Consider the following 56978-nt stretch of genomic DNA (forward strand, 5'->3'; position numbering starts at 1 on the left):
ACGCAGTGGAGTTATGATGGGAATGGGAACAGGGTGATGGAGGTGAGGCCGAACGGCACGGTGGTCACTGGGACGTACGATGATCAAGACCGGCTCTTGACCTACGGGGACTTGAGCTTCACCTACACGGCCAACGGGGAGCTGATCAGCAAGTGCCAGGGAAGCGTGTGTCAGTACTTCGATTACGATGTGTTTGGCAACCTAAGGTATGTCATTTTGGACAACGGCATGGAAATCGAGTACGTCATTGACGGGAGAAACCGCAGAATCGGCAAGAAGATCAACGGCACGTTGGTGCAGGGCTTCATTTACGACGATCAGCTGCGCATTGTGGCTGAACTCGATGGAAGCAATCAGGTGGTTTCCCGCTTCATTTACGCCGACCACATCAACGTGCCGGAGGTTTTGGAGAAAGGAGGGAGAACGTATCGGATTTTGCACGATCATTTAGGCTCACCGAGGTTTGTGGTTGACACGGCTTCCGGGGAAATCGCCCAAGAGCTCCACTACGACGCCTGGGGCAACGTGGTTTTTGATTCCAACCCCGGCTTCCAGCCCTTCGGCTTTGCCGGCGGAATTTTCGACGCCCACACCAAACTCCTCCGCTTCGGCGCCCGCGATTACGACCCACAGGTCGGGAGGCAAACGAGTTAGGAGCCGATTGGGTGTACGGGTGGAGTGTCCAATCTTTTTTACGCACTCGACAATCCTGAAACAGCCAAGATCTCTCGGGCCTGGATTTTCTTTTGCCGTTACCCCCACCTTATTTGAACTGTGAGAAGAAGGCCAAAGTCTGGCCAGGCACCGCAACAAAGACAGGTCAGGAGCAATACAAGGCATGGCTGCTGGCTTGAGGCTGTCTAAGGACGTTTCCGGGCCGAAAGGCATCGAATGCAGACTTTTATGTCGGCCTGGCTTACAAACGCGCTCAGCGGTAGCGCAGCCCCGCCATCAGATAAATACGTGTCCCTGTGCGGGCCTTGGCTTGCTCTTGCAGTTGTCCCGTTCGCATCGCCGTGCCCTCCACATTTCCTCACCCAGCCCAAGTAGTCCAAAAGCGCGTAGAAACCCGGCCCTAGTCCATCCGTAGGGTGATCCCAAGGACCCGAACTTTTGTCACCCAGAATGTGCCAGGTGACGTTTCGCGAACCACTGCTCCATAGACCGTTCCAAAGGTGTCCGTTTCGACGACAAGTTCAAAAGCTAGCTCCCGCGCACCTGCAACGAGATCTTCCGGCCAAGGGAAGGAGTTGTTTTCCATGCTGGAGGCCCCTGTTCCTCCAGTTTTTTGGCGCACAGTGATCCGCGGCATGCCCAACGGCCCTGCCCTGGTCCCAAACTCAAGAAGCTCCTTCTCGGTCAAAACGATTACGGCGCTTCCCGGAACCTCGAACTCAAGGTGGCGCGGCCAAACCACGATCGCCGGTACATTGAGCGGCAAGAAAACGAAGAACTCCTTGAGCAGAGCTTTGACAGCGACGTCCTCGACGGTAGCCGCCCGGGAATTGCAGTTGGCGCACCAATCGTCCCCGTCGTAAATCCCGTCGCCGTCCGAATCGCGGGCGTCAGGCTTCAGGCCAAGGCGGCGCTCGAGTAGGTCAGTCAGCCCATCACCGTCAGTATCTTTGCCCAGCTCGAGCCAGCTCACAGCCGTGCAAGGCGCACCGTTGGCCGCCTCCTGCCAGCTCTCCGAGTTCTCCGACGTGCGTTCGGTTTCGCCTCCAGAATTGTCAGCACCCTCGAGCGGGCAAATGGCTAGCGATTCCGAGGTAATTTCCACCCGAAAACGCGCTCGACCTTCGTGAGCGTCAAAAACTGGTACCGAAAGCCCTGTAAAGCGCGGAGCCTGAAGGGCTTCGCCTTGCAACCGCGTAAGCCAGAGATCATGCGCTCCCCCGGCAAAGCTGGAGAAAAAAAGGAGATATTCTTGCCCTTCGTGTGCAACGCGGCGAGCTCCTCGCTGATCAAGAATCTTCGAATCGAAACCCGGGGCCGGACATGTGCCCTCTCTGCACACCCGGAAAATTTCGTCCACCAAATGCGAATCCACCTCCCGATCCGGCGCCAGGAGTTGAGCCAGGACACGCGGCGGCTCTGGCCTGAAGCACTTTCCCCGGGGGAATTTCCGCAATCGCTTCGCCACCAAAGTTTCCAAATGTTCCAAAAGCTCCGAGTTACCTATTGACGCGACGCAACCGGAGGCGGTGAGCGCCACCCAGGGGTCGGCAGCTGGGTGCTCGGCCACCCTAAGGAGAACATCGCCCATGGAATCGGTAAGACCAAGCTGTTGCAAAGCAACCAACAGTTGGCTGAAAAACTCGCTGTCCCGGACTAGACTTTGCGGCCGTGCAACCTCCTTTTTGATCCATTCCAGGAGGTACGCTGTCGCTTTTTCCTTACGCCAGCTCGCCAGGACTTTTGCGGAAGCCAACAAGGCTACAGGGCCGAGTCCCGGCAGACGCTCGGCAAGGAGAGGACCGATGTCCGATCCAAGACGATACAAGGAGGCCTCTAGTTGGGCGGATCGTTGCTTGCTGACCTCATCGCAGCATGGCCAAGCGTTGGCTTCACGTAACAGCTCCAACGCCGTCCGCCAGCGCTCAGGCAACGCAGCTTGGGGGACCGGCTGCAAGCCCTTGAGCAAAACCCGCCTCGCCGTTTGGAAAAGCCAGCCCCCCGGGACCTGCCAAAACGCAGATGTCCCGAGGACTCCGTGAAACCCCTCCACCACGCGGCCCTCGCCGTCTAGTACCAAAAGGAAATCCGTTTGAGTTGTGGAAAACGCAACGGCAATACCCCTGTCATGGGGCGCCGCGATGGGAAACGAGTATTGGGGAAGCTCGTAGCACCAGGCATACTTTCCCTGCTCCCCCGACCGTTTGCAGAGCCTCTGCCTTGAATAGTAACCCTCCCAAAGCTCAAACCCCTTGCTCGCCCACTTCGGCAAAAATTCATCCCCGCCCAGCTCCACCTCGGGGCCCAGCGTCCCGTCAACATGGAGCGGAAACCAGTGGCCACAATCCGCAAGGCCGTTAAGACAGCGCTTTACCCATGCACCTGAAGGGAGCACCTCGAGACGCACCAGCCCCGGTACCCTGACCCGCCAGCGGGATCGCCAGTTGCCTCCGCCTATAAATCCAAGCTCAGCACCTTCCACCGTCCATGTATGCACAAGTATCCCGTCCAACCACGAAAAGCACAGATCGACCTCGCCAGGGACAAACACCTGGCCTCTAATCCCACCGGTGGAAGCTTCGAGGAAGCTGACGAGCTCTGGCCTTCCAGGGGCGGAGTCGTCAACAAGGCCGCTAACCAGCACAAGGGGATTCAACGAGGCCACCCGCTCCCCGTGGGAGAGAACCTTACTCCAGCGAATGCTCCCATTTCGGGGGTCGAAAGCCATGAGTAAAGCGTCGGTTTTCAGCAAGCCCACGTTGCCTACCATCTCGAGTTTCGAAATGGGAGGCCCCTCCCTTTCTGGAAGCGGGATTTCCCATACGGGCTCGCCGTCGGCGACCCTCAAGGCACGAAGAGAATGGGTAGCACCGAACAACTCGCAAATAACTACCTCTTCTTCCAGCATACACGTCGAAATCGTGCTGCCCTCGGGAGCCGCCCATTCCCACACCGTCGGGAGAAAAAGCAGCTTGCCGACCGGGGGGATCGGCAAGGGGGGAACAGATTGGGCGAGGGCGGGAAAACAGAAAGCGGCCAACGCAAAGGCTTTCGCAAACCAACGAGCCTCAATCCAGTGAGCGAATATCCTGAGAATCTTGCTCCCTCCAATCCGACCCCTGCGCTCCACGTAAGGGGAACTCGCTTCGAGAGAGTCTAGAGCGCCCGGAAGAGGTCCCCACACACGCCACCTCAGCCGCTTCACAGTTTAAACAATAACACACGCTTCCCCCAGGAAATAGCTCTGGTCAAAACGATGGTTTAGCCGGGAGCGCAGTTTCTTGGAAGATTTCCCAAGTGGTGTGCGGAACCGGTTTTTGGGAAGCAATCTTCGAGTTCCTCTCAAAAACGCAAAGAACTGCGCTCAGTTTTTCGAAAAGAAAAGCTCGTCCCAAGCTGACGTCCGAGCGGAACCGTGGAGCCGCACTGGTTTTAGCTGCGCGAGGGGGATACCCCTTGAGAAGCCGATGACACGCCGAAGGCAAGGCTGGAAAAACCCAGTTCTGGGTCCGCTTGCGATTCACCGCTTTCGTTACTGGGAAGGGGTAGGTGAGTGAGTCGAAGCTAGCAAATCCCGTACAATGCCCCCATGCAGGCGATTTGGGAGGCGTTCGCGCAAACGGGGCCGGTGGCCAAGCTGGTGCTGGCGATCCTTGCCGGCTTTTCCCTGGTTTCCTGGACGCTGATGCTCTTGAAGGTCCGCCAGCTCCGCCGTGCGGAAAGGCAAAACCAGGTTTTCCTTAGCGAGTTCCGCAAGGCCCAGAGGCTGGGGGAGGTGCAGCAAGCTGCTGCCAAAACCCCCCATGCGCCGCTGGCGGGGATGTTCCGGGCTGGCTACCTGGAGCTGGAGGCGCAGGTGCGGGTACTGCAGCGGGCCGGGGCTCCTCCAGGGCAAATCAAGAGTCTGGCCGCGGTGGAGCGGGCGTTGCAGCGGGCCATTGGCGTGGAGTCCGCCAAGCTGCACCGCTTTTTGCCGTTTTTAGCCACCACCGCTTCGGCCACGCCGTTCATCGGGCTTTTTGGTACCGTATGGGGGATCATGACCGCCTTCCGGGACATCGCCGCCAAGGGCTCCACCTCCATTGTGACGGTCGCCCCCGGCATTGCCGAAGCGCTGGTGAACACAGCGGCCGGCCTGGCCGCTGCCATCCCCGCGGTCATTGCTTATAACGCTTTTCTGGGAAGCCTCCGCCGCCACCGGGGGGTGATGGAGGACTTCCTTCTGGAGTTTCTAAACCTCACCGAACGAACGTTTACCTAGGGAAAAGACCATGGCCTTCCGAACCCACGCGGAGTTTGACAGCATCGCCGAAATCAACATCACGCCGCTGGTGGACGTGATGCTGGTGCTTTTGATCATCTTCATGGTCACCACCCCCATGCTCGTGCAGGGGCTTTCCGTGGAGCTGCCTAGGGAACAAGCGGCACCGCTCCCCCAAAAGGGTCCTGAGCCTCTGGTGCTGACGCTCACTAAAGATCGGCTGGTGATCGTGGACGATCGGCCGGTGCACCCGTCGCTTTTGCCGCAGACGCTGGCCCCGCTTATGAAAGGCCAGCCGCGGCCGGTGTACCTCAAGGCCGATCAAAACCTCCCCTACGGCTTTGTGGTGCAGGTGCTGGCTGCCTTAAACCGCATGGGCGTGGAGGAGGTGGGGATGGTGACCGTGCCGCCGGAGAAGCCATGACCGATCCCGTGAGCGAGGAGCTTGCCCGGCGGGCCGCGGAGCCGATCCCCTGGCGGGGGGCCCTTGTGGTGGCGGTGGGCCTGCATTTCTTGGCCTTTGCCGCGCTGCTGGTAGCTTCGCGGCCGTCCCGCAAGGCGCTGAGCCTGCCGGCGGTGAAGGTGCACTTGGCCCCCATGGTGAGCGTTCCCGGGCCTGCCGCCGCCCCCGCAGGTGGGGAACCAAAAGCCGAACCTCTGATGCCTGCGGCTAAAACGGCACCACCGGCCAAGCCAGCAAAAACCACGCCACCGGCCAAGGTCGCGGCGGCCACCAAGGCCACGGTTGGCAAAAAAGCTGACCAAAGGCCTGCGGCGGTGGAAAGCGCGGCCGGAGGCAGCGGAACTGCTGCCTCAGCGGCCACTGCGGGTGCTGCTTCCGGCCTGGGGCTTGCCGAAAGCGAAGGGGAGGGGCCTCCGTTCCCGTACCAGTACTACCTGGAGCGGGTTCTGGGGGCCATCGAGCAAAACTGGTTTAAGCCGCCGGCCCCACCCGGCACCCGCTGCCGGGTGCGCTGCCGCATTGGCCGATCGGGAGAGCTCAAGGAAGCCGGGCTGGAGGAGCCCTCCGGGGTAGGCGCCTTCGACCGCGCCGCCCTGCGGGCGGTATACGCCGCTGCCCCGTTCCCGCCGCTGCCGCAGGGGTTCGGTGGCAGCGAGCTCATCTTGCATTTGGAGTTTGTGGAATGACCCAAAAACCCGCAGTGATTGTTCTGGCGTTGGCGTTGGGGACGCTCCCCGTCATTGCCCTAGCCCAGGAAGAGGTGTACCTGCAGGTCACCCGTGCCGGCGTAAGCCAGGTGGTCATTGCTGCCACGCCTTTTGCTTTAAGTGGCGACGGCGCCGGCGAAGCCTACGCCTCCTTCTGGCAAACCCTCGCCAAGGACCTTTCCTCCACCCCGGTAATGACGCTCCTCCCCGAGGAACGGGCGGCGTTGGTGGAGGTGGACCCGGCTCGCCCGGAGGTCACCCGCCAGCGCTGGCGCTCGGTGGGGGCGCAGTTTTTGCTTTCCGGCAGCTTCGCCACCTCCGGCAGCCAGGTGGCATGCGACGTGCGGCTTACCGATTTGGCCTCGGGAGAGGTGGCGTTTTCCCGCCGCTTTGCGGCCACCCGCAAAGCCCTCCCCACCCTGGCCCACACGGTGGCCAACGAGCTCTTTCACCTCTTCACCGGCAAGAGTGGGCCGTTTTTGTCGCGCATTGCATTTGTTTCCGATCGCACCGGTGCCAAGGAGCTGTGGATCATGCGCTGGGACGGCAGCGAGCAGGAGCAGCTCACCCAGCACCGCTCCATTGCCTCCGCCCCGGCGTGGTCCCCCGACGGGCAGTGGCTGGTGTTTACCAGCTTCCTGCGCGGCCAGCCGCAGCTCTTCCTGCTGCGCCCCACCGAAGGCTACCTCAAGCCGCTGCCGGGCCTTCCCGGGGTGAACTCCTCCCCCAACTTTTCCCCGGACGGCAGCAAGGTGGTTTTTGCCGCCGGTGACGGCGGTTTCACCAACCTCTACGTTTTGGACCTGGCCAGCGGCGAAACCGTGCGTCTGACCACCACCCGCGCCATTGACACCCAGCCGGCGTTCTCCCCCAACGGCCGGCAAATCGTTTTTACCTCCACGCGGGCGGGAAGCCCCCAGCTTTACCTCATGGACGCCGAAGGCACCAACGTGCGGCGCCTCACCTTCGAGGACAGCTTTGCCGACGAGCCCAGCTGGGCGCCGGACGGGGTGCGCATTGCTTACACCACCAAGGTGGACAACCGCTTCCAAATTGCGGTGTTTGACCTGCGCACCGGCCAACGCACGGTGATTCCGGGGCCGGGGAACAACGAATCGCCCTGCTTTTCCCCCGATGGCACGCTTCTGGCGTTTACCTCCGACCGCAGCGGGCGCAAGCAGATTTACATCACCGATGCCCAGGGCCACGCCCAGCCGCTCACCCGGGACGGCAACAACCTGCAGCCCGCCTGGGTGGGCGAAATTCGCTGAGGTTTTTTCCCGGCGGCTACTTCACCCGCTGGAAGCGCTCCAGCTCCTCCCGCCCCCCCAGCACCACCAGCACGTCAGAGTCCCGGATTTTGGCGTCAGGAGGGGGGGCCGGCGTGACGTTTTCGGTGAGCACGTCGCGGACGGCAATGACGTGCACCCCGAACCTCCGGCGGATGTCCAGCTCGGCTAAAGACCTGCCGATGAAGCTGGCGGGCGCCGCCACCTCCACAATGGAAAACTCCGGGCCCAGGGAAACGAAGTCCAGAAGGTTCTTGGAGGATAGCCTTTCCGCCAAGCGCAGGGCCATGTCCCGTTCGGGGTAAATGACCTCGTCCACCCCCAGGGCCTCCAGGATCTTGCCGTGGTCCTCGTTCACCGCCCGGGCAATCACCCTCACCCCCAGCTCCTTGCAGTACAGCGCCGCCAGGGTGGAAGCCTCCAGGTGCTCACCCACGGAAATGATGACGGTGTCGAAGTCCTTGAGCCCCAGGGCGCGCAGTTGCGCCTTGTCCCGGGCGTCCACCACCGCCACCTCGCTCATGCGGTCCCGAAACGCCTGCACCAGCTCCTCGCTGGAGTCCACCCCCAGGACTTCGTGCCCGAGCTCGTAAAGACGGCTGGCCAGCGTGGCACCAAAACGGCCAAGGCCAATGACCGCAAAGCGAGACATGGCTAGCCTCGCTCAAGCCCCAGGGCCGCGCGGGCTGCCGCCAGGCGCGCCACCGGGATGCGGAACGGCGAGCAGGACACGTAATCCAGCCCCACCCGGTGGCAGAAGGCCACCGAGGCCGGGTCACCGCCGTGCTCACCGCAAATGCCCACCTTGAGGTTGGCGCGGGTGGCCCGCCCCCGTTGGGTCCCCATTTCCACCAGCCGCCCCACGCCCTCCACGTCCAGGGTGGCAAAGGGGTCGGCCGGCCAAATTTCCCGTTCCAGGTACACCGGCAGGAACTTGCCGGCGTCATCCCGGGAAACCCCCAGGGTGGTCTGGGTAAGGTCGTTGGTGCCAAACGAGAAGAACTCCGCCTCGCGGGCAATTTCCCCGGCGGTGAGGGCAGCCCGGGGCACCTCGATCATGGTGCCCACCAGATAGTCCACCCGCACACCTTGCTCGGCAAACACCTGCTCCGCCACCTCCCGCACGTGGCGGGCCTGGTCGGTGAGCTCACGGACGTTGCCCACCAGGGGGATCATGATTTCCGGGTGCACGTCAATCCCTTCCTTCTTCACCTGGCATGCCGCTTCCAGGATAGCGCGGGCCTGCATGCGGGTGATCTCGGGGTACACGATGCCCAACCGGCAGCCCCGGTGGCCCAGCATGGGGTTGGCCTCGTGCAGCTCCGCCACCTTGGCGCGGATGGCTTCCACCGGCACCCCCATGGCTTCCGCCACTTCTCTCTGTTCGGCTTCGGTGTGGGGTAAGAACTCGTGCAGCGGCGGATCCAGGGTGCGGATCGTCACCGGGCGCTCACCCATGACCCGGAAGATGCCCACAAAGTCCTCCCGCTGCATGGGCAGGAGCTTGTCCAAGGCCTTCTGCCGCTCCTCCGGGGTGGAAGCCAGGATCATTTCCCGCATGGCGGTGATGCGGTCGCCGCCAAAGAACATGTGCTCGGTGCGGCAAAGACCGATGCCCTCGGCACCAAAGGCCACGGCGTTGGCGGCTTGATCGGGCTGATCGGCGTTGGCCCTCACCCGCAGCCGGCGAACCTTGTCCGCCCACTCCATGAGCCGGGAGAAGTAGTGGTAGGAGCTGGATTTTTCCGGCGCCAGGCTCTTTTCGATGAGAACCTGCACCACTTCCGAGGGCCTGGTTTCCAGCTTGCCCAGGATCACTTCGCCGGTAAAGCCGTCAATGGAAACCCAATCGCCTTCGCGGATGACGGTGGAGTCCACGGTAACGGTGCGGGCCTTGTAGTCCACCTTCAGGGCTTCGCACCCCACCACGCAGGTTTTGCCCATCTGGCGGGCCACCAGGGCCGCATGGGAGGTCATGCCGCCCCGGGCCGTGAGGATGCCCACCGCGGCGTTCATGCCCTTGATGTCCTCGGGGCTGGTTTCAATGCGCACCAAAAGCACCTTCTCGCCGCGGGCAGCCCACTCCTCAGCGTCAGGAGCGTTAAACACCACCCGCCCGGAAGCCGCGCCGGGACCGGCGGGGAGGCCCTTGGCCACCACCCGCTTTTCCTCCCGGGCCTGGCGCAGGGCCTGGGGGTCAAAGATGGGCCGCAGGAGCTGGTTGAGCTGCTCCGGCTCCACGCGCTTTAAGGCCTCCTCCGGGGTAATGAGCCCTTCCTCCACCATGTCCACGGCAATGCGGATGGCAGCAAGCCCGGTGCGCTTGCCGTTGCGGGTTTGCAGCATGTAGAGCTTGCCGCGCTCCACGGTGAACTCGAAGTCCTGCATGTCCTTGAGGTGGGTTTCCAGGGTGCGCCGCACTTCCAGAAGCTGCTGGTACACCTCGGGGAACACCTGGGCCAGCTCCTTCACCGGCCGCGGCGTCCGCACCCCGGCCACCACGTCCTCCCCCTGGGCGTTCACCAAAAACTCGCCGTAAAAGACGTTTTCGCCGGTGGCCGGATCGCGGGTAAAGGCCACCCCCGTGCCGGAATCCTCCCCCATGTTGCCGTACACCATGGCCTGCACGTTCACCGCCGTGCCCCAGTCATCGGGGATGTTGTTGAGCTTGCGGTAGGCAATGGCCCGCTCGTTGTTCCAGGAGTTGAAAACCGCAGCAATGGCGCCCCAGAGCTGCTCTTCCGGCGACTCGGGGAAGGTCTTGCCGGTGCGCTTGAGCACCACCTCTTTGAAGCGCACCACCAGCTCCTTGAGGTCCTCGGCGGTGAGCTCGGTGTCGTAGCGCACGCCCTTTTTGTGCTTGACCTCCTCCAGGACAGCCTCAAAGGGGTCAATTTCGTCCTTGCCCTGGGGCTTGCACCCCAACACCACGTCCCCGTACATGGCCACAAACCGGCGGTAGCAGTCGTAGGCAAAACGGGGGTTGCCGGTTTGGGCAATGAGGCCCTGCACCGTTTGGTCGTTGAGCCCCAGGTTGAGGATGGTGTCCATCATGCCGGGCATGGACGCCCGGGCCCCCGAGCGCACCGAAACCAAAAGCGGGTTTTGCGCATCGCCGAACTTTTTGCCGGTCAAGCGCTCAATGTGGGCCAGCCCCTGGGCCACCTGCTCCTTGAGGCCTTCGGGGTAGGAGCCAAACTTCATCACGTGGGTGCAAACCTCGGTGGTAATGGTGAAGCCCGGCGGCACCGGCAAACCAATGCCGGCCATTTCCGCCAGGTTGGCACCCTTGCCGCCCAAAAGCTCCTTCATCTTGGCGTTGCCTTCGGCGCTGCCACCCCCAAACAGGTACACCATCTTTTGCATGGCCAAACCCTCCTTAGCTTGCTACCTGCAGTTTGGAAACATCGGCAAGCTGCAGGAACAGCCGTTGTATCTTTGCCAAAAGCCCCAACCTCGCTTGCCGCAGCTCCACATCCGGGCACATCACCAAAACGTCGGTGAAAAACCGATCCAGCGGCTCTGCCAGGCCCGCCAAAAGGGCCAGCGCCTGGCCCCACGCCTTGGCAGTGGCAAGCCGGCCCAGCTCCTCCTCCATACCGGCCACCTGGTTGGCTAAAGCCTTTTCCGCGTCTTCTAATAGCCTTTCCGGCGCCCAGGTGCCTTCCCCTTCCTTGCCCACCATGTTGCGCACCCGCTTAAACGCCGTGGCCAGCTGCACAAACTGCGGGGTTTGCCAGAGGGAAGCCAAAGCCTGGCCCAAGGCCAGCTCGTCCGCCGGCATCCCCCAGCGGGCGGAAAGCACGGCATCTGCCACCGGGCCGGGGAGCCCTTTTGATTCCAGGAAAAACCGCTCCCTTTCCCGCAAAAAGCCCGCAAGCTCCGTAACACCGGCCCCGCCGAAGGGTGCCGCCGCCCAGGAAGCTGCCTCGGGCAGCGAAAGGCTTAAAGGAAACTCCCCGCAAATCCGCACCACGCTCAGGGCGTGCCGGCGTAAGGCAAAGGGGTCCTTGCTGCCGGTGGGGATCTCCCCTACGGAAAAAAGCGCCGCCAAGGTGTCCAGGCGGTCCGCCACGCCCAAAAGAGCGCCGGTGAGGCTTTTGGGGATGGCCCCCTCTTGCCCTGCCGGCAGGTACTGCTCGGCAATGGCCTGCCAAACTTCCGGAGCGTGACCCTGCTTTTGGGCGTAAATGCCGCCCATGACTCCCTGCAGCTCGGGGAATTCCCCCACCATGTGGCTTGCCAGGTCGGCCTTGGCCAGGCGGGCCGCGGTTTGCAGGGGGCCACGCAGCTCGGCAAAGCCCAAAGCTTCGGCCAGCTGCACCACCAGCGCTTCCACCCGTTTGGCTTTGTCGGCGTAGCTTCCCAACTTGGCGTGGAAAGCCACACGGGTGAGCTTTTCCGCCATGGCCTCCAAAGGGTTTTGCAAATCCTGGTGGAAGAAGAAGTGGGCATCGGAAAGCCGTGCCCCCGCCACCCACTCGTTGCCCTGCCGCACGTGCCCCTGGGGATCATCGGGGCGATCGCACACCGCCAAAAAGTACGGCGCCACCCTGCCGTCCTTCTCCAGCACCAAGCACTTCTGGTGATGGCGCAGGGTAGTGACGATCACCTCTTCCGGCAGGGAAAGCCAAGCGGAATCCAGCTCCCCGCGCACCAGACCCGGGAACTCCACCAGCTCCACGTGCTCCTCTTCCAGAGCCGGGTCCGGCCGCACCTGGCAACCCACTTCCGAAGCCAGCTCCCCCGCCTTTTGCCGGAAAAGCGCCCGCCGCCGGGAGGGGTCCAGCTCCACACCGGCCTGGCGCAAGCGCTGGAGGTAGCCCTCCAGGTCTCGCACCCCGGAAAGCAGCACCTCCCCCGGGTGCGTGACCCTGTGCCCCAGGGTGGCCGCGCCGCTGGGCACACCAAAGATGGAAAAGCCCACCACCTGGTCCAAGGAATCAAGGCCCCAAAGCGCCACCACGCGGTGCACCGGCCGCACAAAGACGTACTGCCCTTCCCCCCAGCGCATGGTCTTGGGGAAGTGCAGGCTGGAAACCACCGCCGGCACGATCTCGGCGAGAAGCTCGGGAAGGGCCCGCCCCGGAACGTGTTTTTTGGCAGCCACCACCTTGCCCTTGGGCCCCTCCACCACCTGCAGCTCGGAAGGAGCAACGCCCTGGGCCCGGGCAAAACCCTCCCCCGCCCGGGTGAGCGATCCATCGGGGGCAAAGGCCACGGAGGCCGGCGGCCCGAAAACCTCCTCCACCCGCGCCGGTGTTTCCGCGGGCAACCCCTCCACCCAGAGGGCCAGCCGCCGGGAGGTGGAAAAGCCCAAAGGCCGGGACGCAGTAACGCCGGCTTCATCGAGCTTGGCGGCCAACCCGGCAACCAGCTGCTCCCGCGCTTCCGGCAAGGCGTTGGCGGGGATTTCCTCGCACAAAAGCTCAAACAGGAACTTCCCGCTCACGCTGCACCCCCGGAAAGCAAGGGAAAGCCTGCCCTTTTTCGCTGCTCTACGTACGCTTTTGCGGTGGCTACCGCCAGCTTGCGCACCCGGGCAATCATCGCCACGCGCTCGGTGGTGGAAACCGCACCCCGGGCGTCCAGGAGGTTGAAGAGGTGCGACATCTTGAGGGCTGCTTCCAAAGCCGGGATAACCAAGGGGTCGTCGCCCTCCAGGCAGCGAAAGCCCTCCCGCTCCCAGTCCTCGAAGTGGCGCCGGAGCATGCTCACGTCCGCCTGCTGGAAGGCGTAGCGGGAAAGCTCCACCTCGTCCCGGTGGCGAACCGCGCCGTAAGGCACCCCGGAAACCCACTCCACCTCGTAAATGGAGGTTTTCCGCTGCAAGAACATGGCAATGCGTTCCAAACCGTAGGTGATTTCCGCAGAAATGGGCTTGAGGTCCAAACCTCCGGCCTGCTGGAAATAGGTGAACTGCGTTATTTCCATGCCGTCCAGAAGCACCTGCCAGCCCACGCCCCAGGCCCCCAGGGTGGGAGACTCCCAGTTGTCCTCTTCAAACCGCACGTCGTGCACCGCCGGGTCAATCCCCAGCACCTGGAGGGAGCGCAGGTAAAGCTCCTGAACGTCGGCGGGGGAAGGCTTCAGGATCACCTGCAGCTGCAGGTGCTTGCCCAAGCGGAAGGGGTTTTCGCCAAAGCGCGCGTCGGCCGGCCGCCGTGAGGGCTGCACGTAGGCCACCCGGTAGGGCTCAGGACCCAAAACCCGCAGGAAGGTTTCCGGATGCATGGTGCCGGCACCCACCTCCATGTCGTAGGGCTGCTGCACCAGGCACCCCTGCTCCCCCCAAAAGCGCAGCAGGTTCAAAATGACCGCTTGCAGTTCCAAAGCCACCTCGCCCGTCCCGCGTGCGCGGGCACCGAAGGCGGAGTTTAGCACGCTGGACTCGTCATTGGCTCGCTACTGGCGGGGCGCCTTCAGCCTCAAGGTGGGACCCTTCACCGGCAGAAAAAAAAGCCGAGTGGTTAGCAGCCCATCACGAGAGGAAAAGCCCAAGACCTGCGGGAAAGATGGTCGGGACGCCGGGATTTGAACCCGGGACCCCTTGAACCCCATTCAAGTGCGCTACCAGGCTGCGCCACGTCCCGACCTACGATGACAGCTCCTCGACGATTTCCGCCAGCTCTCGCTTTACGTTCGCAAGCGCCTGGCGGAGCTTTTGTACTTGGTCGGAGGTGGTTTTGTCAAGTTTCGCCGGGGGTGCCGTCGCCGCCTGTCGTTCCTCAGCCAGCCTCTTTTTTGCGCCCGCAACGGTAAATTGCTCCTCGTAGAGGAGTTGCTTGATCCGCAGCACGAGCTCCACGTCTTCCCGGCGGTAAACCCTCTGCCCGCCCGGCTGCTTGGCCGGCGCCAGCTCCGGAAACTCCTGCTCCCAGTAGCGCAGCACGAACGGCTTCACCCCCGTGATCTCGCACACCTCGTTGATCTTGAACTCCTCCTTGTCGGGGATGGTGACCGGATCAGGGCTCATGGTTTTCCTCCTCCGGCACTAACGTGAGGCGGAGCTGCAGCGTCACCCGCCGGCCCCCCACCCAGGTGGCCGGCACCGGCACCTCCACCTCCAGCTCCCGCAGCTCGCCGTGCCTGGCCACCGCCCGGGGGATCACCCGCTCGATGGCGGCGGTTTCCGGCATGACCTCCACCGGTGGCCGCGGGACAAGGGCAAACACGTCGTCGCTGGCGCTGGCCGCCGGAAGCTCCTCCACCACGAACGGGTCGCCGGCAAGATCGGCAATGGGAGCAAGCGGTTCCTGCGGTTCGGCTGCAAAAACGCTGCTTTCTGGCGCAAAACCCGCTTCGCCCCTTTCCGCTGCCTCCAGCACCGGCGCTTCCTCGAAAGCCGGCGGTGCTAGCGGCTCGCTCTCTGGCAACTCCGGGGCAAAAGGCTCTTCGTTCGGGCTTGTGGAAGCCTCCGCACTGGGGAGCTGGACTGCGGGCTCACCCGGAAGGGCCACCTCTTCCTGGGGCTCCGCCCCAAAGGGCGGTGCATCCAGCGCCAGACCGGCCTCCGCGGGGGGCAGCTCTGCGGGCTCTTCCCAGGGTGCTGCTGGAGGGGATTCAGCCAGGGGAGGAAGCTCGATTTCCATTGGCGGTTCTTCCCCCACGCCCGGCAGCGGGCCCAGCGACAGCGGTTCGCCGGCTTCCGGAAGAACAAACTCCGGTTCCGGTGGCAAGGTTTTCGGGGTTGGAGGTTCGGCGGCAAACACCTCGACAGCGGAATCGGGGTTGGCCACCGTGGGCCCTTGGGCAGCCACAGGGGAGGGTGGCGGCATTTCCAGCACCACCGCTTCCGGTTCGGCGGTGGGCACGAAGGGCAAAGTGGGAGGGGTGATTTCCGGTGGCGGCAAGGGCTCCGGTAGTACGGGCTCCTGGCGCGGCAGGGGCTGGGGGGCCACGGCCACCGGCCGGGTCACCAGCTCTTCGGTCTTCGGAGGCGGCACCGCCTGCAGACCCGGCTGACCCTCCACCCCCAGGTTGAAGCGATCCCGCAGCGACCGCACCACCAGCTTGACAATGGCCTGGAGGGTTTCCTCCACCCCGATGCCCTGGATGGCAATGGCTTCAAAAAAAGGAGCGTTGAACTCGTTAAGGGCCTGGTCAAGCTCTTCCACAGAAACGATGTCTTCCAGGTCCCGCTTGTTGTACTGCAAAACGTGCGGCAGGCGATCCAGGAAGAGCCCCTGCAGCGCCAGGTTTTTCTTCAAGTTGGCCCAGGAATCGCGGTTGGCCTGCATGGCTTCCCGCTGGGAGTCAGCCACGAACACCACGCCGTCCACGCCTCTCAGCACCTGCTGGCGGGTGTAGTCAAACCGCACCTGGCCGGGCACGGTGTAAAGCTGGATGCGGAGGTCCATGCCGCGCAGCTTGCGAAAGGTCAGCGGCAGGTAATCGAAGAAAATCGTGCGGTCGTTCCCCGCCGGCAACTCGATGAGGTTGCCCCGCACCTCTTCGGGATACCCCGAATGGAGCATCCTGAGGTTGGTGGTTTTTCCGCCCAGGGGGGGGCCGTAGTACACGATCTTGGCCACGATTTCCCGGGCGGTGGGTCGAAATTGCACCATGGGCCGCTCCTACGGCTTCCCCACAATCATAAACCGAACCGGCACCCCGGCCAAGGGGAACGCCTGGCGCAGGGCGTTTTCCAAAAAACGCAGGTAGGAAAAGTGCAGCTCCCCTTTGAGGTTGGTAAAAAGCTTAAAGCGCGGTGGGGCGGTTCCCACCTGGGTGGCGTAGTACAGCTTGGCCGGGCCCTTTCCCCCCGGGGGCGGGTGGCTTTCCCAGGCGGCCCGTAGCACCCGGTTGAGCTCACCGGTGCCGATGCGGCGCTGGAAGTTTTCCCCCACCTTTAAAGCTTGCGGCAGGAGCTTGCCCACACCCGCACCGGTGAGGGCGGAGACAAAGAGGCAAGGGGTGTCCTTGAGGAACTTGAGCTTGAACTCCACGTCCTCCAAAAGGTGCTTTTTGCCTTCTCGGGTGAGGGTGTCGGCTTTGTTCACCACCACCACCACGCCCTTGCCCGCCTCCTGGATCAAGCCCGCCACGTGCGCGTCCTGGGCGGTGACCCCTTCGCTGCCGTCCACCACCAAGAGGCAAACCTGCGCCCGCTCGATGGCCTTGCGGGCCATCACCACCGAAAGCACCTCCACCCCTCGCTCGGTGCGCCCTTTGCGGCGAATGCCGGCGGTATCCACCAGCAACAAACGCTTGCCCTGAAAGGTCACGGGGGTATCCACCGCATCGCGGGTGGTGCCGGGGATTTCCGAAACCAACACCCGCTCTTCGCCCAAAATTCGGTTTAAGAGCGAGGACTTGCCCACGTTGGGGCGCCCCACGATGGCCACCGCCAATTCAGGCGGTGACACCTCCACCGGCTCCGGAGGGGGGAGCAGGGCTTCCAGTTGCTCCCAAAGCTCTTCCACGCCGCTTCCATGCTCCGCGGAAACGGCCACCGCAGGAAAACCCAGCGAGAGAAAGTCGCTCACCGCAAAGCGGGCGTCGCGGCGATCCGCCTTGTTCACCACCACCAGCGTGGGTTTTCCCGAGCGCCGCAGCACCTCGGCCAGCTCCTGGTCGGCAGGCACCAGCCCCTCCACCCCATCCACCACCAGCAGGATCACCTGGGCTTGCTCCACCGCCAAAAGGGCTTGCTCCCGCACCATGGCGGGAATGGTGGCTTGCGATTCCGGATCGAACCCGCCGGTATCCACCAGCCACAGCCAGCCCCCGCTGGGCCGCCGGGCCTCGGCCACCACCCGATCCCTGGTCACCCCGGGCAAATCGTGGGTTAGCGCCTTACGCCGTCCCGTGAGGCGGTTGAACAGCGTGGACTTGCCCACGTTGGGCCGGCCCACCAGTGCCACCGTGGGGATCATGGCTTCTGCGCTTTCGGCGTGCGCACCAAAAAGCGCGGGCCGGTGGCGGTTTCCTCCACCTCCCGGTAGAGCACCACCCAGCGTTTTTCCACGAGCTTCATTTGGATGACGCTGTGCAACACCGAGTGGGGGTCGTGCCCTTTCAGTTGGCCGGAGGCCACATCCAGCCGCCGCGTGTCCCAGGTCTCGGTGCAAAAGACGTAAGCGTTGGCGTGGCGAAGCACCTTGAGGTCGGTGATCTCGAGGTTGACAAGCACCGGCTCCAGGCGATCGCCGTTGGCCCGCAGGGTCATGATGGCATCGTAGGTTTCGTTCACATAGCGAGGCGCTGCCAGCGGCTCAAGGTACTTGACGTCCATCTCGCTGTAGGACCTGGCCAACGACAGGAGAAACGCGCGGGTCAGCGAGGTGATGGCCTCCCGCTCCTCCGGCGTGGGCTTATCGGTCTCGCAGGCGGCCAGAGTCAAGCTCAAAGCCAGCGGCAAAAGCCAGGCTCTCCCCCTCATGAGCCCTCCCGCTCCCGGCACGCGTTGCGAAAGCGGCGGAAAAGCTCCAGGTGCGGTTCAAAGAGCAGGTTTTCCGGGTGCCACTGCACCCCGAGAACGAAGCTGCCATCTGCGGCCTCCACCGCCTCGATGACCCCATCGGGAGCGTAGGCCGCCACCGTCAAGCCCTCGCCCACCGAGTCCAAAGCCTGGTGATGCCGGGAGTTCACCCCAAACTCCTGGGGGAACCCCGCCAAAAGCCGTGAACGTGGAGAAACCCGCACCACGTGGGCAATGAAGTCCTTGGGATTGGAAACCCGATGCCCCTCCTTGCCCACCTCGGGCAGGTGCTGGATGAGGGTGCCGCCGTAAAACACGTTGAGCGCCTGGCAGCCGAAACAGACCGCCAAAACCGGCAGGTTTTCCGCCCGCGCCCGGGAAAGCAGGAAAAAATCCAGCTCCTCCCGCTCCGGCTGGGGTTCGGTGGTGGGGTGAGGGGCTTGTCCGTAGCGAGCTGGGCTTACATCCGGGCCGCCGGTGGTGAGCACCCCGTGAAACTCCGGGGTGGCACGCAAAACCGCCCGGTAGTTGGCCGGCGTCACCGGCACCAGCTCTTCCTTAAGGCCCCCCGCGGCCTGCCACGCCGAGCCAAAGCGCTCCACCTCGAAGGGGCGATCGGTACTGTGAACCAAAAGCACACGCATGCCGTCATTCTACGCCACCCCGAAGCTTTTCCCGGCAAAAAACGCCCGTAAGCTACAATCCCGCCGTGAGCGAGCTGGCCTATTCGGTGGTGGTTCCGGTGCACAACGAGCGCGAAAACGTAAAGCCGCTGGTGGAAGCGGTGTTGCCGGTGATGGAAAGCCTGGGAAAGCCGTTTGAGCTTCTTCTGGTGGACGACGGCTCCACCGATGGCTCTTCCGAGCTTTTGGACCAACTAGCTGCGGAGGAACCCCGCCTGCTGGTCTTGCACTTTGAGAAAAACTGCGGGCAATCGGCGGCGCTGGCCGCCGGTTTTGCCCACGCCCGGGGGGAGGTCATCATCACCCTGGACGCGGATCTGCAAAACGATCCCCAGGACATCCCGGCCCTGCTGCCGCTCCTTTCCCAGTACGACGCCGTGGTAGGCATCCGTCAGGTGCGGCACGATTCTGCCTGGAAGCGCTTTTCCTCACGCTTTGCCAACGCTGTCCGCAACTGGCTTACCCGCGAAAACATCAAAGACACCGGCTGCCCCTTAAAGGTTTTTCGCGCCGAAGCCATCAAGAAGGTGCGCATGTGGAACGGCGCCCACCGCTTTTTGCCCACGCTTTTGAAGCTTGAGGGGTTCACGGTAACGCAGGTCCCGGTCCGCCACCGTCCCCGTCACGCGGGCAGGTCGCACTACGGGACTTGGGACCGCGCCTTCCGCGGCCTGCGGGACGCTCTCGGGGTTCGCTGGCTGCAGGATCGGGCTATTTCCTGGAGGATCAAAGGATGAACGTGCCGCCCTTTTGGCTCATGGCCTTTGGCTTTCTGGGCCAGGCCCTGTTTTCCGCCCGCTTCATCGTCCAGTGGCTGGTTTCCGAAGCCAAAGGCAAGAGCGTCATCCCCATGGCCTTTTGGTACTTTTCCGTGGCCGGCGGGGCGGTGCTTTTGATTTACGCCGTCCTTCGCCACGACCCGGTTTTCACCGTGGGCCAGGCCGCCGGCCTGGTGGTTTACATCCGCAATTTGGTGCTCATCCACCGGGAAAGGAAACAGCAGGCCCAGCCTGCGTAAAGAAAACCGGCAGAGCTTTCCGTTACAAGCCTAAAAACAGCACCGCCAGGCCGGAAAGGGCAATCACCGAGCCGGCCAGGGCGTGGGACCAGCGCTCCAGGCCGGCCAGGGGCAGGCGCTCCACACCGGCCCGGAGCAGCAGCACCGCAGTCACCATGGTCACCAGCGTCACCAGCGAAAACACGGCGCCGGCGGCAGCGGCCACGTCCCACCGGCCGCGGCTGGCCGGCACCATGAAAAGCGGGATGAGCGGCTCACAGGGGCCAAAGGCAAAGATCAAGAAGAGCGACCAGAAGGTCAAAGGCGAACTATGGCCGTTTTGGTGCTGGTGGGGATCGGTCCCCCGGGGGTGGATGTGCACGTGGTGGTCGTGGGCATGCAAGGCCAGGCGATGGTGATGCACCAGAGCCCTCCTCGTGCCCCAAACCGCGTAGGCCAGGCCAAAGGCCACCAGACCCCAGGCTGCCACGCTGCCGCGCACTTCCTCCAGAGCCGTCACATGGGCCAGCCCCGCGCCCAGCGCGAGCCCCAGAAGCCCCAGAAGCAGCGAGGAAAACACATGCCCCACGCCGCAAAAAAGCGTCACCCAAAAGGTCTTCACCCCGCTCCAGCGCTGGGCCCGGGCCAGCATGACAAAGGGAACGGTGTGGTCGGGCCCCGCCAGCACATGGACGAAGGCCACCCCGGCGGAAGCCAAAAGCAAGTTCAACGTGAGCCCTTCCACGGTTTCCTCCTAGCAAATGCGCGGTAACTCGGCCCCGGAAAGCAAATCCAGGGGGCGAAGGGTGCCGAAGGCGGTGCGCAGCACCACCGGTGCCTCCCCGGACTGCCGCTGCCGCACCGCTCCCACCACCTGCGCCTGCTGGCCCAGGGGGTGCTCCCGCAGGACCGAAAGCGCCTTTTCCCCTTGCCCTGCCGCCACAAAAGCCAAGAAGCGCCCCTCGCAGGCCACGTAGAGGGGATCCAAACCCAAAACCTCCATGACGGCTTTGACCGGCGGTCGCACGGGAATCGCTTCTTCCTCCAGCTCCACCCGCAACCCCGTGCGTTCGGCCACCTCGTAGCACACGGTGGCCACCCCACCGCGGGTGGGGTCATGCAGGGCGTGAACCTCCACACCCGAGGCCAGAAGGCGCTCCACCAGCGGCCAGAGGGGAGCCACATCCGAGGCCAGCTCCCCGCCCAAACCGTGGCGGGCCGCCAGAACGGTGGCGCCGTGGTCCCCCACCGGGCCGGAAACCAGCACCTCGTCGCCGGGGACTACCAGGCGGTCGGAAAGGGGAACGCCCTGCACAGCGCCCACACCGGCGGTGGTGACAAAGGCGCGGTCGCCCTTGCCCCGGGGCACCACCTTGGTGTCCCCGGCCACAATGCTCACGCCCGCTTCCCGGCAGGCCCGCGCCGCCCCTTCCACAACGGTGCGCAAAAAGCCCTCCTCGGCCCCTTCCTCCAGGATCAGGGCCCAGGAAAGCGCCAGGGGTTTGGCCCCCACCATGGCCAGGTCGTTTACTGTGCCGCACACCGAGAGGTAGCCCAAATCGCCCCCCGGAAAGATGGGTGGGTCCACCACAAAGGCATCGGTGGTGAACGCCAGGTGTCCGGAAACCGGCGGCAGCACCGCGGCGTCAGCCAGCTCGTTTAAGCAGTCGTTGGCCAGAGGGGGCAAAAAGAGCGATTTGACCAGCTCCCGGGTGAGCCGGCCACCACCACCGTGGGCCAGGACGATCTTGCCGCTCATGCTGCCCCCGCAAACCGCTCGTGGCGGTACCAGGCCGCACAGGCCCCTTCTGCGGAAACCATGCACGCCCCCACCGCGGTGTCGGGGGTGCAGGCGGTGGCAAAAAGCGGGCACTGGGGAGGGTCAATAAGCCCGCGCAGCACGTCCCCACACCGGCACCCGGCCGGTTCCCGCGGGGTGGGCCAAGCCACCGGGAACTGCCCGGCATCACGGGTTGAAAACCTCTCCTGCAGCGCCAGGCCGGAGCCCGGGATGTCGCCAAGCCCCCGCCAGCGGGCATCGCAGGGTGCAAATACCTCCTGCACCATGGACCAGGCCGTGGGGTTGCCCTCCTCCCGCACCACCCGGCCGTAGAGGTTTGCCAGCTCCGCCCGCCCTTCCACCACCTGCCGGGTGAGCTCCCGCACGGTGCGCAAAACGTCCACCGGCGTGAAACCGGAAATCACCGCAGGGATCGGGTACTTGGCCAGCACCGGCCGGTAAGCCCGCGCCCCAATGATCACCGAAACGTGACCGGGGAGGATGAGCCCGTCCAGGCGCAACGTGGGATCGGCCAAAAGCGCCTCCAAAGCCGGCGGCATGACCTTATGGCCGGAAAGCACGAAAAAGTTCGCCAGGCCCCGCTTTTCCGCTTCCAGCACCGCCGCCGCCACGGTGGGGACCGTGGTTTCAAAGCCCACGCCCAGGAAGATGACCCGGCGGTCGGGGTGCGCGGCTGCCAGCTCCACCGCATCCCGCGGGCTGTACACCACCCGCACGTCGCACCCGGAAGCCCGGGCTTGTTCCAAGGACCCCGAGCTGGCCGGCACCCGCAAGAGATCGCCAAAGGTGGCCACCAGGTTTTTGGCCTCCTGGGCCAGGGCCATGGCGTGGTCCACGTAGCCCACGGGGGTGACGCACACGGGACACCCCGGGCCGGAAATCAAGCGCACGTTGGCCGGCAGGAGCCTCCGCAAGCCCGCCGCAGCAATGGCGTTGGTGTGGGTGCCGCACACCTCCATGAAGGTCACCGGGTGGGGGAGCTTCTCGGCCAAAGCCGCAATGTCCCGGGCCAGGGAACGGACCAGCTGGGGGTCAGAAAAGCCGTTCATGCTTCCTCCGCCGCCAGCGCTTCCCGCAGGAGGGCAAGCGTTTCTTCGGCTTCCCGCTCATCTACCTGGGCAATGGCGTAGCCCGCATGCACCAGGACGTAGCTCCCCACTTCCGCTTCCGGCAGCAGCATGAGCGAAACCTCCCGCCGCACACCGGAAAGCTCCACTTCCCCTTTCAGCTCCTGGCGACTCACCAGCTTCATGGGCACCGCTAAGCACATGGGCCACCTCCTTGGAATACTGGGCGCGTGCCGCGCGCCAAAGCTACCGCCGCCACCACCGCCTGACCGTAGCTTAAACCCCCGTCACCCGCCGGCAGGTTTTCCGGGAAAAGCACGGTAAAGCCCCGGGATTCCAGCTCCCGCCGGAGGAAGCTGCGAAGCAGGCGGTTGACCATGCACCCGCCGCCGCAGGCCACAAGCCTCCTGCCAGCAAAAACCCGCTCGGCCAGCGCTGCCAAAAGCCAGGCGAAGCTGGCATGAAACTCCGCCGCCAGGCGTCGCCGGGAAAGGCCAGCAAGACGCCTTTTTGCCAGCTCCACCAAAAGCCCATCGCTGCGAAGGACCGGTTCCCGCAGCAGCTCCTGCAGATGGGGCCAGGGTTTGGCCGGCCCGCGAAAGAGGCTTGCTACCGCTTCCAGCCGCAAGGCCTGCTCCCCTTCATAGCGGTTCACCTCCCCCAGCCCCAGGATGGCCCCCGCCGCCTCAAATACCCGGCCAGCACCGGAGGCCAGAGGCCAGGGGTTCTTGACCAGCGGCACCAGCTTTTCCAAGCGCTCCCGCTCCCGGGGGAAAAGCTTCCACGCCAGCTTTTCCTCGCCCGCACAGGCAAGGGCCGCCACCGCCACCCGAAAGGGTTCCCGCACCGCGGCCTCTCCCCCCAGAAGCGGCAGGGGCCGCAGGGACCCCAGCCGCCACCATCGCAAATCCCCGGAAAGCGCCAAAAGCTCCCCACCCCAGGCGGTGCCATCCTCCCCGTAGCCGGTGCCGTCAAGGGTGATGGCAGCCGCTTCCTGCCCTTCCCGGGGAAAAGCCCGGTGCTCCCCCAAAACCGCTGCCGCGTGGGCCAAATGGTGCTGCACCGCCAAAACCTCCCCGCCCCGGGAGGCGGCAAGCCTCTCCCCCCACAGCCGCGAGGGGTAGTCGGGGTGGGTGTCCACCGCCACCACCTTGGGCTGCACCTGGAGGAACTCCTCGAGATTGGCAGCCACCTCGGCCAAAAAGAGGCGGGCCAGCTCAGTGTCCAAATCCCCCACGTGCTGGCTTACGAAAGCCTCCCCTTCCACAGCTACGGCCACCGTAGCCTGCAGGAAGCCGCCGGCGGCCAAAACCGGTTCGGGGGTAGGCTCCGGCAAAGGCAAAGGTGCCGGCACGTAGCCCCGGGAGCGGCGAACCAGGTAGGGCCCCTGGGGGTGGCTGCGGGCCACCGAATCATCCACCCGCCGCACCACATCGCGGTTGTGCACGAGAAAAGCGTCGGCAATGGTGGCCAGCCGCGCCAAAGCCTCGCGGTTGGTGCGGCAAATGGGCTCATCGGAGGCGTTTCCCGAGGTCATGACCAGCGCTTCGTAAGGGGCATCCCGGAAGAGCTCCACGTGGAGCGGCGTGGTTGGCAGCATCACCCCCAGATCCGCAAGCCCCGGGGCCACCGCCGGGGCCACCCGCGCCTGGCGGCGCCGGGGAGCCAGCACAATGGGGGCTTCCGGCGAGGTGAGTAGCGCTTCTTCCGCAGCTTCCAGCGCCACCAGCTCCCGGGCCACCGAAAGCTCCCGCACCATAAGGGCAAAGGGCTTGGCCTGGCGGTTTTTCCTCTGGCGCAGCCGGCGCACCGGGCCTTCCCGGTCGGCCCGGCAGGCCAGCTGAAACCCGCCCAGCCCCTTGACCGCCAAAATCTTCCCCGCCGCCAGAAGCTCCCTGGCTTTTTCCAAAGCGCTTTGTTCTTCCGCCAAAAGCCTCCCATCCGGCGCCAGCAACGTGAGCCTGGGGCCACAAGCGGGACAGCACAGAGGTTCGGCGTGAAACCGGCGGTCTTGCGGATCGGTGTACTCCCGCTGGCAGTCTGGGCAAAGGGGGAAGCAGGCCATGGCCGTCCGGGAGCGGTCATAGGGCAGCGAGATGGCCAGCGAGTAGCGCGGCCCGCAGTTGGTGCAGGTGGTGAAGGGGTAGTGAAAGCGGCGGTTTTTGGGGTCCTCCATGTCCTGCCGGCAATCCCGGCACAGCGCCAAATCCGGGGGGACCAGGGCTTGCTTTCGCCTCCCGGGGAGGCTTTCCACCACCGAAAAGCCCTCCTCACCGCGGAGGGGAAGCTCCTCGCGCTGCACGCGCTCCAACCGCGCCCGGGGGGGCAGGGCAGCGGGAAGCGCGCGGACAAACCCTTCCACCAGCTCCGCTTCCCCCTCCACCTCAATCACCGCCCCTTCCGGCGAGTTGGCCACAAAGCCGGAAAGACCCCAGGCCACGGCGTGGCGGTACACCGCCGGGCGAAAGCCCACCCCCTGCACCACGCCGGTGCAGGTGAGGCGCACCCTCAGGCGCGCTTGGCGACCAGCGCGTGCTCGAGCTTCCGACACCACGCCTCCATGCCCTCGCCGGTTTTGGCCGAAACCCGCAAGATTTCCCCGTGGGGGTTTAAGGTGCGGATTTGCCGTTCCACCGCCTCCACATCGAAGTCCACGATGCCCAAAAGGTCAACCTTGGTGAGCAAAGCCACGCTGGCCCGGGCAAAGATGGCCGGGTACTTGAACGGCTTGTCATCCCCTTCGGTTAAGGAAAGCAGCACGACCTTAAAGTCCTCGCCCAAATCGTAAGAGGTGGGGCAAATGAGGTTGCCCACGTTTTCGATGAAGAGGATGTCCAGCGCCCCGAAGCCGGCTTTTTCCAAAGCCCCTTGCACCTGCCGGGCATCCAAATGACACGCCCCGCCGGTGAGGATTTGGTAGGCGGGAAGCCCCAGCTTCCTGATACGATCGGCATCCCGCTCGGTGGCAATGTCCCCCACCAGCACCGCGGTTTTGAGCTTGCCGGAAAGCCGCGCCAGGGTGGCTTCCAAAAGCGTGGTCTTGCCCGACCCCGGCGAGGAAATCAGGTTCACCACCAGGGTTTTTTCCTGCAAAAAGCGGGTGCGCAACGCTTCCGCCGCCTGGCGGTTGGCCTCCAGAATTTGCGCGCGTACGTCTGCCGTGGGACTCATGGCTTTTCTCCATCCACCTCAAACTCCACCTGCACCAGGTCCAGCTCGTTGCCCCCTTCCACCAAAAGCGGGGCCCCGCAGGAAAGGCACAGGGGAACCCAGGCCCCGGGAGCCCGGGCAACCGGTCCGCAGGTGGGGCAAAACTGCCTGGCTGGCAAAAAATCCACCTCCAAACGCGAGCCCTCCGCCGGACCCCCAACGGTGACCGCTTCCCAGGCGTAGCGCAAAAGCTCGGGCTCCACCGCCGAAAGCTCCCCCACCGCCACCTTCACCCGCAGGATCCGACTGCCGCCGTGCTGGGCAAGGACGGTTTCGCTGGTTTTCAGGATTTCCAGGGCAATGGAGGTCTCGTGCATGCCGCCCCATGCTAGCGAAGCCCGGCCCTCGCTGCCAAGCGTCAAAGCTTGCTCGCCCCGGAGCTGGGAATTTCCACCCCGATGGAGCGCGCCAGCTCAAGGACAAAGGCCTCAACCTTACGAAGCAAGCTCGGAAAGCGCTCCTGCAGGGCTTGGGAAAGGCCTATTCGCGTTGACACCTCACCGGCAGTGACAACCCCCAGCCAGACTTTCGGTGGTAACGCGCCGGTAAGCTCGGCGGCAGCCAGCAGCTCCAGCGCACTGCCCTCGTGGGTGGAAAGGCCCCGCGCCCGCCCCCAGTGGGGCGGAAGCGGCCAGGAAAGCCATTGGAGCTCTCCGGGGACCTCACCCCGCATGGCATCCAAAAGCACCAGGGCCTGTCGCCCTTCAAGATAGGGCAGCAAGGCCAAACCCAAAGTACCGCCGTCAAGCACCTCCGCGTGCGGTAAGCAGCGCGTGGCCAGCTCCCTGGCCAGCAGAACACCCACGCCGTCGTCCGCCAAAAGCACGTTGCCCACCCCCACCACCAAAATGGGAGCCGGAGGCGGGGGTGGGCCCATCATTGACCGACAGGAGCTTCAGGAGAGCCAGGTGTCGTGATCAATATCCCCCTCCTGGTAGAACTTCTCACCGGAAATCATGGCGGAAATCAAACCGTTTTTGTACTGGAGGCCGTCGTAGAAGACGATGTACACGTGCAGAATGGCAAACACCACAAAGCCCCAGGCAAAGAAGTGGTGCCACGTGCGGGTCGCCATGGACCCGCCCAACAGCGGAATAACCCAACCCACCAGCTTGTCCCAGAACCCTCCAGGGTTGGACTCCGAGTACAGGGCAAGGCCGGTGAAGATCTGCGCCCACCCCAGGGCAATCACGAAAACCGTGTACACCAGCCCACCCAGGGCGTTGTGACCCAGGTGAACGTGGCCCTTTTGCAACTTCAGGTAATCGGTGGTCTGGCGCCAGAGGTCTTTCCACCACTGTCGCCGCCAAATGAAGGGGAAACCCGAACGGGCGTAGTTGTTGCCCATCCAAAACCAGTAAATACGCCACAGGAAGTTGACCAAGAAGATGAACGCGGTGGTGAAGTGGATCTTGCGGACCCATGCCATCACGAAGTTGCCGTAGGGCTCGCCGGCGGGGGCCAAAAGCGGGGCGGCAATGTAAAGGCCGGTGAGGAACAAAACCGTCAGGCACACCGCGTTAACCCAGTGAAACACGCGGATGGGCCACTCCCACACGTACTTGCGGCGAAAGTAGCGGTGTGGTCGTGCCACCACATCGTTGGGATCCAGAGGCTCCACGTAGGTCGTCATAGACACCTCCCTACCGCACCACCACTTCGCTCAAAAGCTCGCCTTCGGGTCCCAAAAGGTGCGACGCGCACGCCAGGCAGGGGTCAAAGGAGTGAATGGTGCGCAGGATTTCCACCGGCTGCTTGGGATCGGCCACCGGTGTGCCCAAAAGCGCGGCTTCGTAAGCCCCGTGCTGCCCCTTGCTGTCCCGGGGCGAAGCGTTCCAGGTGGAGGGCACCACGATTTGGTAACGGGCAATCTTGCCGTCCTGGATGTGCACCCAGTGCGCCAGGGCCCCGCGGGGAGCCTCGGTAAAGCCAAAGCCCTTGCAGGACTGCGGCCAGGTGCTGGGATCCCAGCGCTCGGTGTTGGCCACCGCCCGGTCCCCGGCCTTGAGGTTGGCCACCAGGCGGTTGTACTCCTCCATGAGCCAATGGACGGCCAGCTTGGTCTCCAAACCCCGGGCCGCGGTGCGACCCAAGGTGGAGAACAGCGCCCCAGGAGGCACACCCAGCTTGCCCAGGGCTTCGTGCACAACCTCCTTGAACTCTTCCTTCCCCGAGGCGTAGCCCACCAGCACCCGGGCCAGAGGTCCCACTTCCACCGCGTGCCCTTTCCACCGCGGGGACTTTAGCCACGAGTAGGCTTTGCTCTCGTCCAGGTACTCGTAAGGCGGCCTGGGCCCGGTGTAGTGGGGCTGGGTTTCGCCCTCGTAGGGGTGCAGCGCCTGTTTGCCTGCGGGGTACTGGTACCAGGAATGAGCCACCTCCTCGCGGATTTGGTCGGGGTCCTCCAAATCCACCGGCAGCACCTCGTTAAGGTTGCGGTTGAGGATGACCCCCCGGGGGAAGCGGAAGCTGGCCGGATCCGACGGGTGGGTGAGGGGCAAGTCGCCGTAAGCCAGGTAGTTGCCCAGCCCGGCACCGATGCCCGCCCATTCCGGATAGAAGGAAGCCACAGCCAGCAAATCCGGCAAGTAGAGGTGCTCGACAATAGCAAAAGCCTCTTCGATTTTTGCCTTTACCAGGTTGAGCCGCTCCACGTTGATGGCGTTGTCGCTTTCCAGGTCAATGGCACAGGCCATGCCGCCCACCAGGTAGTTGGGGTGCGGGTTTTTGCCACCGAACACGGTGTGGATCTTGATGATTTCCTTTTGCCAGCGCAGCGCCTCCAGGTAGTGTGCCACCGCCATGAGGTTGGCTTCCGGCGGCAACTTGTAGGCGGGGTGACCCCAGTAGGCGTTTTGGAAGATCCCCAGCTGCCCCGATTCCACAAAGCGCTTGAGTGTGGCCAGCACATCGCTGAAGTAGCCCGGCGACGAGTAGGGCCATTTGGGCGAAACCTTCTGCGCCAGCTCCGCCGTGGCTTTGGGATCCGCCTTGAGCGCCGACACCACATCCACCCAGTCCAAAGCGTGCAGGTGGTAAAAGTGAATCACGTGGTCCTGCACGTACTGGGTGAGCTCCATGATGTTTCGAATGATTTCCCCGTTGGGGGGAACCACGATGCCCAAGGCGTTTTCCACCGCTCGCACCGAAGCAAGGGCGTGCACCGTAGTGCAAACCCCGCAAATGCGCTCACAAAAAGCCCAGGCGTCGCGGGGATCGCGGCCCTGAAGGATGATCTCCAGCCCCCGCCACATGGTGCCCGAGGACAGCGCCTCGCGGATCCTGCCATCCTCACCCAAAACCGCTTCAATGCGCAGGTGACCCTCAATGCGGGTCACCGGATCCACCACGATCCGTTCTTTGGCCATGGTCCTCCCCCTTTCTTACTCTTCCTTGCTGGCGGCTTGTGCCCGCTCTTTTCTTATTTGCGCGATCCTTTTCACCGCAAAAGAGGCAAAGTGCGCGGCAACACCCACACCGGCGGCCACCGCCACGGTCTTGCCGATTTCATCGGCGGTAGCTTCCACCCCTGGCAACGGCACCGCGGTCAACCGCTCGTAAAACGGTCCGTTGTCCCAAAAGTTGGCCTCGGAGCAACCAATGCAGCCATGGCCAGAACCAATGGGGAACGAAACTCCATTGTTCCACTTGAACGTGGAGCACGAGTTGTAGGTCATGGGGCCCCGACAACCCATTTTGTACAGGCACCAGCCCTTCCGCGCACCTTCGTCGTCCCAGCTTTCCACGAACTGACCGGCGTCAAAGAAAGCCCGGCGGTAACACTTGTCGTGGATGCGCTGGCCGTAAAACATCTTGGGTCGTCCAAAGCGATCTAACTCCGGCAGGCGATCAAAGGTGAGGATGTAAGTGAGCACCCCGGTCATGACCTCGGCAATGGGTGGACAGCCGGGGACGTTGATCACCGGCTTGTCTTTGATGAGCTCATGGACCGGCTTGGCGCCCGTGGGGTTGGGCTTGGCCGCCTGCACACAGCCGTTGGACGCGCAGGAACCCCAAGCAATCACCGCCATGGCGCCTTTTGCCGTTTCTTGCAGGATTTCCAAAAACGTCTTCCCCGCCACGGTGCAGTAAATGCCCCCATCCTTTGTGGGCGCATTCCCTTCCACCGCCAGCACGTAGCGCCCGGGATACTCCCGCATGATCCGCTCGCGGATTTCTTCCACCTGATGCCCTGCCGCGGCTTGCAAGGTATCGTCGTAATCCAGCGAGATCATGTTGAGCACGATATCCGCGGCAATGGGATGGGAGGAGCGAATGAAGGACTCACTGCAGCAGGTGCACTCCAGGCCGTGCAGCCAAATGACCGGCAGCCGCGGCTTGGTCTCCAGCGCTTCCACCACCCGCGCCACCTGCGAAGCGGGTAGGCCCAGGGCAGCCGCGGTGACGGTGCAAAAGCGCAAGAAGTCCCGGCGGCTAACCCCATGACTGGAAAGAACCTCATAGGTCGTTGGCCACTTTCCCTTTTCCCCCATAGGCACCTCCTGAACTTGTCTTTAAGGCTAAGACCCGGCCAGACTCTTGTCAAGAGCTTGTATGTCACATCAGATCGTCATTAAAACGTAAATTAAGTCGCAACGACCTCAGTTAAAAGCATCTCTTTTGGTTAAAATAGCTTGCACTTTTGACCGGCGATTTTGACCTAGCGCACCGAAGCCCGCAAAAGCTCGCGCTAGTTACGTCCGGGCTGGCGGCGGGCCTGTGAGCGGGAAACCAGAGCCCGGGTAAGTCGGGGGAAGTGCCGGGCCAAAAAGACCGCCAACTTCCCGTGCCCGGTGACCACCAGCTCGGGCTTCCGTTTCAAAATCGCCCGCACCATGAGCTTGGCGGCCTTTTCCGCCGGCATGATCAGCCACGGTGGCACAGGATCGGGAGCTTCCGGGCGCAGGATGCCGCGGTTGTCCACGCGGCGAATGTTGCTTTCCACAAACCCCGGGGAAATGAGCACCACGCTTACCCCGTAGGGACGCAGCTCTCCCCGCAGGCTTTCCGCCAACGCCCGCACCGCAAACTTGCTCATGGCGTAAGCTGAAGCCCCCGGAGTTGGAAAGTAACCGGAAACCGACCCCATGATGGCCAGGACCCCGCGGCTTTCCTTGAGCGCCGGTAAAGCGGCCTTCACCGTGCGGATGACCCCGTACACGTTGGTTTCAAACTGGCGCTCAAAGTCCTCGAGGGTTAACTCCTCCACCCTCCCCACCACGCCAAAGCCGGCGTTGGCCACCACTACGTCCAAACCCCCGAGGCTTTCCCTAGCAAAGGCCACCGCTTTCTCCACCGAAAGGGAATCGGTCACGTCGCACACCACCGCTTGCGCCCAGCCACCCTGGGCGCGAATGCCCTGGCAAACCGCCTCCAGGCGCTCTTGGGAGCGAGCCGCAATGACCACTTTGGCCTTGAGCTGAGCAAAACGCCGGGCCAGAGCTGCCCCTATCCCCGATGACCCTCCGGTAATAAAAACCCGCAAACCCGCTGCGTTTCTCATGAAAGCATTCTTTCGGAAAAGGCACGGTTTGGCAAGAACACAACCGCCAGCAAACGAATCTTGCAACCCTATTAGGCAAAACCAGCATCCCTGTTGACAAATTGTCTTGTGTGGATAGCATGTGCCCTGAGGATGCACACGAGGTCCTGGGTCGCGGTCATCGCAGCCTGGTCTCTTTGGGTGTTCCCCAAAGGACAGGCGATCGGTGAGCGATTGAACTTTTCCCTGTACACCAACACCGAGGGCCTGCCGCAGCGACAGGTGCTGGCTGTTACCCGGGACGAGCAGGGCTACCTGTGGGTGGGCACCTACGGCGGGCTTTCCCGCTTCAACGGCCGCAGCTTCCTCACCCTACGAACCCACCATGGCCTTTCGTCCAACGGCATCCAAGATATCGTGGCAGTGGGTAGCGGCCGGCTTTGGGTGGGCACCTCCGGTGGCGGCGTGTGCCTGGTGGAAGCCCTCAGGGCTACCCGCTGCTTTCACGCTCCAAACACGCTGACCTCCGAGGACGTCCTGGATTTGGAAATGGACGGCGAAGAGAGCGTGTGGGTGGGGGGCTTTGACGGGGTCACGCGGCTTTTTGCGGACGGCTCAAGCCAAAAGTTTGGCGATGCCGACGGTAAGGTCCTCCGTAACGTTTGGAGCATCAAAAAGGTTGGGCAACGAATCATCGTGGGCTTTTCCGGGGGTCTGGCGGAAATCCGCGGCGACCGCGCCCACCTCCTTCCGGTGCAAGTGTCCGATGGGGGCGTCCGCGCGCTGCTCCCCACCCAGCGGTGGCTTTACGTAGGTTGCGAGCGCGGCCTTTTCCGGCTGCCGGCCAGCCTCGAAGCGCCACAACCGGAGCTTCTGGTGCCGAACATCACGGTGCAAGACCTCTCCGGTGGCGAAGACAACGTGTGGGCCGCGACACGCACCGGCCTCCTCCACTGGGATGGCCAGACGCTCCGCACGTTGACAACCAAAAACGGCCTGCCCACGGAGGTGGTGCACCGGGTCCTCTTGGACCACGAAGGCATCCTGTGGATGGGGACCGAAGAGGGGCTCGGCAAGCTGGTCCCGGGACCTTTCTTGACCTTCACCACAGCTGATGGCCTTCCCCACAACTTCGTGCGGGCCATTGCCGAGGATGCCAAGGGGCGGCTGGTGGTGGGCACCCGAAACGGACTGGCGGTAGGCGAAAGGGACGGTTCCCTTCCACGTTTCCATTCGGTTTTTACAGAACGGCGGGTTTACTCGATCCTTCCGCACCCCAGCGGGGATCTATGGGTTGCTACCAACGGTGGCGTCGTTCAGCTCCGCAACGACCAAACTGCACGCATTTGGCAGGAAAAGGATGGGCTTCCCGATCGCTTCACCTTTGCTTTGGCGTACGATGCCACCACCGACGAGCTTTGGTTGGGGACCTGGTCGGGGACCGCCTGCCTCAAACAGGGAAAGCTGGTCTCGCTGCCGCCGCCGTTGGCCTCCGCTCGCCCCCTTTCCATGCACGTGGACCAGCGCGGGCGGCTCTGGATTGGGTTGCGGGACGGCAAGGTGTTGGTGCGCGAACGAAACGGCAATACGAAGGTGCTGGGGGCAGCCGAGGGTTTTTCTGACCAGGTGGTGTGGTCCATTGCCTCCGACGAGCAAGGGGTCTGGCTGGGAACCAACGGGGACGGGGCCTTTTACGTGAGCGACCACGGCATCAGCCGATGGGACACCAGCAAGGGGTTAGTTGACGACTTTGTCTGGCAGGTGCTGCCCGACAAGAAAGGGCGGGTTTGGTTTTTCACCTCCCAGGGGCTCGATCGCTTGGAAGCTGGAAACATCAGGCACTTTGGCGCCCACGACGGCCTTCCGGACCTGGAGGGTTCGGCCAACGCCTGCTGGCAGGACTCCCGCGGCAACCTCTGGTTTGGTACCGGCTCGGGGCTGGTGCGCTACGACCCGCAGGCGGAAAACAAAGCCCTGGCCCCGCCTCAGGTGTTGTTGGAATCCGCGACCTTTGGAAACGGGGTTGCTGTTCAGCCGGGCATGCAACTCCCCTCCACCCACGGACGGGTGGTTTTTTCCGTGGTTTCCCTGGCGCTCCGCAACGAAAAAGCCCTCCGTTACAGCTACCGCTTGCTTCCGGCCCAGCCCTCCTGGTCGCCGCCCCAAGCCCAGGGGGAGATCGCCTTTGCCGCCCTGGGACCCGGCAGCTACCGCTTTGAGGCGGTGGCGCTGGACGCCGACGGTCAGCGCTCCGAAACCCCCGTGGCCTTTGAGTTTTCCGTGGCTCGCCCCTGGTGGCAAAGCCCCCTCTTCTTGATGGCCTTGGTCCTGCTGGCGGTAGGGCTCACCGTGGCCTACTCCCGCTGGCGGCTGGCCCGGGTGCAGGCCCGCGCCCGGGAGCTTGAACGGCTGGTGAACGAACGCACCCGGGAGCTGGCGGAAAAAGCCCTGGAGCTGGCCCGTTTGGCTGAAACCGATGAGCTCACCGGCCTTCCTAACCGCCGGAAGTTCTTTGAAACGCTGCGTTCTGAACTGCAGAGGCTCTGGCGGGCCCCCCAGGAAACCCGCCTGGCCCTGCTGCTGGTGGACCTGGACAACTTCAAGGACATCAACGACACCCTGGGCCACAGCGCCGGGGATTTGGTGCTTAAAGCGGTGGGCGCGGCTCTGGCCGCTTCGGTGCGCACCACCGACACCGTGGCTCGCATCGGCGGCGACGAGTTCGCCGTGATTTTGCCCATGACCGATCGCTTAGGTGCGGCAGTGGTGGCGCGCAAGGTCCTGGACGCTGTGGGCGGGGTGCGGGTTGATTTCGCCGGCCGCACCTTGAGCGTCACCGCCACGGCCGGCCTGGCGGTGGTGGCCCCAACGGCGGCGTTTGCCGAGGAGGAAATCACCCGCCTGGTGCAGCGGGCCGACGTGGCCCTTTACGCCGCCAAGCGACGGGGTGGCAACATCTTCCTGGAAGACACGGAGACCTTAGCGTAGCCGCTGGCCAACTACAGTCCATGAACCCCAAAGCAGCACCTTGCGTTATTGACAAGCGAGGAGGGCATGAGCATGGCGATGGCATGTCGGGCTTGCGGGCGGGAAATCCCGGAGGGCAGCACGTACTGCAACTTCTGCGGGGCCGCACAGGCGTTGGGCTTCCGCAAGCTCTTCCGCTCGTCTACGGAACGTCAGCTCCTGGGGGTATGCGGAGGGTTCGCCGAGTACTGGGAGCTGGATCCCACGGTCATCCGCGTGGCGTACGCCGTGCTGACGTTTCTTACCGGCGTTCTTCCCGGTGTTCTGCTTTACTTCGTGCTGGCCCTCATCATGCCCAAGCGGTAATTAGGGCCGCCCTGGGTTTTTTGGCGCTGGCCTCAGGACCTTTCGGGGCTGTGCCGGCAGGATTGAAGCGAAGCTCAGCCGGTTGTTTTCGAGGCTTTGCTCTGCGGTACTGGTGGAAACCAGAGCAAACCCCTGTCGCAACGCCAAAAGGCTTCCGCGAAGGACAAAGTCCAGACTCACCTTGCTGCCCGGCTCCAGGGTTCCCAACTGGCACCACGCTCTGTTTTTCGTTCCCGAAGTCTCGCAGGAAAAGCCGCTGGGAACGCTTTGAACTACCCCTCCGCCCCCGGCCAAAACCTCGATTTGGCTTTCGAAAGCCGGAGCTTCGCCCTGGTTTTTGACCCGCAGGGAAACCACCACAGAGTGGGCGCCCAGCTCCTCATCGAAGCTGGCCTGGCCCTCCAGGGCCAGGTCTGCCGCCGGGCTACTGCGGGCCGTGCAGCGGAGCTCCCGCTCGGGAAGCTCACCCCCGTGGGGCGTCACTGTCCAATACACCGGGTACAGCTCCTCGGTGGAAAAGGCCAATGAAAACGATTGCAGTTGTTCCTGAGCATCCGCCAGCCCGAGCTGCGCTGCGGTGAGCCCGCGACACTCCCAAAAATCCTCTCGCCGGCCGGCGCTTCTCACCATGAAAAGCTCCCTGGACACGGAAGTAGCGTCGGTTCCCGCCAGCAGCACGGTGCCATCGGGAAATGGGGCGACCCCCGCAGGCCAAACCCCGCGGCCCCCGCGATAGCCCAGGGCGGAAAGCCCGGAAAGGTCCCAGGGAAGCTGAAGCATCAGCGCCTCCCCGTAAGCCAAGCCCTGCTGCGCTGCTACCAGCCAGCCCGACCCGGCTGCCGCCGCGTATCCCCACAATCCCTCGTCGCCAACCACCTTCTTTTGCGCCACTAACTGCCCTTCCCCGTCAACCGTGGCCAACCATAGATCGGTCGGGCTTTCCCGGTGTTCCAGCGTCCCTACCAAAAGCCACCGTCCTTGCGGGCCAAAGCTGCAAACATCCAGCGTCCTCCCGGCGGGCAGGCGAACGGTCCATCGGGGCTGGCCCTGGGGGTCCCAGAGGCTTGCGAAACCGTAGCGGGATTCGCCCTCCCCGACCGAACCCACCACCAGAAGCGATCCATCCGGCGCTGAACACACGTCGTTGAGCCGCGCCAAAGGCAGGGAAAGCACCCGTACCCACTCCAGCTCGCCCGAAGCGCTCACCCGCGCTACTGCGGGCCCTGCCAGCTGCGAACGGTCCTGGCGGTTAAAGCTTACGTAGAACCCACCTTGGGGCGCCGGGGCCAGCCGTACCGGTTCATGGCCCCAGGTCACCCGGGCTTGCCAAAGGAAGTTTCCCGCCCCATCGAGCTTGGCCACAAAGGCGCCGCCGTAATCGTGAGGCCAAAAGTCCGCACCCCCTGCCACCACCCAGCCATCCTCCTGCGGAAGCGCCCGCTCCAAGGACCCGGTTCCATCGGTCACCAGCGTCCATTGCGGCTCACCTTGGGCAGACACCAAAACCGCCAGCGGCCACCCCTCAACTTTTCCAAGCAGCAACGCCTCCCCGGCGGGGTTTACCGACAAACCGGAAGCTTCAGCCCATTGCCCTCCGGGAAAGCTCAGGGTTTGCACGTACAGCTCCTGGCCTGGCAGCCCCGATGCGACCGCACCCAGGACCAGAGCCAACCAGTGGTTCTTCATCGCGGAAGCCCTCCCACGCAATGTACGGTGGGAAAAGCCCGCGCGTTGGGTAGCCTAGGCTTCCACGAGCTCGTGGGTGGAGAAGAAGAAGCCCACCTCGATTTTGGCGTTTTCGGGGGAATCCGAGCCGTGGATGGCGTTGCGCTCAATGGAGGAACCGTACAAAGCCCGGATGGTGCCCGGCGCCGCTTTGGCGGGGTCGGTAGCCCCCATCACTTCCCGCAAGTACGCCACGGCGTTGTCCCGCTCCAGGGCCATCACCCACACCGGCCCCGAGGTCATAAACGCCACCAGCGAGCTGTAAAACGGCCGCTCCCGGTGCACTTCGTAGAACTTTTTGGCTTGCGCTTCCGTAAGCCGCAAGCGCTTGACCCCCAAGATGGCGAAACCTTCCCGCTCCAAACGGTCAATGATGGCTCCCACGTGGCCAGCAGCCACCGCATCGGGCTTGATGATCGTCAACGTGCGCTCCACCATGCTCCCCCCTTTTACGCTCGGCCTAAAACTTTGGCCATGGTGATACCTATTTCCGCCGGCGTGGGCACCACGTGGATGCCCGCCGCTTGCAGGGCTTCCATTTTTTCCTTGGCGGTGCCCTTGCCTCCGGAAATGATGGCGCCGGCATGGCCCATACGCCGCCCCGGAGGTGCCGTTTGTCCGGCGATAAATGCCACAACTGGCTTGGAAAAATGGGCCTTGACGTATTCAGCCGCTTCTTCTTCGGCGGTGCCGCCAATTTCGCCAATGAGCACCACCGCTTCGGTTTGCGGGTCGTCTTTAAACGCTGCCAGTACGTCCACGAAGGTGGTCCCGGGTACCGGATCGCCGCCAATCCCCACGCAGGTGGACTGGCCCAGCCCCAACTTGGTGAGCTGGTCCACCGCTTCGTAAGTCAGGGTTCCCGAGCGGGAAACCACGCCAATGCTGCCTTCCCGGTGAATGTGCGCCGGCATGATCCCCAGCTTGGCTTTCCCCGGCGAGATGATGCCGGGGCAGTTGGGACCGATGAGCCGCACCTTGCTTCCGGAAAGCGCCTGCTTCACCAGCACCTCATCCCGGGCGGGGATGCCCTCGGTAATGCAAACGATGAGCTCAATGCCGGCATCGGCCGCTTCCAAAATGGCGTCGGCGGCCAAAAGCGGCGGCACGAAGATCAAGGAAGCGTTGCAGTTGGTGGCCTTTTTGGCCTCGGCCACGGTGTTGAACACCGGAACCCCGTCCACCTCCTGGCCGCCCTTGCCGGGGGTGACACCGGCCACGATTTGGGTGCCGTACTCGCGGCAGCGAGCGGCGTGGAACTGCCCCTCTTTCCCGGTAAGACCCTGCACCACAACGCGCGTGTTTTGATCCACCCAAATGGCCATACAAGCCTCCCTATCCCGCCAACGCCACCACTTTTTGTGCGGCTTCCGCCATGGTGCTCGCCGGATGCAAAGGCAAACCGGAGCTTGCCAGGATTTCCTTGCCGGCCTCCACGTTGGTGCCTTCCAAACGCACGACGATGGGCAGCTTCACGTCGAGGTTTTTGGCGGCGGCCACCACGCCGGCAGCAATCATGTCGCAGCGGACGATGCCGCCAAAGATGTTGATAAGCACCGCCTTGACGTTGGGATCCGAAAGCAAGATGCGAAACGCGTTTTCCACCCTTTCCTGGCTGGCACCGCCACCCACGTCCAGGAAGTTGGCCGGGTTGCCACCGTAGTGTTTGATGATGTCCATGGTGGCCATGGCCAGCCCGGCGCCGTTCACCATGCAGCCGATGGTGCCGTCCAGCTTGATGTAGTTCAAATCGTACTTGGAGGCCTCCACCTCGAAGGGGTCCTCCTCGTCCACATCGCGCATGGCGGCAATATCGGGGTGCCGGGAAAGGGCGTTGTCATCAAAGTTCATCTTGGCGTCGAGAGCCAAAACCCGCCCATCCTCGGTGATCAAAAGCGGGTTGATTTCCGCCAGTGAAGCGTCGGTTTCGTTGTAAGCGCGGGAAAGCGCCTGGGAAAACGTCACAAACTCCTTAAAGGTGTTGCCTGAAAGACCCAGGGCAAATCCCAGCTTGCGAGCCTGGAACGGGCGCAATCCCAAGACCGGATCAAAGTGTTCCTTGAGGATGGCCTCAGGGTGTTCTTTCGCCACCTCCTCGATTTCCATACCCCCAAAAGCGGAGGCCATCATCACCGGCAAACCGCGGCTGCGGTCCAAAACCACGCCAAGGTAAAGCTCCCGGTCAATGGGAAGCGCCTCCTCCACCAGCACCTTCCGCACCAGCTTGCCTTCCGGGCCGGTTTGCACCGAAACCAGCTTCATCCCCAGGATCTGCGAGGCCACCTGGAAAGCTTCCTCCGGGGAATTGGCCAGCTTCACGCCCCCCGCCTTCCCTCGCCCACCGGCGTGGACCTGGGCCTTCACCACCACGCGGCCACCCAGCTCCTGGGCGATGCTCTTGGCCTCTTCCGGAGTGGTCGCCAGCCGTCCCCGGGGAACCGCCACCCCGTAACGCGCCAGGATTTCCTTAGCTTGGTATTCATGAACCTTCATGGGTGCCTCCAGAAAGGCTCGACGTTGAGTCGAGCTTGTGGATTGTGCACGAAATCACGTTCCCTTGCAAGGTGCCGGCTTTTTCTGGTTTGAAGGGCCAAACTACGGCAGGCAACGCAAGGGGGCACACGGTTTTTTCGTTGGACGGCGGATACAATGGCGCGCGAGTTCGGGGGTACGGGTGGAAAAGCCGCCGGTCCCCCCAGATCGCCAGTGAATTTAGAAGGAGAATCAAAGCGCCATGCCAGGACCCCAGTGTTGGTTCTCGCGGTCACCGCGGCACCCTAGCCTGCTTCCCCTGGGGATTCTGGGAGGCGCCGCCGTGCTGCTTTCCTCCTGCTCACTGGCCACCTCGGCAAGCACATCCCCCTGGTTCAGCTTTCTGCTTTTTGCTTTGGTGGGTTTTATTGCTCAGCTCATTGATGGAGCTTTGGGCATGGCCTACGGGGTGAGCTCCAACAGCCTTCTTTTGAGCCTCGGGGTACCCCCTGCTGCGGCCTCCGCCAGCGTCCATACCGCGGAGGTGGTGGTGACCGGGATTTCCGGGGCCTCCCACTGGAAACTGGGAAACCTCGATCGGGAGCTGGTCAAGCGCTTGCTGGTGCCCGGGGTTCTGGGTGGTGTTTTGGGAGCCTACGCCCTCACCTCGGTGAACGGCGAGAAGATCAAGCCTTTTATTGCCGCGTACCTCCTGCTCATGGGGCTGCGCATCGTGCTCAAAGCTCGCAACCACCGAGGGCAGCACCGGCGCGCCTACCGTCACACCAGCCTTTTGGGTTTTTTCGGTGGCTTTTTAGACGCCATGGGCGGCGGGGGCTGGGGCCCCATCGTCACCACCACGCTTGTGGCCAGGGGCAATCATCCTCGCTACGCCATTGGCTCGGTGAACTTTTCGGAGTTTTTTGTGACGCTGGCGCAAACCGCCACGTTCATCGTTAGCTTGAGCTACGCCGAACACTGGCGGGTGATTGCCGGTCTAACCCTCGGGGGCATGATCGCAGCGCCGCTGGCGGCCCGGATGACCAGGAAGCTGCCTGCAAAGCCCCTCATGATCCTCGTCGGCTCGCTCATCGTGGCTCTCTCGCTGCGAACGCTTTGGGTCAGCCTGGCGCGGTAAGCTCTGCCCGCAAGAAACCGGAAGGCAATCGGCGTTGCGTGGCCCGGCCCGCGAACCAGGGGCGGGCTTGGGGCCGGCAAAAACCGTGCTTAAATCCTATAAGCGGAACGCGCTACCTACGCAGTTCAAAAAGCGTTGGCCAAACGATACCCAAGGCCCTACTATGTTCCTGTGAACCCGGGAACGGTGGTTGGTCACTTCCGCTTGCAAGCTCTCCTGGGGCGTGGCGGCATGGGGGAGGTTTGGCGAGCCAAGGACCTGGTTTTAGGCCGGGAGGTAGCTTTAAAGTTTTTGCCCGACAAGCTCCTCCACGACCAAGATGCGGTGACGCGGTTTCGTCGTGAAGCGCGGGCGCTAGCGGTGATCAACCACCCTGGGGTGGCTGCGGTTTACGAGCTGGAGGAAATCCCAAACCCGGAAGCCCCCGAGCAGCCAATTCGCATCATCGTCATGGAGCTTGTGAAAGGCGAGAGCCTGGACCGCATGGTGGCCCGGGGACCGCTGCCCCTGGAAAGGGTCGTTCCCTTAGCTGAACAGCTGGCTGCGGCGCTCCAAGCGGCGCACGCCGAAGGCGTTGTTCACCGAGACCTTAAGCCCTCCAACGTAATGGTGGACCAAGCAGGCCACGTCAAGATTTTGGACTTTGGCTTGGCTCGCTTTAAGCCCATGGTCCGCCCAGGGGATCACGACCGCACCTGGGAGCAGTCCGACTCAGGCGTGGCGGTGGGAACGGCGGCCTACATGCCGCCGGAGCAAATTCTCGGGCAGGAAGCCGACGAAAAAAGCGACGTCTGGGCCTTTGGTTGCACCGTGGCCGAAATGCTGTGCGGACACCCCCTGGTGCAAGGGGCCAACATCCCGGAAATTGTGGGCCAAGTGCTCAAGGGGCAGCTCAACTGGAGTGCCCTTCCCAGGGGCGTGCCAAGGCCACTGCGGAGGCTTCTGCAGGCCTGCTGCTCCCTCGAAAAGGAAAAGCGGCCTTCAACCCAGGACATCATTGCCACCTTGCGACGCTTGCAGCAGCGGCGCCAGGTGCGGCTTCGGGCGCTGGCGGCGGTGGCGGTTTTGGCGTTGGGGGTTTTGGCCAGTCGGTTGCTTTGGCCCCCAAAACAAGCTTCCCTGTTGGACCCGGACCGCCGCCTCACCGTAAGCGTGAGCTGGAATCCGAAGGAGCCTTCCCTGGCCACCATGGCTCAGGCCCTGGAGCGAGAAGTTGCCAAGGTGAGCTGGCTTTCCCTGGCCGCACCCCCAGAGGTTGGGGTGCTCCTCAGCTTGGAGCAAAAAAACGGGGCGGTGGCGCTTTCGGCGGAGAGCCAGGAGGGCCGCCACCGGCGCCGGCTGGCCCGCTGGGAAGCTGAACCGGGCACCTTCGAGATGGGCGTGCTGCCTCAGGTCATGAATGTGCTGGAACGGGAGCACATTCGCCGGGACTTGGCCAGCGATGACGCGTTTTTTGGCTTTCTCGTGGAACGGACGAGCGACAGCGGAGCCGCCCGCAATTTCCGGGATGCGCTCAGGCTTTACGAGCGCACGCGTTATCGGGAGGCCCGGGAGAAGCTCTCTGCGTCTTTGAAGGCCGATCCCCAGTTCTGGCCGGCATCGCTGTTTTTGGCCCTGGTGGCCAAGGGCACCGGCGATTTTGCTGAAGCTCCGCGCCGTTTAGCTGAAGCCCACAGCTTGTGCCCCCGGCCTTCCAGCACCGAGGCCGTGATCCTGGAAGCGGCGGACGCTTTAGTTTTCGAAGATCACAAGCGACAGGGGGAGGCTCTTACCAAGGCGCTGGCGCTATTTCCGGACTCCGGCTACCTGCTGTACCGCCTGGCGTTGCTGTACCGGCTGGAGGATCGGCCGGAAAAGGCCATCCCTTTGGCCAAGAAACTCATCAGGCAAGGTTGGCGCCCCGATTTCAGCCCCACCTGGGAGCTTTTGGCCCACTGCCAGTTGCAGGCCGACCAGGCCAAAGACGCCTTAGAAACCTGCTCCGAAGGGCAACGGCGTTTCCCCACCCGCTACCGCCACTGGCTTTACGCGGCCTTTGCTTACCACCGGTTAGGGGAGGAAAGCCAAGCGCGGGCGACCCTCGAAGAGGCGCTCCGCAAGTATCTGGATTACTCCACGGCTCCGCGACTGACCGCCTATCAGTTCGGCCAGTACTGGGCTTCGCTTTTGCGCTGGGAGGAAAAGCGTCGCGAGCTCTGGCAGCAGGTGCTAGCGGAAGCGGAAAGGCTTTTGAAGGAGGACCCCAACGATAGCGAGGCGTTGCAGGCCAAAGGGGACGCGCTTACGGCTTTGGGCAAGCCGGAAGAAGCGCTGGCGGTGTTAAGCACCTTGGCCCAAAGCGAAGGGGCCGGTGCCTACACGTTCATTGGCCTTGCCCGCGCTCACGCGGCTTTGGGCAACCGGGAAAAGGCGCAGCAAGCCTTAGCCCAAGCCGAAAAGCTCTGGCGGGAGGGAAGCGAGGTGGCCCGGGGAACGCTGGCCTATAACATTGCCGCGGCCTGGGCCGTTATGGGCGAGCGGGAAAAAGCAACCCTCTGGCTTGCCCGTAGCAAGGACCTTTACGGCTTCGACCGCTTGGACCTGCGTCTGGATCCCGATTTCGACCCCCTCCGCCAGGCCGGCTTGCTCCGCCAGTTCGAAGCGCCCCGTTAAGCCTCGTCGTGAATGAGCTCGAAAACTTCCCCTTCGTCCAAGGGCTCGCGACGCTTTTTGGCTTCCGCCAGGATCTTTTTGACTCGTTCCGGTGTGGGTTTGATACCGCGGGTGAGCAGGAAGTAGCGGACGTTGGAAGCGCCGGAGAAAGGCCCAATGACCACTTCCAGCTTTTGCCCCAAAAGCGACGGGGGAAACGGGCAGTACACCACCTCCGCCCGGCGCTGGTCCCCTTTTTCCCAGGCCTTCAGGATGGCCGCGGCGTGCACACCGCTAGCCGTGGTAAAAGCATCCCGGCCTGCAACAGGCTGATAGGCAGGGATGGAAAGGCCCAAAAGCTCGGCGCCCCGGCGCACAAAGGCCACAAGGTGCTCCAGCTGGCGACGGTGGCTGCCCAACAGGTACAGGTTGAGGAGGAGTTGCTCCACCGGCGCGTTGCCGGTCCTCTCGCCAATGCCCAAAAGGCTTCCGTGCACCCGGCTGGCGCCGGCCCGGGCTGCCGCCAAGGCGCAGGCCACCGCCAACCCCCGATCGTTGTGGCCGTGCCAGTCAAGACCCACTTGCGAAAAGCCGTGATGATCCAGAATGCGGCGGGCAAAGGCGGTGAGCGCCTCGGCCCCCCAGGGACTCAGGCAACCGGTGGTATCGGCCAGACACACCCGGCTGGCGCCGGCCCGCACCACCGTCAGGATGAGGCTTTCCAAATCCTCGGGTGAGGTGCGAGAGGCATCCTCGGCCACAAAGGTCACCAAAAGCCCGTTTTTTGCGGCAAAACTCACCGCCTCAAAAGCCTTGCGCAAAAGGTGCTCCCGTGCCCAGCCTTCCACCTGCCGACGGAGGGCCGAAAACCCCAAAAACAGCATGACCTCCAGCGGCACCCCCAGGTTTTGGCTCATGCGCACCAAAGGAGTGATGTCCCGCTCCAGGGTTCGAGCGGCGCAGTTGGGGGTCAAAGGGAGCTTGGCCCGGGCTATTTCCCGCAAGAGCTCGGTGACCTCCGCTTCCACCCGGGGGCTTGCGGAGGGCATGCCCAAATCCGCCGCGCTCACACCCGCCTGCGCCGCCAGGTGCAGGTACTCCAGCTTGCCTTCCAGGGGAGGCTCGCGCACCGAGGGACCCTGGAGGCCGTCCCTCAAGGTTTCGTCGTCAACCTGCACCGCGCCCAGCGGTGGAGCGCCGGCGTCCCAGTGGAAGATCTCTTGGGGCTTTTCGAAAAAAGCCATTTAGTAACCGGGGAAGCGGGCAGGACGCTTTTCTAGAAAGGCACTCACGCCTTCCTTGAAGTCCTCGGTGCCGGCGCACAAGCCAAACAGCGCTGCTTCCATTTGCAGGCCTTCGGCCAGCGGGCCTTCAAGGCCCACGTTCACCGCTTCCAGGCATCGGCTTACCGCCGTGGGCGCTACCGCCAGGATGTCTTCCGCCAGCTTCTGGGCGATGGCCGAAAGCTCCGCCTGCGGGACCACCCGGTTAACCAACCCCCAGGAGAGGGCGGTGGCGGCGTCAATCATGGCGCCGGTGAGCAAGAGCTCCAGCGCCCGCCCTTTGCCCACAAGGCGCGGGAGCCGCTGGGTCCCCCCGTAGCCCGGGATCAAGCCGAGCTTGACCTCCGGCTGGCCGAATTTGGCGTTTTCCGCTGCCACCCGAAGGTGGCAGGCCATGGCCAGCTCCATGCCCCCACCCAAAGCAAAGCCGTTCACCGCAGCAATGACCGGTTTGGGGGCTTCTTCGATGGTGGAAAACAGCGCTTGCCCACGCCTTGCCAGGGCTTGCGCCTGGGCAGGAGAAAGGCCTTGGAACTCCGCAATGTCCGCACCGGCCACAAAGGCCTTCTCGCCGGAACCCGTGATCACCACCGCCCCCACGCTGGGCTCCGCCACTGCCTCGGCAAAAGCCCGCTCCAGCGCCGCCAGCACCTCGCGGTTTAAGGCGTTGAGCTTTTCCGGGCGGTTGATGGTGAGCCAACGAACCCTGCCGCGATCCTCCACGAGCACCACATCCGCCATAGAACCCTCCTCAAGGGCAAGATGATGCTCCTGTCTTGAACTTTGGGCAACCCCCCACCGCCAGCTTGACAGCCGCGGCGAGAGGCAATATATTACCGTTTGGTGATGGAGTTATGAATATGAAACCGCTCACGCCCGACATAACCGTTGAAGAGCTCATCGAGCAAATCCCCGAAGCACCAGGGGTACTGCGGCGCTTCGGGATCATCTGCATCCAGTGCGGTGAGCCCGTGTGGGGCACGCTTGGGGAGCTGGCCAAGGAAAAAGGCATCACCGATTTGACCGAGGTTCTCCGGGCCCTGAACGAAGCAGGAAAGACAAAGGAGGGTTAAGGCATGGCATTGCTTTCCGAAAAAGACGCCAAGAAGGTTCAAGAGATCCTGAACGCGCTTCCGGCCACGGTGGAAGTGCATTTTTTCACCCAGGAGCTGGAGTGCCAGTTTTGCCGGGAAACCGGCGAGCTGCTGCGGGAGCTGGCCGCCCTTTCGCCAAAATTGAAGCTCATGGAGCATGACTTCCTGCTGGATAAAGACGCGGCGTCGGCGTTTGGTGTAGAGATGGTGCCGGCCATCGTACCGGTGGGCCCCGCCGGGGATTTGGGGCTGCGCTTTTACGGCATTCCCGCCGGCTACGAGTTCGCCAGCCTCCTGGAAAGCTTCAAGCTGGCTGCCGGGGCCGATCCCGAGCTTGCCGACGAGACAAAGGAGTTCCTGTCTCAGCTGGCCCATGAGCTGGAGCTGGAGGTTTACGTCACCCCCACCTGCCCTTACTGCCCCGGGATGGTGGTGAACGCCTTCCGCCTGGCCGCCGCCTCGCCGAAGGTGAAAGCCGCCATGGTGGAGGCCACGGAGTTTCCCCATTTGGCCATCCGCTACCAGGTGCGGGGGGTACCGCGTACCGTCATCAACCGGGGACAGGCCTACATCGAGGGGCTGGTGCCGGAGTCCCATTTGGTGGAAACGCTCCAAAGCCTCTCCTAACGTGCAGCCCTGTCGTGGCATGATGGGAGGGTGAGAGCACTCGCCCGGGGTTTTCTGGCGGCGGCTTGCCTGATCGCCCTTTGCTGCCAAACGGCGCGGACTCCAATTTTTCTTTCCCACGAGCAGTGGGTGGAGGAGGTTCGCAAGCGAGGGGTGGATCCCAGCCGCATTCCCAACCCCTTGCAGGTCACCGACTCCATGCGGCAAGCCGCCAACCTGTGGGCGGGACCGGGCGATCCGCCGGTTCGTTTGGAGAGGCTTCAGCGGGCACTTTTCGACCCCGACCAGTTCCCGTTCACCTACTTCACCCGCGGAACCCTCACTGCCGCCGAAGCTTTTTTCCGCCGGGAAGGCAACTGCCTTTCGTTCACGAACCTCTTTGTGGCCCTGGGGCGGTCGCTGGGGATCCCGGTAACCACTGCCCTCGTCCAACGGATCATTGGCTCCGAACGGGAAGGCGATTTGATCGTGGTGAACACTCACGTGGTGGCGGTGCTGGAGTACGGTGGCGGTTTCTACACTTACGATTTCGACCGCTCGCGCCAGGTTAAGCCGGTGCGAATCAAGCCCCTGGACGACATGTGGATCACCGCGCTTTACCTCAACAACCGGGGCGCTGACGAGCTGCGGGCCGGGCACCCCGAGGTGGCGCTCCGCTTCTTCCAGGATGCGGTGGCCCTGGCTCCCACCTTTGCCCCGGCCTGGGCCAACCTGGGGGTAGCCTACCGGCGCGTGGGCGATACCCCCCAGGCGCTTTCCGCCTACCGCCGGGCCTTGGAGTTGGAACCCTCAAACCCCACGGTGCTTTCTAACCTGGCTTCCCTCTTCCGGTCCTTAGGCCGGGAGCAAGAAGCCCAGCAAGCCCTCCGCGCTGCCAACCTCGCCCAGGCTAGCCCCCACCAGCTCCTGGTGAGAGGCGACGTGGAGCTGGCCGCCGGCCGCTTTGCCGAAGCAAAAAAACTCTACCGTCGGGCCCTGCGCCTGAACCCCCAGCTGGTGGACGCTGTCCTCGCCCTGGCCCGCGCGGAGCTGGCCGAAGGGCATCTGGAAAAAGCCAAACGGCTGGTGAACAAGGCCTCCAAGTTAAGCCCTCAGGACCCGCGGGTGCAAGCTCTCAAAGAGGAGCTCGCCGGGCGTCCCAACCGGTAGTACCCTTTATAGCGCCGGGTAGCAACGAAAGGAGCGAGCAACATGCGCCAGCAAACACGCCCAGCAGTTTCCGGCCCGCCTTCGCCGAAATCCCTGTTCCGCCGCGTGGCGAAAACCCTTTCGGCCATCGAGCAGGGGGAAACGCCCCTTGCGACCATCAGGGCTGCTGCTGACCACATGATCCGCCATTTCCACAACGAACTGGGGTTAGTGGGGGGCCGCGTCTACCGCCTGGAGGGCGTCAACTATGAGCTGGTGGAGACCTTTGGGCAAACGCCCAGCGCTCCCGTGGGCGCCCGCGTGCCCATCTCCTACCCGCCCATCCAGGAGCTTTTGGAGCGAGGCCTGGTGGTCATGGACCGCAACGCCCCGGGCCTCGATCCGGCATTGGAGGACGCCCTGGGCACCGGTGAGCGCTTTGCCGCCATTGCCCTGAGCGACGGCGAGTACATCATTTCCTTCGATGTCACCCCCGGCCGGGGCAGCGACGAGGAGCTAGCCGCCTCGCTCAACATCGTCAGGCTGGCGTTGAGCCAAAAGCTACGCCAGGAACGCTTCGACGAGATCCTGCAGGATGCCCTCCGCATTCAGAACTCCATCCTGCCGAAGAGGGTTCCCGAATATCCGGGGTTTGATTTGGCCGGCGATTCCCGCCCGGCCGAAGTGGTAGGCGGCGATTTTTACGACTTCATCCCCGTTTCCCCGGAAATCTTCGACTTGGCCATTGCTGACGCTTCCGGCCACGGTTTGCCCGCAGCGTTGCAGGTTCGCGACGTGTACGTGGGCTTGCGCATGGGCCTGGCCAGGGATTTCAAGATCGTGCGCACCGTGGAGCGCCTGGCCACCATCATCAACCGCTCCAAGCTCACCTCAAAGTTTGTTTCGCTGTTCGTGGGTGAGCTGGAGTCCAACGGCAATTTGGTTTATGTGAACGCCGGTCACGTGCCGCCTTTCGTCCTCAAGAAAGACGGCAAGCTGCTCTTCCTGCGGGAAGGTGGCATGGTGCTTGGCCCATCCGACAAAGCCACCTACGTCCGGGGTTTCGTGCGACTAGAACCCGGCGATGTGCTGGTGATGTACACCGACGGCATCACCGAATGCCTCCACCACCGCACCGGCGAGGAGTTTGGGGTCGAACGCCTGGTCCGCCTGGTGCGCCGCCACCGCCACGCGCCCGCCAGCCACATTGTGAAGCTGATCTTCGATGCCACCGCCAGCTTCTCCGGCCAACCCACCCCCAGCGATGACCAGACGGTGGTGGTGGTGAAACGCACCTCCAACGCCGAGCCCTCGCCCGAAGCCAGGTATACTGCCCGCTGATGATTGCACTTACCGCCGAGCACTTCTTCGATCTTTCTGGCTTTTCCCACCGCGGGTTGTTCCCAGATAACGAGCCCGTCTGGACAGCGCTGGCCAGCGGCCTTGCGCGTTATTTGGAAAGCTGGAGCTGTTGGGAAATCCGCTCCCCGCTCCCCGAGGGGGTGCACCTGCTTTCCGGCCCGGTGTTCATAGCCGAGGACGTGGAGATCGAGCCGGGGGTGGTCATCCGCGGGCCGGTGCTCTTGGACCGCGGGTGCCGGGTGCGCACCGGCGCTTACCTGCGGGGGCCGGTGTTGTGCGGCGAAGGCGCGGTGGTGGGAGCCCACTCCGAGCTTAAGAACGCCATCCTCTTGCCGCAAGCCCACGCGCCGCACCAAAACTACGTGGGGGATTCCATCCTCGGACGGGGCGTTAACCTCGGTGCGGGAACCATCCTCTCCAACGTTAAAAACGTGGGCGGCGAAATCACGATTCCGGTGGGCGAAGAAAAGGTCCGCACCGGCCTGCGAAAGCTGGGCGCGATCCTCGGTGATGGGTGTAAGACGGGATGCAACACCGTCACCAACCCGGGGGTGCTCATGGGCCCCGGCTGCGTCACCTACCCCAACGCCACCCTTCGCTCAGGCTATTACCCGCCCAGAACCGTGGTGAAGGTTCGCCAGGTCCAGCAGCTGCTCAGGCTCGACAGCTAGCACTTGGCACGGGTATTGCATGTGCGTGAAGGCGGAGGGAGGTAGCCATGAGCACCCGCAGCCACTGGCAGCTTAAAGCCGCAAGCTTCTTGATGGTGGCTATGGTGTCCTGGGCGCAAGAGGGCGCGGATGAACTGACCTCTCTAAGCTACATCTCGTACCTTGAACGGTACGCCACCCTCAAACCCGCCACCCAAGGGGAAACCCTGGATGCGGTGGTGAACATGCCGGTGCTCCCCGGGGACCGGGTGGAAACCGCCCGCGGCGCGCGCCTGGAAATTCAACTTTCCGACGGCTCCACGGTTTGGCTCGACCAGTTCACCACCGTGGACTTTGACAGCATCGCCAAAAGCCGCGGTTATTCGGCCCCGCGCACGGCCCTCTACCTGGCCGCCGGTGGGATTGCCGTGGAGGTAGCCGCGGAAGCCGCATCGGTACGGGTGGACTCTCCCGCCGGCACCGTTTACCTTGCCCGGGGCGGCCTGTACCGCCTGCAGCTGGATGGGGACCAGCTCAAGGTGGCTGCCCACCGGGGTTCCGCAGAGCTCCCGGCAGGGATGGGCTCGGTCTTGCTACGGGCAGGTTTTGCCGCCTGGGTTGCCGACAACGAGGAGCTCCAGCGGGTGGAATGGAGCGGCGATAGCGACGATTTCTGGCAGTGGGTCTTGGAGCGCCGCATGCCCCCCAGCCAATCCCCCACAACCCGCTACGTGCAGGGGGCTCCGCGGGCCTACGTCCTGGACACCTACGGAGAATGGGTGTACTTGACCGACCTCTCGGCCTGGGGTTGGCGGCCGCGGGTGAGCGTCACCTGGGTTCCTTACTCCTACGGCCGTTGGTACTGGACGCCCGCGGGCTGGTGTTGGGTTTCCTACGAACCGTGGGGCTGGTACCCCTACCACTACGGCTCCTGGTACTTTTCCGTAAGCTTCGGCTGGGTTTGGTTTTACGACCCAGTTTGGGCCCCGGCGTGGGTTCACTGGGTTTACACCCCCGGGTATGTGGGCTGGTGCCCCCGGGGGTATTACGACTGGTGGTGGTGGAAACAAGGGCATCATCACTACGATCGGCCGCACCGGTGGTCGGAAGTGAGCTTCGATTTTTCAGGACGGGTTCGCCTAGGGCACATTGATCACCGGCCCTGGACCTTCGTCCCCGAGGATCGCTTTACCTCATCCCATATTGAGCGGGTTCGGCTGGATCCCGGCCGGATCATCCGCTCCATCGGCGACCGCGAAGCCATCGTGCGCTCGGGGCCTCTGGTGGGACCCGCACCGCGAGACCTTGGGCGACCGGCGGAGCTCCGCGAGCTGTTCCGCGACCAGGCACCCCGGGAGGTTACAAACTACCTCCGGCGTGAGACGCGTGGTCCAGCGGATAACGACGTGTCCCCCCTGCCGTTAACGCGCACCTCAGAAGCGGTGCGTTTGGCCAGGCCTTTCCCCGTCCGCCCCTCCGACGGAGGGGATGAAGCGCGCCCACGGACCGAGCCTTCTTTCTCCCGCGGACGTCAACCCGGCGCTGATACCTCCAGGCCCTCCGGAAGGGAGCCGGACGTCACCCGGTTGCCGGACCGACGCCGGGAGCCGGAAAGGGTGGAGCAACCGGAGCGCACCTCTCGTCCCCCATCCTCCTGGCAGCCGCGGGTGCCTCGCCCCGAAGCCCCAGAGGTTCCCAGGGCTCCAAGCCGGCGGGAAAACCTCGTGCCTCGCCCCTCGCCCGATTCCTCCGAGTCCTGGCGGTGGGAACAACCCCGCTTCTCTGCCCCGGATCGCTCCGCACCGCCAGCTTCCCCCCAGCCGCGCCAGATCATCCCCAGGGAAAGCCCTCGCCTGCGGGAAATCCCCGCCGAACCCGCCCCCAGGACCCGCTCCAGCTTCCCCTCCAGCCCGCCTTCAGGGGTGAGCAGACCACAATCCCCGCCGCGAGAGAACATAGCGCCACGCAGCCCCGCAAGCAGCGCCCCGCGCTCGGAAGGCCAGGCGCCCCGCGGAAGACCCCACGCCGATCGTCCCCGGCATTGATTCGAGGTTGCCCCCAGCGGGAAGAGACGTAGTTTCGCGCACAGCCCTTCGCGTCCGTTGCTCAGGGGCAAGGGCAGACAGCGGCCAAGCGTCGCGGGGTTAAACCGTTCCGCGAAGCTTGGCAAGGCCTTCTTCAGTTTGCTATACAGTGCCTATGAGGTTTTGCTCAAAGTATTTTTGGGTACTCATCTCCCCAACCTTAATTTTTTTACTGTTTGCCCGGGTCTTTTCGTTTTCCCTCATGGGGGACGATTTCCAGCTTCTCCAGCATGTTCACCAGGCACTCCATCAACCTCGCTTGCTGGTAAGTGACTTCGACACGTCTTACCGCCCCACCACAATTTGGACGTTGGCCCTGGACCGTCTTCTTTGGGATCGCTGGGCAGGGGGCTTTCACCTGCAGAGTGTGCTGCTGCACAGTATTGTGGCGTGTGCGTTGGTTCTGGTTGGTGCGAAACTAGGATTGTCCAAACCCGTTTCCCTTGCCCTTGGCCTGCTTTGGGGCTTATCGCCGTTTGCGTCCGAAACAGCTACGCTGGTTTCCAGCCGTTTCGATGATCTTCTCCTTTTGTGCTGGTTTTGCCTAGTTTTGGCCTGGCCGCGCCCGGGGATGCGCAGCCACCCATGGCTTCTGGCTCTGCTAACGGTGCTGGCCATGCTCAGCAAGGAAACGTGGGTGGTGACCCCGGTTCTCGTTTTCGCGCTGGCCTGGGGGTTTGCCCGGGATTCGCTGGCCGCAAGCTTCAAAAAAGCCCTGGTCTTTTTCGCCGGGGCTTTGCTGTACGTTGGGATTTATTTCCTCTGCTTTCCGGGAGACAAGAACTACTTCCGCTACGACCTCCGGGTGCTGGCCAAGGTGCCCCACAGCTTGGCCTCCTTTTTGCACCTGGAACAACCGGTGCCTCTGGAGTTTCCGTTCACGCTTCGTGGGGGCCTGGCCACTGTGGTGGTGCTTTTGTTGGTGGTTTTAGCGGTGAAAACCCGTCATCCGGCAGGGATTTTCGGTGCCAGCTTGCTTTTTGCGCCCATGCTTCCCACCCTGCTCGTGCCCTACCAGCCCTCCCGCTACTTGGTTGCCCCGTACGCTGGCTTTCTTCTCCTGATTTTGGCGAGCCTTGCCGTCTTCTTCCAGAAGTTGGGAGAACGCAGCCGCCGGATTGCCAGCGTGGCAGCAGGCTTCGTGGGTTTTCTGGTGCTCCTCGCCCACGTTTTTACCGTGCGGGCGGACCTACGGGATTGGGCCCGCGTTTCCGACGCCCATGCCCGGCTCGTAAGACAGGCCGAGGCGGTTGCCGGTGAGTTTCCCCTGGATCGCCCGGTGGCGGTGGTCCGCGCCGACGGCACCAACGTGCTCCGGGATATTGCCCTTTCGGTGGAAGGGTGGCCCAAGCTCTTTTACGTTCGCGGCAGCGATCCGGCCGGGCTCATTGACGCCGCCGCGCTCTTCGAGTGGGTGCTCCACCGGGAAGACCTGCAAGTCAGGCCTGTTCCGGAGTCACCGGGATCCCTGAACCGCCGGGGAGCGGTGCTGCTTTACACCCGCGACGGGTTTCGGTGGGTGAGCAGGGACGAACCCAACCTCCGGGTGGCGGTGGAAGCCTGGCGCGGGCGTGGCTTTCCGGTGCGGGTCATCGAGGTGCGCCCACTCCCCCGGTTAACCCTCTAACCCCACCGGGAAAGCCAGTGCTCCAGGGTGAGGAGCGTAAACACCGCCCGGGCGTGGCGTGGGGGATCGGCTACAGCTAATTTGCTAAGGGTTTTGGCCAAAGGCCCCATACGCAAGAAACCACGCAGGGAGCACCGCGGATCGTGTAACACCCGTTGCACTTCCCCGACCCAGGGTCCAGCCAGCCACTGGCGAAGCGGCGGCTCAAACCCCCTCTTGGGACCCCGTCGTACCTCCGTGGGAAGAAGCCCGCGGGTAGCCCGGCGCAGCAAGCGCTTGGTGCGGAAGGGCGATAGCAAGAGCTTGGGGGGAACGGTGAGCAAGAAGCGCACCACCTCCTGATCCAGGAAAGGCGACCGCGCCTCCAGGGAACAGGCCATGGTGGCGCGGTCCATTTTTACCAGCAAATCTCCAGGCAAAAAGAAGAAAAGCTCAAGGGCACGCAAGCGGTTGACCGCTGAATCTTCCGGCGCCTGCGCCAGAACCCGGTGGAAAGAAGCCAAATTCGGCTCCCGACCCAAAAACGATGCCACTTCCCCGGGTGTAAACTTCACCGGCCCCCAAGCCAAATACCCCCCGGTGGGATCTCTCAGCCCCTCACGAAACCGCCGGGATAGCCACGGCTTGCCAGAAACCAGCCCCAAAGCGGCCAGTCCCGCCGCCAACGCCCACCGGGTCGGCAGCCTTTCCGCCGCAGCTGCCAGGAGGAAGCGGCGATAGCCAGCTAAAAGCTCGTCTCCGCCGTCCCCGTTGAGCACCACTTTCACCGCGGCCGAGGCGGCTTGCGCCACAAAATAGGTGGGGACCACCGAGGGGTCGGCCAAAGGCTCATCAAAGACCTCCGCCAGTTTGGGGAGAAGCTCAGGGCTCGGCGCCCCCTCCCCGGGAAGCACGTCCAGAGGCAAACCCAGGCTTGCCGCGGTGGCCAAGGCCCGGTGCTTTTCACCGGCATCACCTAAATCCACGAACAAAAGCTTGGGCTCCTCCCCAAGCCGCCGGGCAAGCGCCGCAATGCTCGCGGAATCCAAACCACCCGACAAGAACACCGCCACCGGCACATCGGCGCGCAACCGCAACGCGGTCGCCTCGGCCAAAAGCTCCACCAAGCGCTGAGCTGCGTCTTCCTCGCTGAGCGTGGGATCCGGGGAAAACTCAAAGGTGGAGTAACAGCCGCTACGGATTTCTCCGGTGGGAATGTCCAGTTCCAGCCAATGCCCGGGCGGGAGCTTTTCCACCCCCCGCACAAAGCAGCTCCCCTCGGGGACAAAGCCGAAAGTTAAAAACGCCTCCAGGGCCGGAGGGTCCACCACCCAGGATTGGGCAAAGGGCCGGAGCGCCTTTAGCTCGGAAGCAAAAAAGAGCCCCCCGTGGGAGCGCATCCAGTACAGCGGCTTTTTGCCCAATCGGTCCCGGGCCAAAAAGAGCTTTTGCGTACGCTCATCCACAACCGCCAGGGCGAACATCCCCCGAAGGTGCGAGAGCAGAGCCTTCCCGTGCTCCTCCCAAAGGTGGGCCAAAAGCTCGGTGTCCCCCGAGGAGCGGAGGCGGTGCCCATGGCCCCGCAGCTCCTCCTGCAGCTCCCGGTAGTTGTAAATCTCGCCGTTGAGCACCACATGAATGGTGCCGCTCTCGTTCCTCACCGGTTGGTCCCCGGCCACCAAATCCACGATGGCCAGGCGACAAGCCCCAATCCCCCATCCCGGGCCTGACACAAAGCCGGTGGCATCGGGACCCCGATGGCGCAAAAGGGCGAGGGCCCTCTCCGCATCCCGGGAGGAGCACACCACTCGGCTGCCGGCGTAGCCAAAGATCCCGCACATGGCTGACCTTGCACTTTACAGTGTAAACGCCAGCCAGGACAAGCTTCTATACTGGCCCTGCCATGGAGTTCTCCGCCATCTTTCCCATCCGCGAGCGCTGCCTTTACCTGGACCACGCCACCCTTGCCCCCCTGCCGCAGCCGGCGGTGGCCGCCGTTGGCGAAGCGCTGAGGCTCTACCAGCAGGAAGGTTTTTGGCAGTCGCGGGAGCTCAACCAGCTGGACCAAAAGGTCCGCATGCTGGTGTCGCAAATAGCAGGGTGTCAGCCCAGCGACGTGAGCCTTTTCCCCGATGCTGCCACGGCGCTGGCGGCCCTTTTTGCCGGGCTAGACCTTCCCCCAGGCACCGAGTTTTTTCTCACCGCAGAAGATCCCGACGAGGCCCGCTCCCTGGTCCTGCTCCTTCAGCGGTTGGGACGCCCTGCCACCCTCCTGGAGCCGGCCCGATGGGCACAGCTCGCTCACATTCTCGAGGCCAGGGCACCAGAACGCGCTGTGGTTTACCTCCCCTGGGTGGATGCTGCGGGGTGGGTGGGAGATTTTCCCGCCGTGGCCAAGGAGCTCAAGGCCCGGGGGTGCTTGGTGGTTCTGGACGGCAGCCAGGCCGTGCCCTGTCGGCCCGAAAGCTTTCCCGAACTGGAGGTGGAGGCGCTCTTGCTGCCCAGCCACACCTGGCTTTTGGGCCCGCAGGGGGCTTGCTCCTTGATCACCACGCCAGAACTGCGGGAACGCTGGCACCCCGTCTTTTCCCCCTGGCGTAAGCCTCTGGCCGAGGGCGCCAGCGACGCGGCGTGCTTTGAAGGCCAGGGTGTTTCCCCTCTTGTTTTGGCCGGCTGGGCGACAAGTTTGGAGTTGATCTTGGCCGAAGGCCTGGTGGCCGTGCGAAACCGCATCTTTGCCCACCAGCGGACCATGACCTCCTTTCTCCTCCAGCTGGGCTGGAACGTGGCCTCTCCGGGGGCCTCACAACCAGTGGCCGGCATCGTTTTGGCCCAGCATCCGTTCTTTCCTGCCGAGGAAGTCCAGCGGCGCTTGCAAGCGCGGCACGTGCGGGTAGGCACCCTCGGTTCGTGGGTGCGCTTTTCCCCTCACTTTTACACCACCCTCGCCGAGCTGGACGCCCTCCAGAAGATCCTGAGCTCACTCTAGGCCCGTTCCAGCTCCAAACCACGAACTGGCTTCGCGGGACCGAGTGTGGGGATTTGGCGCATTCGCGGCGGAGCAAGGACGAAAATTGCGGAACCGCGCTCAATCGCAACGTTAAAGGAAAACTGAGGAACCCGCACGAAAAATGTGGGACCTGCGCTCCGTCGCAGTCTTTTTTCTGTTAGCCGGCGCAGGAGCGCCGGCCCCACACGCGGAGCGGCGGCCCCACATCCAACGCGGGGGGCCAAGCCGGCCACGCATGGGCGGGGGAGCGTGGCCGTGCCCCCCGCAAAAGAAGCGGCCGGACTCGCCACTCCGCGGGCGGTGGGGCCGGGGGGCGGAGAACGAGTCGTAGGCCGTATGGCCCAAACTCGCTTTGGGCATGGCGGGGCTGGCCGGACTCGAACCGGCGACACGCGGTTTAGGAAACCGCTGCTCTATCCGTTACTGAGCTACAGCCCCGCCGCAATGGTAGCCTCGAAACCCCGTGGGCACAAGGGCGAAGCCCGAAGGTTACGAACGGCGGGATGAGAGAATCACAAAACCTTGGTTGGCGGGTGGTTCGGTTTCTTCCACTTCCACCATGGTGACGTTGGCCATCACCGGCCCTCGCCATAGCAAGGCTTCTAAGCGGTTCAAGGCGCCCTCGTCACCGGTGGCCACCACTTCCACCCGTCCATCCCCCAAGTTGCGGACAAAACCCGACAAACCCAGGCGTTGAGCTTCGCGGTACACGAAATAGCGAAAGCCCACACCTTGGACGCGCCCCGCGACCAAAAAGCGCCGTGTGCGAATCGTGTCGCTCACCGTCACAGCAATTGTAACAAGGCCGCGCTTCAACCGTGCCACCCATGAACCGCTCCGGCTCCCTACGGCGCCGACCTTGCGTTGCCGTAGGCCCTGTGGCAAACTGAACGAGTGTTCATTCAGCCCTTTTTCCGCCAGCCCCCGAGACCCCAAAGCCCCGAGGCAAGCGCGCTTGCAAGGCGTCTGGAGGCTCGTTTGGGGGCGCGTGAGATTGCCATGAAAGGAGGAGCCCATGCATAAACCCATCCGCAAAGTGGCCGTTCTGGGCGCCGGTGTGATGGGATCGGGCATTGCTGCCCATCTCGCTAACGCCGGCGTTCCCTCCCTGCTTTTGGATATCGTTCCCAAATTCACACCCGAGGACGAAAAAGCAGGGCTCAAGCCGGAAGATCGAGCCTTTCGCAACAAGCTCGCCCTTCAAGGCTTGGAGAACATCAAGAAATCCAAGCCGGCGTTGATTTACTCCCAAAGGTTCCTCCCGCTAATTGAGGTGGGGAACTTCGAGGATGACTGGGCCCGCCTTTCCGAATGTGACTGGATCGTGGAAGCGGTGGTGGAGCGGTTGGACATCAAGCAGCAGCTCTTTGCCCGGGTGGAGCAGGTTTGGCGCCCTGGGGTGATCGTTTCCTCCAACACCTCCGGCTTGCCCATCCGCAAGATGGTGGAAGGGCGGTCGCCCGAGTTCCGCAAGCACTTTTTGGTCACCCACTTCTTCAACCCCGTGCGCTACATGCGGCTTTTGGAAATCGTTGCTGGCGAGGATACCGACCCGGAAGTGGTGCGCACCATGGCCGATTTTGGCCGCTTCCGGCTGGGCAAGGGCATCGTTTACGGGAAAGACACGCCCAACTTTGTGGGCAACCGCATTGGCGTGTACGCGCTCATGGCCACCCTGCATGCAATGATCGAGATGGACTACCAGGTGGACGAGGTGGACGCCATCACCGGTCCCGCCATGGGGCACCCCAAGTCGGCTTCCTTTGGCACCGTGGAC

At 63.6% G+C, this 56978-nt stretch carries 50 protein-coding genes and 2 tRNA genes (1 of these 52 cut by a window edge); 20 read left to right on the forward strand and 32 right to left on the reverse strand.

The features are described 5' to 3' along the window. On the forward strand, positions 1-654 hold a 654-nt coding region (locus EG19_RS03335), incomplete at its 5' end, for an RHS repeat domain-containing protein (RefSeq protein WP_456119744.1). Positions 655-1075: 421 nt separating this feature from the next. Here EG19_RS03335 and EG19_RS03340 read toward each other — a convergent pair. Further along, the gene (locus tag EG19_RS03340; RefSeq protein WP_152543890.1) at positions 1076-3583 is read right to left on the reverse strand and encodes a hypothetical protein; all 2508 of its coding nucleotides are present in this window, start codon (positions 3581-3583) and stop codon (positions 1076-1078) included. Positions 3584-4264: 681 nt separating this feature from the next. On the opposite strand from EG19_RS03340, the gene EG19_RS03345 reads away from it, so the two are divergent. The 4 genes from EG19_RS03345 to EG19_RS03360 are packed head-to-tail and all read left to right on the forward strand — an operon-like array spanning position 4265 to position 7377. Next, positions 4265-4936, forward strand: coding sequence for a MotA/TolQ/ExbB proton channel family protein (locus EG19_RS03345; protein WP_038047517.1), 672 nt, complete (start codon positions 4265-4267; stop codon positions 4934-4936). A gap of 10 nt (positions 4937-4946) precedes the next feature. Further along, positions 4947-5360, forward strand: coding sequence for an ExbD/TolR family protein (locus tag EG19_RS03350; protein WP_038047519.1), 414 nt, complete (start codon positions 4947-4949; stop codon positions 5358-5360). Further along, positions 5357-6085 (forward strand): TonB family protein, encoded by a 729-nt coding sequence (locus tag EG19_RS03355; protein ID WP_038047521.1) that lies wholly within the window; start codon positions 5357-5359, stop codon positions 6083-6085. The genes EG19_RS03350 and EG19_RS03355 overlap by 4 nt, the downstream gene beginning before the upstream one ends. Further along, on the forward strand, positions 6082-7377 hold the full coding sequence (locus tag EG19_RS03360; protein ID WP_038047522.1) for a PD40 domain-containing protein: 1296 nt from the start codon (positions 6082-6084) through the stop codon (positions 7375-7377). The genes EG19_RS03355 and EG19_RS03360 overlap by 4 nt, the downstream gene beginning before the upstream one ends. A gap of 16 nt (positions 7378-7393) precedes the next feature. On the opposite strand, the gene EG19_RS03365 is transcribed toward EG19_RS03360, so the two are convergent. The 10 genes from EG19_RS03365 to EG19_RS03410 form a co-directional block, all read right to left on the reverse strand. Beyond that, positions 7394-8047: a potassium channel family protein gene (locus tag EG19_RS03365; protein WP_038047525.1), complete on the reverse strand. Its 654-nt coding sequence runs from the start codon at positions 8045-8047 to the stop codon at positions 7394-7396. Between the two features lie 2 nt (positions 8048-8049). After that, positions 8050-10761 (reverse strand): pyruvate, phosphate dikinase, encoded by a 2712-nt coding sequence (gene ppdK / locus EG19_RS03370; RefSeq protein WP_038047527.1) that lies wholly within the window; start codon positions 10759-10761, stop codon positions 8050-8052. A gap of 13 nt (positions 10762-10774) precedes the next feature. Further along, positions 10775-12847, reverse strand: a complete 2073-nt coding sequence (gene glyS / locus EG19_RS03375) for a glycine--tRNA ligase subunit beta (RefSeq protein WP_038047530.1) — start codon at positions 12845-12847, stop codon at positions 10775-10777. Then, on the reverse strand, positions 12844-13728 hold the full coding sequence (locus tag EG19_RS03380; RefSeq protein ID WP_038047813.1) for a glycine--tRNA ligase subunit alpha: 885 nt from the start codon (positions 13726-13728) through the stop codon (positions 12844-12846). The genes glyS and EG19_RS03380 overlap by 4 nt, the downstream gene beginning before the upstream one ends. A 183-nt stretch (positions 13729-13911) precedes the next feature. Then, positions 13912-13988, reverse strand: a tRNA-Pro gene (locus EG19_RS03385). A 2-nt stretch (positions 13989-13990) separates the two neighbouring features. After that, positions 13991-14371 (reverse strand): MerR family transcriptional regulator, encoded by a 381-nt coding sequence (locus EG19_RS03390; protein WP_038047532.1) that lies wholly within the window; start codon positions 14369-14371, stop codon positions 13991-13993. Then, positions 14361-15962, reverse strand: a complete 1602-nt coding sequence (locus EG19_RS13885; RefSeq protein ID WP_200867108.1) for a hypothetical protein — start codon at positions 15960-15962, stop codon at positions 14361-14363. The genes EG19_RS03390 and EG19_RS13885 overlap by 11 nt, the downstream gene beginning before the upstream one ends. 9 nt (positions 15963-15971) lie before the next feature. Then, positions 15972-17273, reverse strand: coding sequence for a ribosome biogenesis GTPase Der (der, locus tag EG19_RS03400; RefSeq protein ID WP_038047534.1), 1302 nt, complete (start codon positions 17271-17273; stop codon positions 15972-15974). After that, positions 17270-17779 carry a hypothetical protein gene (locus EG19_RS03405; protein WP_038047535.1) on the reverse strand — a complete coding sequence of 170 codons (510 nt, stop codon included), beginning with the start codon at positions 17777-17779 and terminating at the stop codon, positions 17270-17272. Before EG19_RS03405 ends, der begins: the two co-directional genes overlap by 4 nt. Then, complete coding sequence (locus EG19_RS03410) at positions 17776-18462, reverse strand: gamma-glutamyl-gamma-aminobutyrate hydrolase family protein (protein ID WP_053334826.1); 687 nt, start codon at positions 18460-18462, stop codon at positions 17776-17778. The genes EG19_RS03405 and EG19_RS03410 overlap by 4 nt, the downstream gene beginning before the upstream one ends. 65 nt (positions 18463-18527) lie before the next feature. On the opposite strand from EG19_RS03410, the gene EG19_RS03415 reads away from it, so the two are divergent. Beyond that, the gene (locus EG19_RS03415; protein ID WP_053334827.1) at positions 18528-19238 is read left to right on the forward strand and encodes a glycosyltransferase family 2 protein; all 711 of its coding nucleotides are present in this window, start codon (positions 18528-18530) and stop codon (positions 19236-19238) included. After that, positions 19235-19519, forward strand: coding sequence for a lipid-A-disaccharide synthase N-terminal domain-containing protein (locus EG19_RS03420; RefSeq protein WP_038047536.1), 285 nt, complete (start codon positions 19235-19237; stop codon positions 19517-19519). The genes EG19_RS03415 and EG19_RS03420 overlap by 4 nt, the downstream gene beginning before the upstream one ends. 22 nt (positions 19520-19541) lie before the next feature. On the opposite strand, the gene EG19_RS03425 is transcribed toward EG19_RS03420, so the two are convergent. The 12 genes from EG19_RS03425 to EG19_RS03480 form a co-directional block, all read right to left on the reverse strand. After that, positions 19542-20243, reverse strand: a complete 702-nt coding sequence (locus tag EG19_RS03425) for an urease accessory protein UreH domain-containing protein (protein ID WP_053334828.1) — start codon at positions 20241-20243, stop codon at positions 19542-19544. A gap of 9 nt (positions 20244-20252) precedes the next feature. Beyond that, a complete protein-coding gene (hypE, locus tag EG19_RS03430; RefSeq protein WP_038047538.1) occupies positions 20253-21257 on the reverse strand; it encodes a hydrogenase expression/formation protein HypE in 1005 nt (334 codons plus the stop codon). Further along, a complete protein-coding gene (hypD, locus tag EG19_RS03435) occupies positions 21254-22348 on the reverse strand; it encodes a hydrogenase formation protein HypD (RefSeq protein ID WP_038047539.1) in 1095 nt (364 codons plus the stop codon). The genes hypE and hypD overlap by 4 nt, the downstream gene beginning before the upstream one ends. Continuing rightward, the gene (locus EG19_RS03440) at positions 22345-22569 is read right to left on the reverse strand and encodes a HypC/HybG/HupF family hydrogenase formation chaperone (protein WP_038047541.1); all 225 of its coding nucleotides are present in this window, start codon (positions 22567-22569) and stop codon (positions 22345-22347) included. Before EG19_RS03440 ends, hypD begins: the two co-directional genes overlap by 4 nt. Continuing rightward, the gene (gene hypF / locus EG19_RS03445; protein ID WP_053334829.1) at positions 22560-24917 is read right to left on the reverse strand and encodes a carbamoyltransferase HypF; all 2358 of its coding nucleotides are present in this window, start codon (positions 24915-24917) and stop codon (positions 22560-22562) included. The genes EG19_RS03440 and hypF overlap by 10 nt, the downstream gene beginning before the upstream one ends. Beyond that, positions 24875-25537, reverse strand: a complete 663-nt coding sequence (hypB, locus tag EG19_RS03450; RefSeq protein WP_038047543.1) for a hydrogenase nickel incorporation protein HypB — start codon at positions 25535-25537, stop codon at positions 24875-24877. Before hypB ends, hypF begins: the two co-directional genes overlap by 43 nt. Continuing rightward, positions 25534-25893, reverse strand: coding sequence for a hydrogenase maturation nickel metallochaperone HypA/HybF (locus EG19_RS03455; protein ID WP_038047546.1), 360 nt, complete (start codon positions 25891-25893; stop codon positions 25534-25536). Before EG19_RS03455 ends, hypB begins: the two co-directional genes overlap by 4 nt. 41 nt (positions 25894-25934) lie before the next feature. Then, on the reverse strand, positions 25935-26456 hold the full coding sequence (locus EG19_RS03460) for a hydrogenase maturation protease (protein WP_053334830.1): 522 nt from the start codon (positions 26454-26456) through the stop codon (positions 25935-25937). Positions 26457-26471: 15 nt separating this feature from the next. Then, positions 26472-27209, reverse strand: a complete 738-nt coding sequence (cybH, locus tag EG19_RS03465; RefSeq protein ID WP_053334831.1) for a Ni/Fe-hydrogenase, b-type cytochrome subunit — start codon at positions 27207-27209, stop codon at positions 26472-26474. 10 nt (positions 27210-27219) lie between these two features. Further along, entirely contained in the window at positions 27220-28944 is a 1725-nt protein-coding gene (locus EG19_RS03470) for a nickel-dependent hydrogenase large subunit (RefSeq protein WP_038047549.1), read from the reverse strand. 15 nt (positions 28945-28959) lie between these two features. After that, positions 28960-30069 (reverse strand): hydrogenase small subunit, encoded by a 1110-nt coding sequence (locus tag EG19_RS03475; RefSeq protein ID WP_038047551.1) that lies wholly within the window; start codon positions 30067-30069, stop codon positions 28960-28962. A 197-nt stretch (positions 30070-30266) separates the two neighbouring features. Then, complete coding sequence (locus EG19_RS03480) at positions 30267-31079, reverse strand: SDR family oxidoreductase (RefSeq protein ID WP_038047554.1); 813 nt, start codon at positions 31077-31079, stop codon at positions 30267-30269. A 213-nt stretch (positions 31080-31292) separates the two neighbouring features. Here EG19_RS03480 and EG19_RS03485 point away from each other — a divergent pair, with 213 nt between their 5' ends. Continuing rightward, a complete protein-coding gene (locus EG19_RS03485; RefSeq protein ID WP_038047557.1) occupies positions 31293-34046 on the forward strand; it encodes a ligand-binding sensor domain-containing protein in 2754 nt (917 codons plus the stop codon). Between the two features lie 72 nt (positions 34047-34118). After that, complete coding sequence (locus EG19_RS03490; protein ID WP_200867109.1) at positions 34119-34391, forward strand: PspC domain-containing protein; 273 nt, start codon at positions 34119-34121, stop codon at positions 34389-34391. Here EG19_RS03490 and EG19_RS03495 read toward each other — a convergent pair whose 3' ends face one another. The 4 genes from EG19_RS03495 to sucC are packed head-to-tail and all read right to left on the reverse strand — an operon-like array spanning position 34392 to position 38609. Next, positions 34392-36077 carry a WD40 repeat domain-containing protein gene (locus tag EG19_RS03495; RefSeq protein ID WP_038047559.1) on the reverse strand — a complete coding sequence of 562 codons (1686 nt, stop codon included), beginning with the start codon at positions 36075-36077 and terminating at the stop codon, positions 34392-34394. A 54-nt stretch (positions 36078-36131) separates the two neighbouring features. Next, positions 36132-36554, reverse strand: coding sequence for a nucleoside-diphosphate kinase (ndk, locus tag EG19_RS03500; protein WP_038047566.1), 423 nt, complete (start codon positions 36552-36554; stop codon positions 36132-36134). Between the two features lie 11 nt (positions 36555-36565). Next, entirely contained in the window at positions 36566-37441 is an 876-nt protein-coding gene (gene sucD, locus EG19_RS03505; RefSeq protein WP_038047569.1) for a succinate--CoA ligase subunit alpha, read from the reverse strand. Positions 37442-37451: 10 nt separating this feature from the next. Next, positions 37452-38609 carry an ADP-forming succinate--CoA ligase subunit beta gene (sucC, locus tag EG19_RS03510; RefSeq protein ID WP_038047570.1) on the reverse strand — a complete coding sequence of 386 codons (1158 nt, stop codon included), beginning with the start codon at positions 38607-38609 and terminating at the stop codon, positions 37452-37454. Positions 38610-38931: 322 nt separating this feature from the next. Here sucC and EG19_RS03515 point away from each other — a divergent pair, with 322 nt between their 5' ends. Together EG19_RS03515 and EG19_RS03520 are read left to right on the forward strand one after the other, a co-directional pair. Further along, on the forward strand, positions 38932-39726 hold the full coding sequence (locus EG19_RS03515; RefSeq protein WP_200867110.1) for a sulfite exporter TauE/SafE family protein: 795 nt from the start codon (positions 38932-38934) through the stop codon (positions 39724-39726). A 171-nt stretch (positions 39727-39897) separates the two neighbouring features. Continuing rightward, the gene (locus tag EG19_RS03520; RefSeq protein ID WP_152543891.1) at positions 39898-42378 is read left to right on the forward strand and encodes a serine/threonine-protein kinase; all 2481 of its coding nucleotides are present in this window, start codon (positions 39898-39900) and stop codon (positions 42376-42378) included. Here the strand turns inward: EG19_RS03520 and EG19_RS03525 are convergent. Together EG19_RS03525 and EG19_RS03530 are read right to left on the reverse strand one after the other, a co-directional pair. After that, positions 42375-43601 carry a hypothetical protein gene (locus tag EG19_RS03525; RefSeq protein WP_053334832.1) on the reverse strand — a complete coding sequence of 409 codons (1227 nt, stop codon included), beginning with the start codon at positions 43599-43601 and terminating at the stop codon, positions 42375-42377. The genes EG19_RS03520 and EG19_RS03525 overlap by 4 nt on opposite strands. After that, positions 43602-44381: an enoyl-CoA hydratase/isomerase family protein gene (locus EG19_RS03530; RefSeq protein ID WP_038047573.1), complete on the reverse strand. Its 780-nt coding sequence runs from the start codon at positions 44379-44381 to the stop codon at positions 43602-43604. A 119-nt stretch (positions 44382-44500) separates the two neighbouring features. On the opposite strand from EG19_RS03530, the gene EG19_RS03535 reads away from it, so the two are divergent. From EG19_RS03535 to EG19_RS03565, 7 genes are all read left to right on the forward strand, one after another. Continuing rightward, positions 44501-44713, forward strand: coding sequence for a hypothetical protein (locus EG19_RS03535; protein ID WP_038047575.1), 213 nt, complete (start codon positions 44501-44503; stop codon positions 44711-44713). Positions 44714-44716: 3 nt separating this feature from the next. Continuing rightward, positions 44717-45361 (forward strand): protein disulfide oxidoreductase, encoded by a 645-nt coding sequence (gene pdo, locus EG19_RS03540; RefSeq protein WP_038047577.1) that lies wholly within the window; start codon positions 44717-44719, stop codon positions 45359-45361. A gap of 30 nt (positions 45362-45391) precedes the next feature. Then, complete coding sequence (locus EG19_RS03545) at positions 45392-46510, forward strand: tetratricopeptide repeat protein (RefSeq protein ID WP_038047579.1); 1119 nt, start codon at positions 45392-45394, stop codon at positions 46508-46510. A 42-nt stretch (positions 46511-46552) separates the two neighbouring features. After that, complete coding sequence (locus tag EG19_RS03550; protein WP_038047581.1) at positions 46553-47830, forward strand: PP2C family protein-serine/threonine phosphatase; 1278 nt, start codon at positions 46553-46555, stop codon at positions 47828-47830. Then, positions 47830-48522 (forward strand): LbetaH domain-containing protein, encoded by a 693-nt coding sequence (locus tag EG19_RS03555; RefSeq protein ID WP_038047583.1) that lies wholly within the window; start codon positions 47830-47832, stop codon positions 48520-48522. The genes EG19_RS03550 and EG19_RS03555 overlap by 1 nt, the downstream gene beginning before the upstream one ends. Positions 48523-48569: 47 nt before the next feature. Further along, positions 48570-50546, forward strand: coding sequence for a FecR family protein (locus EG19_RS03560; RefSeq protein ID WP_038047585.1), 1977 nt, complete (start codon positions 48570-48572; stop codon positions 50544-50546). 655 nt (positions 50547-51201) lie between these two features. Further along, complete coding sequence (locus tag EG19_RS03565) at positions 51202-52212, forward strand: hypothetical protein (RefSeq protein WP_152543892.1); 1011 nt, start codon at positions 51202-51204, stop codon at positions 52210-52212. On the opposite strand, the gene asnB is transcribed toward EG19_RS03565, so the two are convergent. Then, on the reverse strand, positions 52209-54032 hold the full coding sequence (gene asnB / locus EG19_RS03570; RefSeq protein ID WP_053334833.1) for an asparagine synthase (glutamine-hydrolyzing): 1824 nt from the start codon (positions 54030-54032) through the stop codon (positions 52209-52211). The genes EG19_RS03565 and asnB overlap by 4 nt on opposite strands. A 62-nt stretch (positions 54033-54094) precedes the next feature. Between asnB and EG19_RS03575 the strand changes: the two genes are divergently transcribed. Further along, positions 54095-55180, forward strand: a complete 1086-nt coding sequence (locus EG19_RS03575; protein WP_038047589.1) for an aminotransferase class V-fold PLP-dependent enzyme — start codon at positions 54095-54097, stop codon at positions 55178-55180. A 380-nt stretch (positions 55181-55560) separates the two neighbouring features. Here EG19_RS03575 and EG19_RS03580 read toward each other — a convergent pair. Both EG19_RS03580 and EG19_RS14005 read right to left on the reverse strand, forming a co-directional pair. Next, positions 55561-55639, reverse strand: a tRNA-Arg gene (locus EG19_RS03580). A 51-nt stretch (positions 55640-55690) separates the two neighbouring features. Next, positions 55691-55984 (reverse strand): acylphosphatase, encoded by a 294-nt coding sequence (locus tag EG19_RS14005; protein WP_235208692.1) that lies wholly within the window; start codon positions 55982-55984, stop codon positions 55691-55693. A gap of 232 nt (positions 55985-56216) precedes the next feature. On the opposite strand from EG19_RS14005, the gene EG19_RS03590 reads away from it, so the two are divergent. Next, positions 56217-56978: the start of a 3-hydroxyacyl-CoA dehydrogenase/enoyl-CoA hydratase family protein gene (locus EG19_RS03590; RefSeq protein ID WP_038047590.1), read on the forward strand. 1653 nt of this gene lie beyond the right edge of the window; 762 of the gene's 2415 nt are visible here — the first part of the coding sequence; the start codon lies at positions 56217-56219; its stop codon lies beyond the right edge, outside the window.

This window comes from Thermoanaerobaculum aquaticum (assembly GCF_000687145.1).
Classification (GTDB): domain Bacteria; phylum Acidobacteriota; class Thermoanaerobaculia; order Thermoanaerobaculales; family Thermoanaerobaculaceae; genus Thermoanaerobaculum; species Thermoanaerobaculum aquaticum.

What these genes read in the sequence shown, in the direction of transcription:
- EG19_RS03340 (WP_152543890.1), bottom strand. Translation starts at nt 3,583, where the DNA reads ATGCTGGAAGAAGAGGTAGTTATTTGCGAGTTGTTCGGTGCTACCCAT.
- EG19_RS03345 (WP_038047517.1), top strand. Translation starts at nt 4,265, where the DNA reads ATGCAGGCGATTTGGGAGGCGTTCGCGCAAACGGGGCCGGTGGCCAAG.
- EG19_RS03350 (WP_038047519.1), top strand. Translation starts at nt 4,947, where the DNA reads ATGGCCTTCCGAACCCACGCGGAGTTTGACAGCATCGCCGAAATCAAC.
- EG19_RS03355 (WP_038047521.1), top strand. Translation starts at nt 5,357, where the DNA reads ATGACCGATCCCGTGAGCGAGGAGCTTGCCCGGCGGGCCGCGGAGCCG.
- EG19_RS03360 (WP_038047522.1), top strand. Translation starts at nt 6,082, where the DNA reads ATGACCCAAAAACCCGCAGTGATTGTTCTGGCGTTGGCGTTGGGGACG.
- EG19_RS03365 (WP_038047525.1), bottom strand. Translation starts at nt 8,047, where the DNA reads ATGTCTCGCTTTGCGGTCATTGGCCTTGGCCGTTTTGGTGCCACGCTG.
- ppdK (WP_038047527.1), bottom strand. Translation starts at nt 10,761, where the DNA reads ATGCAAAAGATGGTGTACCTGTTTGGGGGTGGCAGCGCCGAAGGCAAC.
- EG19_RS03390 (WP_038047532.1), bottom strand. Translation starts at nt 14,371, where the DNA reads ATGAGCCCTGATCCGGTCACCATCCCCGACAAGGAGGAGTTCAAGATC.
- EG19_RS13885 (WP_200867108.1), bottom strand. Translation starts at nt 15,962, where the DNA reads ATGGTGCAATTTCGACCCACCGCCCGGGAAATCGTGGCCAAGATCGTG.
- der (WP_038047534.1), bottom strand. Translation starts at nt 17,273, where the DNA reads ATGATCCCCACGGTGGCACTGGTGGGCCGGCCCAACGTGGGCAAGTCC.
- EG19_RS03405 (WP_038047535.1), bottom strand. Translation starts at nt 17,779, where the DNA reads ATGAGGGGGAGAGCCTGGCTTTTGCCGCTGGCTTTGAGCTTGACTCTG.
- EG19_RS03410 (WP_053334826.1), bottom strand. Translation starts at nt 18,462, where the DNA reads ATGCGTGTGCTTTTGGTTCACAGTACCGATCGCCCCTTCGAGGTGGAG.
- EG19_RS03420 (WP_038047536.1), top strand. Translation starts at nt 19,235, where the DNA reads ATGAACGTGCCGCCCTTTTGGCTCATGGCCTTTGGCTTTCTGGGCCAG.
- hypE (WP_038047538.1), bottom strand. Translation starts at nt 21,257, where the DNA reads ATGAGCGGCAAGATCGTCCTGGCCCACGGTGGTGGTGGCCGGCTCACC.
- hypD (WP_038047539.1), bottom strand. Translation starts at nt 22,348, where the DNA reads ATGAACGGCTTTTCTGACCCCCAGCTGGTCCGTTCCCTGGCCCGGGAC.
- EG19_RS03440 (WP_038047541.1), bottom strand. Translation starts at nt 22,569, where the DNA reads ATGTGCTTAGCGGTGCCCATGAAGCTGGTGAGTCGCCAGGAGCTGAAA.
- hypB (WP_038047543.1), bottom strand. Translation starts at nt 25,537, where the DNA reads ATGAGTCCCACGGCAGACGTACGCGCGCAAATTCTGGAGGCCAACCGC.
- EG19_RS03455 (WP_038047546.1), bottom strand. Translation starts at nt 25,893, where the DNA reads ATGCACGAGACCTCCATTGCCCTGGAAATCCTGAAAACCAGCGAAACC.
- EG19_RS03460 (WP_053334830.1), bottom strand. Translation starts at nt 26,456, where the DNA reads ATGATGGGCCCACCCCCGCCTCCGGCTCCCATTTTGGTGGTGGGGGTG.
- cybH (WP_053334831.1), bottom strand. Translation starts at nt 27,209, where the DNA reads ATGACGACCTACGTGGAGCCTCTGGATCCCAACGATGTGGTGGCACGA.
- EG19_RS03470 (WP_038047549.1), bottom strand. Translation starts at nt 28,944, where the DNA reads ATGGCCAAAGAACGGATCGTGGTGGATCCGGTGACCCGCATTGAGGGT.
- EG19_RS03475 (WP_038047551.1), bottom strand. Translation starts at nt 30,069, where the DNA reads ATGGGGGAAAAGGGAAAGTGGCCAACGACCTATGAGGTTCTTTCCAGT.
- EG19_RS03480 (WP_038047554.1), bottom strand. Translation starts at nt 31,079, where the DNA reads ATGAGAAACGCAGCGGGTTTGCGGGTTTTTATTACCGGAGGGTCATCG.
- EG19_RS03490 (WP_200867109.1), top strand. Translation starts at nt 34,119, where the DNA reads ATGGCGATGGCATGTCGGGCTTGCGGGCGGGAAATCCCGGAGGGCAGC.
- EG19_RS03495 (WP_038047559.1), bottom strand. Translation starts at nt 36,077, where the DNA reads ATGAAGAACCACTGGTTGGCTCTGGTCCTGGGTGCGGTCGCATCGGGG.
- ndk (WP_038047566.1), bottom strand. Translation starts at nt 36,554, where the DNA reads ATGGTGGAGCGCACGTTGACGATCATCAAGCCCGATGCGGTGGCTGCT.
- sucD (WP_038047569.1), bottom strand. Translation starts at nt 37,441, where the DNA reads ATGGCCATTTGGGTGGATCAAAACACGCGCGTTGTGGTGCAGGGTCTT.
- sucC (WP_038047570.1), bottom strand. Translation starts at nt 38,609, where the DNA reads ATGAAGGTTCATGAATACCAAGCTAAGGAAATCCTGGCGCGTTACGGG.
- EG19_RS03525 (WP_053334832.1), bottom strand. Translation starts at nt 43,601, where the DNA reads ATGGCTTTTTTCGAAAAGCCCCAAGAGATCTTCCACTGGGACGCCGGC.
- EG19_RS03530 (WP_038047573.1), bottom strand. Translation starts at nt 44,381, where the DNA reads ATGGCGGATGTGGTGCTCGTGGAGGATCGCGGCAGGGTTCGTTGGCTC.
- EG19_RS03535 (WP_038047575.1), top strand. Translation starts at nt 44,501, where the DNA reads ATGAAACCGCTCACGCCCGACATAACCGTTGAAGAGCTCATCGAGCAA.
- pdo (WP_038047577.1), top strand. Translation starts at nt 44,717, where the DNA reads ATGGCATTGCTTTCCGAAAAAGACGCCAAGAAGGTTCAAGAGATCCTG.
- EG19_RS03550 (WP_038047581.1), top strand. Translation starts at nt 46,553, where the DNA reads ATGCGCCAGCAAACACGCCCAGCAGTTTCCGGCCCGCCTTCGCCGAAA.
- EG19_RS03555 (WP_038047583.1), top strand. Translation starts at nt 47,830, where the DNA reads ATGATTGCACTTACCGCCGAGCACTTCTTCGATCTTTCTGGCTTTTCC.
- EG19_RS03560 (WP_038047585.1), top strand. Translation starts at nt 48,570, where the DNA reads ATGAGCACCCGCAGCCACTGGCAGCTTAAAGCCGCAAGCTTCTTGATG.
- EG19_RS03565 (WP_152543892.1), top strand. Translation starts at nt 51,202, where the DNA reads ATGCTCAGCAAGGAAACGTGGGTGGTGACCCCGGTTCTCGTTTTCGCG.
- asnB (WP_053334833.1), bottom strand. Translation starts at nt 54,032, where the DNA reads ATGTGCGGGATCTTTGGCTACGCCGGCAGCCGAGTGGTGTGCTCCTCC.
- EG19_RS03575 (WP_038047589.1), top strand. Translation starts at nt 54,095, where the DNA reads ATGGAGTTCTCCGCCATCTTTCCCATCCGCGAGCGCTGCCTTTACCTG.